A 57,671-nucleotide genomic window follows, 5' to 3' on the forward strand; every position below is an offset into this window, starting at 1 on the left:
GCTCTCTGCAGAACCAATTGGCATTTGAACAGCCAGAGCATTGGCATTTAAACGTTCATGTAAAGACTTAACAGAATTATCAAAATCTGCACCAATCTTGTCCATCTTGTTTACAAAAACAATTCGAGGAACACCGTAAGTTTCAGCTTGACGCCAAACATTTTCAGTCTGAGGTTCAACTCCGGCTTGAGCATCAAGAACAGTAACAGCACCATCAAGTACACGAAGTGAACGCTCTACCTCAATAGTGAAGTCAACGTGTCCTGGGGTATCGATAATGTTAATTCTGTAATCATGCCATTGTGCTGTAGTAGCAGCTGAAGTAATGGTAATACCACGTTCTTTTTCTTCATCCATCCAGTCCATTTGGGAATCACCCTCATGGGTTTCGCCGATTTTATGGATTTTTCCAGTGTAATAAAGAATACGCTCGGTAGTAGTAGTCTTACCCGCATCAATGTGGGCCATAATACCAATGTTACGTGTTTTTTCTAATGGAAATTCACGCTTATTAGCCATAGATTTTTTCCTTTCCCTAAAAAATTAGAAACGATAGTGTGCAAATGCACGGTTGGCTTCAGCCATACGGTGAACATCTTCACGCTTTTTAACAGCTGAGCCAGTATTGTTTGAAGCATCGATAATTTCATTAGCTAAGCGTTCATCCATAGTATGTTCATTACGTAAACGAGCATATGAAACTAACCATCTTAAACCAAGAGTAGTTCTTCTTTCAGGACGAACTTCTACTGGGATCTGGTAGTTTGAACCACCAATACGGCGTGCTCTAACTTCCAAAACTGGCATAATATTGTTCATAGCTTCTTCAAAAACATCGAGTGGCTCCTTGCCAGTCTTTTCTTTAACAATGTCAAAAGCATCATAAAGGATTGAAGATGCCTTAGCTCTCTTACCATCAATCATTAAGTGGTTGATCAACTTGGTTACGAGCTTTGAATTGTATACTGGATCCGCTAAAATATCTCTTTTAGCAACATGTCCTTTTCTAGGCATTATTTACTCCTCCTTAATCTTTCTTGGCACCGTACTTGGAACGGCCTTGCTTTCTACCATCAACACCCGCAGTATCTAACGCACCGCGGATAATGTGATAACGAACACCAGGAAGGTCCTTTACACGACCACCACGAATTAAAACAACTGAGTGCTCTTGCAAATTATGGCCTTCACCTGGAATGTATGCAGTTACTTCGATCAAGTTTGAAAGACGAACACGAGCATATTTCCGTAAAGCTGAGTTTGGCTTCTTTGGTGTCATGGTACCGACACGAGTAGCTACTCCACGCATTTGAGGTGCTGGGTTAGCTACTAGCTCTTTCTTCATACTGTTGTAGCCGTAGCTTAAAGCAGGTGACTTTGATTTAGTCGTCTTGTTGTGACGGCCTTTTCTTACCAATTGGTTAATGGTTGGCATTAAATTTTCCTCCTAAAAAAATTATTTTGTTCACACATCCAGGAGTTTCTTTTTTTTGGTCCCAGATAAATCTTCAAAATACACATTGACTATTGTACTCGCTTGAATTAAAAATGCAAATTATTTTTATTAGCTAAAAAATTTATATCAGTTTTTTCGTATTTAGTTCTAGTGGGGTAATGAAATGAACTTGATTTTTAAAATTAGCAATTTTTTGATTGGAACCTGTCTGGCTTCTCATGCCTGCGTTATTGTCGAAAGATTTGGAAAAGAAGACTTTATTTTTAGCCGGTCAAAATGCACTAACTGTAATCAGCAACTAAACATATTTGATGAGATACCATTGATTTCTTATTTATTACTCAAAGGTCGGTGTCGTTATTGCAAAGTTCAGATTCCTACTGAATATTTTGTAACAGAATTTTTAGGAGGGGCTGCTTTTCTTAAGATCGATTTTAGTAATCCTCATGATGCAATCACAGCAATTATCTTGTTTAACATACTTCTAGCTGCTATCAGTGACTATCAGTCAAAAGAGTTCGATATTGCTTTCGTTGTTCCTGCCTTTTTTATTTCAGCTTTGCGTATAATTAAAACTTTTGAGCAAATCAATATTACAGATTTAGTTGAGTTTTGTCCCATTTTTTTACTTTTTCTTTATGAAACAATAAAACATAAAATTGGCAAGGGAGATTTATTGATCTACCTTATCTTAACTTTTTGTTTTGACCCTAAATTTGCCAATTTAACTTTTTTAACTGCCTCAATTATTTTACTTAGCTTTTTTATTGGTGGTGAAGTAAGCAAAAATGAACCTGTAGCATTTATTCCCTTCATTTATATTGGATTAATCATTCAACTTTTATGTAAATAAAAGGCTGCATCTTAAATAAAATAAGATGGCAGCTCCTATAAACCATAAAATTATTTTTTCAAGCATATGTTAACTGTATCTTGCCATCAAGCTCTGAAAACTTGGCAGCAGTACTAGGGCTAATACTACCCCAACTGCTCCTTGAATGGTATTGGTAAAAAGACTGGCAAAGCCTGCGGCCCAAGTATAAAGGACTGTGTTAGTGACAAAATACCCGCCAACCATCAAAAATACTCCTATAACTCCGGCAACAGCTCCCTTAACTACTTGATTTTTTAAGTTCCAGTATCTAAAGACTAATCCAACAAAGAAACCTTCTAAACCATGGACAACAAGAGAAAAGAGCATAAACTGGCCGTATCCACCCAGAAGATCAAGTAAAAATCCGGAAAGACCACCAACTACACCTCCAGCTACAGGACCAAACAAAAGTGCCACTAAATAAATAATTGCATCACATAAATTAATATTACCGTGAGTCAACGGCATAGGAATAATGAAAATTCGACTAATAACGACGTTAATCGCAGTTAATAATGCTAATAATACAAGTCTCTTTAAAGAAAAATCATTTTCCCTCAACTTCAACATCCCCCTCATTATTTTTCTGATTATATCATTTTTTAATCATAACATCACTAATTATTCATAAAATTCCAAATTATAGCATATATCCGTTGTTCTTAACATTAAATATGATCCAGTTTTTTCACTTATTTTCTAATCAGGGCAAGTGTTCAACTTCATTTTACAATTTACCTTCTTTTATGTTTTAGACCATGATAAAATCTTATATATAAAATTAATTAAGGGGAAAAATCATGCACTATATTTTATCTGCAATAATACGTGGAGGTATACCCTTTATTATTATGAGTATACTTTCCGGGATTATGAAATTACAGCACATTGACAATTATAGCGTCCAGTCAACTTTTCTTACCGGATTAATAATAACAGCAGTTGCAGCAACCTCTGTTATTTATGATGTCAAAAGTTGGTCATTAACAAAACAATCTGTCATTCATTTTCTAATCATGCTGGTTACCGTATATCCTTGTTTAGTATTCAGCGGCTGGTTCCCAACTAAATCAATACTAGACTTAGTAAAAATATTTGGTTTCTTTCTGATTGTTGGCATTATTTTATGGACAATATCATATATTCTATTTGGTAGGATTTTTAAAGTAATAAATTTGAACAAACAAAAAACTGCTCCGTTAGGAATTTCTAACGGAACAGTTTTTTTGATTAATTGAGTTTATGATTCCCTAGCCTGATCGGCTTCCTTCATCTTCTTCTCAATGTCTGCGATTGAGTAAACAGATTTAGGTTTCTTTACATCTGACTCGGGTTCCATATCACGATAAATTGGAAGACCAGTACCAGCTGGAATGATCTTACCGATAATAACATTTTCCTTTAATCCAAGTAATGGATCATTCTTGCCACGAATAGAAGCATCTGTTAGGACACGAGTTGTTTCCTGGAATGACGCAGCTGATAAGAAACTGTTAGTTTCAAGGGCAGCTTTGGTAATACCCAGAATTACACTTTGTGCAGTTGCAGGTATACCACCAGAAATAATCACAGATGTGTTGCGATCTTTAAATTGACCAATATCCATAATCTCGCCCGGCAACAAGTCGGTCTCACCAGGATCAAGCACACGAACTTTTTGTAACATCTGTCTGGTTAACACTTCGACGTGCTTGTCAGAAATATCAACACCCTGCATTCTATATGCTTTTTGGACTTCAACCAGAATGTACTCTTCAGTAGTTAAAGTATCGGTAACTTGAATCAACTCTTTCGGATCAATTGAACCAAGAGTTAACTTATCGCCACGTTGAACTTCATCGCCCTCAGCAACTGCTACTGACGCAGTATAAGGAACACTGTAGCTTCTGGTATCGATCTTACCTTTAACAGTGATTTCACGAGTATGTTCAGCAGGATTTTCCTGAATTGAATCAACTACACCATCAACTTCAGAAATTATCGCGCGACCCTTAGGGTTACGAGCTTCAAACAACTCTTGCACACGAGGAAGACCTTGAGTAATATCTTCAGCCCCGGCAACACCACCATTGTGGAAAGTACGCAAAGTCAGCTGTGTACCAGGTTCACCAATTGACTGAGCGGCAACAGTACCAACTGCTTCACCAACTTCAACTTCCTCACCTGTAGCTAAGTTCATACCATAACACTTGCGGCAAACACCGTGCGGGGTGTCACAAGTCAGGATTGATCTAATCTTAACGTTAGTTACACCTGCATCGCAAATTTGGTGAGCCAAGTTTTCATCCATCATAACGTTACGACCGATAATTGTGGCACCGGTTCTAGGATCTTTAACCGTTTCGGCAGTAAAGCGTCCCAATAAGCGATCGTAGAGTGGCTCAATTAATTCGTCACCTTCCATGATCGCGTGAACATCAATACCGCGATCGGTACCACAATCATCTTCACGGATAATAACGTCTTGCGCAACATCGACTAACCGCCGAGTTAAGTAACCAGATTGTGCAGTCTTTAAAGCAGTATCCGTCATACCCTTACGTGCACCGTGAGTTGACATGAACAGTTCTAGAACTGACAAGCCTTCCTTAAAGTTGGAAGTAACTGGAATTTCGAACAAACCACCGTTTGGAGTAGCCATTAAGCCACGCATACCAGCAAGTTGGGTAAAGTTTGAAATATTACCACGCGCACCAGAGTCAGCCATGATGGTAATAGGATTACGCGGGTCATAAATCTGAGCAATTTCATCTTGGACTTGATCCTTACAATCATTCCAAATGCTAATTACACGATCATGACGTTCCTGTTCGGTAATTAAACCACGTCTAAACTGCTTAGACACCACATCAACTTGTTTGTGGGCTTTTGCAACTTTTTCATCTTTATCCTGAATTTCGGGAACGTCGGTCATACCAATCGTAATACCAGAAGTGGTCGAACTGGTATAGCCTAAAGTCTTCAAATCATCAAGATATTCTGAAGTTCTTTGAACCTTGTAATACTTGTAAATTGTAGCGATAGAATCAGACAAGAAGGACTTCTTAAATGGTGTAGAAATCAAGTCATTTGCCACACTGTCAATTTTCTCATGAATATCTTCGCCAGGCTCCAAGAAGTACTTGGCAGCAAGAGGATTATTCAAGTTTTCTTCAGTTGGTTCATTAACGTAGAAATAATCTTCTGGGAAAATTTGATTGAAAATGATTCTGCCGTATGTAGTAACAAAAATGCCATGTTCATAACCTTTAGGCCATGCTTTCTTCGGCATTGAGTCAGCAGACATTCCGATAATAGTGTGGTAATGAATGTCACCGTTAGTGTAAGCAACTGTCGCTTCATCAGGTGAATTGAAAATCATTCCTTCACCTTCGCGACCCTTTTCAGCCTGAGTCAACCAGTAGTTACCCAAAACGATATCCTGTGATGGAGTAACAATTGGTTTACCATCCTTAGGAGCAAGAATATGGTGAGCAGCCAGCATTAACATTCTTGATTCAGCAACAGCCTCATCTGACAGAGGCACGTGAATCGCCATCTGGTCACCATCAAAGTCAGCGTTGTAAGCTTCACAAGCAAGTGGGTGCAGACGAATTGACTTCCCAGGTACCAAAACCGGTTCGAAGGCCTGAATACTTAAACGGTGCAGAGTAGGAGCACGGTTTAGCAATACCGTTCTTTCCTTAATAACATCTTCAAGTACATCCCAGACATCATCGTCTTCGCGGTCAATTTTCCGCTTAGCACTCTTGATATTTGTAGCAATCTTACGCTTAACAAGCTCATGCATGACAAATGGTTTAAACAATTCCAAGGCCATCGGACGCGGAACACCACATTGATAGAATTTCAATTTTGGTGAAACATCAATAACGGAACGACCGGAATAGTCAACACGTTTACCAAGCAGGTTCTGACGGAAACGTCCCTGCTTACCTTTAAGCATATGCGATAAAGATTTCAGCGGGCGGTTACCTGGTCCTACTACAGAACGTCCACGGCGGCCATTATCAATTAACGCATCTACTGCTTCTTGCAGCATCCGTTTTTCGTTTTGCACAATAATATTAGGAGCATTTAGATCTAACAGTCTCTTTAAACGATTGTTACGGTTAATTACTCTTCTGTATAAATCATTTAGGTCAGAGGTCGCAAACCGTCCACCTTCAAGTTGAACCATCGGGCGCAAGTCTGGTGGTATAACTGGGACAGCATCAATAACCATCCATTCCGGTTTATTACCAGAATCTTTAAACGCGTCCAGAATATCAAGTCTTCTGATAGCACGGGTACGTTTTTGACCAGTAGCTGTTTCCAGTTCTTTCTTTAAATCGGTAACTTCCTTATTTAAATCAACTTTACGTAACAAATCACGAATTGCTTCAGCACCCATTTTGGCCGTAAAGCGATTACCGTATTTTTCTTTCTGTTCCCGGTATTCTGCCTCTGTTAAAAGTTGTTTAAATTCTAGATCGGTATCACCAGGATCAATTACAATATAAGCCGCAAAATAGATAACTTCTTCAAGAAGCCTCGGAGAAATATCCAAAATGAGTCCCATTCTTGATGGAATCCCTTTAAAATACCAAATATGAGTAACTGGTGCGGCCAATTCAATATGACCCATTCGTTCTCTTCTAACTTTAGAGGAGGTAACTTCAACACCACAACGATCACAGACGATCCCACGGTATCTCACACCTTTATATTTACCACATGCACATGACCAATCCTTAGTCGGTCCGAAAATTCGTTCATCAAACAAACCATCTTTTTCCGGCTTTAAAGTACGGTAATTAATAGTTTCCGGCTTTTTAACTTCACCGTATGACCAGCTGCGAATTTTATTCGGAGATGCAAGGCCAATTTGCATGCTTTCAAATTTATTTACGTCGATCAAAAGTTTAACCTCCTACTTATTGAGAAATCTTATTATCATCGTCAGACTGATCTACAGGGGTATCCAATTCCTCTGCTGCTTCTTCATTATCTTCAGAATCTGCAGTTTCTGCGGCCAACTTCTTCTTTTGTTGCTCTTCAGCCATCTTTGAAAGAGTATCAATGTTCAAATGCTCATTTGAATCATCATCCATATCACGCAATTCGATTTCTTTATGATTCATGTCAAGAACACGAATATCCAATCCTAAAGATTGCAATTCTTTAACTAGGACACGGAATGATTCAGGAACACCTGGTTTGGGAATTCTTTCACCCTTGACAATAGCTTCATAAGCTTTGACACGGCCAACAACATCATCTGATTTATAAGTCAAAATTTCCTGCAAAGTGTATGCTGCACCATAAGCTTCCAGAGCCCAAACTTCCATTTCACCAAAACGCTGTCCACCAAACTGTGCTTTACCACCAAGAGGTTGTTGCGTTACTAATGAGTAAGGCCCAATTGAACGTGCGTGAATCTTGTCGTCAACCATGTGGGTCAACTTCAGATAGTGCATGATACCAACAGAAACACGGTTATGGAATGGTTCACCGGTACGGCCATCATAAAGAACTGTTTTACCATCTTTATCAATACCGGCCTTATGAACAGTATCCCAAACATCGTCTTCACTTGCTCCATCAAATACTGGTGTAGCGACATGAATACCCAAGTTATCTGCAGCACGGCCAAGGTGTAATTCCAAAAGCTGACCAATATTCATACGTGAAGGAACACCCATTGGGTTTAAACAAATATCAACTGGAGTACCATCTGGTAAATATGGCATATCTTCTTCTGGTACAACTGCGGCAACAGTACCTTTGTTACCGTGACGACCAGACATTTTATCGCCGACTTGAATCTTTCTCTTTTGTGCAATGTAGACCCGGACTAAAGTATTAACACCAGGAGATAGTTCATCACCATTTTCTCTAGTATAAACTTTGACATCACGGACAATACCGCCACCACCGTGAGGAACACGTAATGAGGTATCACGCACTTCACGAGCTTTTTCACCAAAAATGGCATGCAGCAGTCTTTCTTCAGCTGATAGTTCAGTAACACCCTTAGGCGTAACTTTTCCTACCAAAATGTCTCCGTCATGAACTTCAGCACCTACACGGACAATACCTTGACCATCGAGATCCTTAAGTGCATCCTCACCAACGTTTGGCAATTCACGTGTAATCTCTTCAGGGCCAAGTTTAGTGTCACGGGCTTCTGATTCATAATCTTCAATACTGATTGAAGTATAAACATCATCTTTTACCAGACGTTCAGAAAGCATGATGGCATCTTCGTAGTTATACATGTTCCAAGTCATAAAAGCGATAACTGGGTTTTGACCCAAAGCCAATTCGCCATGATCCATTGTTGGTCCATTGGCAATTACTTCACCCTTTACAACTTTGTCGCCTAACTTAACGTTAGGAGTCTGATTGTATGATTTCGAGTTGTTTGAACGACGATATTTTTCCAGAGTGTACTTATCCAGTGTACTGTCAGCACGTCTTACTCTGATAGTGTTGGCATCGACATATTCAACTGTACCAGCGGCTTTAGCCAAAACAGCAGCTCCTGAGTCATGTGCTGCACGATATTCCATTCCAGTACCAACAAGACAGCTGTGAGGATTAATTAAAGGTGCAGCTTGTCTTTGCTGGTTAGCGCCCATTAAAGCACGGTTAGAGTCATCATTTTCCAAAAACGGAATACATGCTGAAGCAACAGAAACAACTTGTTTAGGAATAACATCCATGTAGTCAATTTTATCTGGACTAACTTCGACGTTATCTTCCTTATGACGTGCTAAAACAAGATCATCTTTAAATGAACCATCCGGATTAAGTGGAGTATTGGCACCAGCGATAATGTAGTTATCCTCAACATCAGCGGTGAGGTAATCAATTTTATTAGTTACCTTGTGTGTGGTCCAGGAAACCCGACGATATGGCGTTTCGATAAAGCCATATTTATTAATAACTGCGTATGTAGCAAGAGAGTTAATCAAACCAATGTTAGGACCTTCAGGAGTCTCAATTGGGCACAAACGACCATATTGAGTATAGTGAACATCCCGCACCTCGTATCCAGCACGATCACGTGTTAAACCACCAGGCCCCAAAGCAGACATACGGCGCTTATGGGTTAATTCACCCAGCGGGTTGTGCTGGTCCATAAACTGTGACAGTTGTGATGAACCAAAGAACTCTTTAATACTTGCCACAATTGGTCTGATATTAATTAATTGTTGCGGCGTCACAGTTGAAGGGTCTTGAATTGACATTCTTTCTCTAACAACACGTTCCATCCGGGCTAAACCAATTCTAAACTGGTTTTGCAACAATTCACCAACACGACGAATACGACGGTTACCTAAGTGATCAATATCATCAGTGTTACCAATTTCATCTTGCAACAAGAAGAAATAATTAATAGAAGCAACCACGTCAGCTGGAGTTAAATACTTAACTTTTTTATCAATATGACCGTTAGAAATTAATTTAACAACACGTTCAGGATTTACCTTGGAGTAAACTTTTATCTCCTGAACATTAATTGGATCAGGTAAAACGCCCTCTTTGGATGGTTGATAAGTAACCATCTTAAAGTCATCGCGATCAAGATACTTTTCTAGAGTATCCATCACTTCATGGGTCACAACTGTACCCTTTTTAACGATAATTTCACCTGTATCAGGGTCTGCCAAAGTTTCTGCCAGAGTTTGACCATACAAGCGACTCTTTAAAGATAACTTCTTATTAACTTTATAGCGACCAACAGGTGCTAAATCATAGCGACGTGGGTCAAAGAAGCGTGCATAAAGAAGTGAACGTGAAGAGTCAGTCGTTTTTGGTTCACCAGGGCGTAGACGTTCATAAATATCTTTTAACGCTTCAGCTACACGAGAATCAGCCGGATTCTTATGGACATCTTTATCCAAAGTGAATTGTAGCGTATCACTCTGACCAAAGAGGTCTAAAATCTCGTCATCCGAACTAATTCCCAGTGCCCTGATTAAAACAGTTAGTGGCAATTTACGAGTACGATCAACGCGAACGTAAGAAACATTCTTAGCATCAGTTTCATACTCAAGCCAGGCACCACGGTTTGGTATCACAGTAGTACCAAAGATTTGCCGACCATTCTTGTCATAATCACCAGAATAATAAACACTTGGTGATCTAACTAATTGAGAAACGATGACCCTTTCAGCACCATTAATAATAAATGAGCCAGATTCAGTCATTAATGGTAAATCACCAAAGAAAACATCTTGAGTCTTAATCTCACCGGTTTTTTGATTGGTCAGTTTTAAAGTAACGTGCATTGGTGCAGCATAAGTTGCATCATGATCACGTGCTTCATCAACGGTATATTTTGGTTTTTGCAGTTTATAGCCCAGATATTCCAGGGAAAGCTTACCTGAAAAGTCACTAATTGGCATAATATCATCAAAAACGTCTTTAATACCCTCATCCAAAAACCATTGGTATGATTCGGTTTGCACATCTGTCAAGTTAGGCAGATCCAGCACTTCTTTAATGCGGGAAAAACTGCGCCTTGTCCGATGTTTGCCAAAATTCACTACGTGTCCATTTAACAAGGAGAAAACACCCTTTCTGTCAGAGAAAGCTAATATTACATTTTGATTACAATTTCAAAAAGCCGGAAATTTATGCATAAAAAAGACAAAAACAACCTTTGTCGTTTTTGTCTATTATTATTTTGCTGGACAATAGATCAGCAAAATCCTGAAAATCAGCTTTTTAATCACACACTACTATAACAAAATAAAATTCGTGTGTCAATTAATTCACTTTGCGCCGACTAAATTATTATCTTTTTGTTTCAAAACATCAAATTTTAAGTGATTATGACTGCACCCAACTTTAAGAATATCACCATTCTTAAGGTCACCTTTAATCAGCATTGAAGCAATCTTATCTTCAATATCCTTCTGAATTGCACGGCGCAGCGGTCTTGCTCCCATTTCAGGATTATAACCATCTTTTGCAATCTTATCCAAAGCAGCTGTGGAAATTTTCAGTTGAACTCCTTGTTTATGCAAGCGGTCAATCAATTTACGAGTTAAAAGCGTAACTATTTGACGTAATTGCTTTTGATCAAGTTCGTCAAAAATAATAGTTTCATCAATCCTGTTTAAAAATTCAGGTCTGAAGAACTCTTTAAGTGCTTGACGAACGCGATCTTGCCGCAGCTTGGTTTGACTAGTATTATCAGCATTAAATCCTAGAGCCTGCGTCTCAAATAATGAACGGGAACCCAAATTGGAAGTCATGATAATAATAGTATTTTTAAAGTCTACTTTACGGCCCTTGGAATCGGTTAAAAAGCCATCTTCCAAAACCTGTAGCAACAAGTTGAATACATCAGGGTGAGCTTTTTCAACTTCATCCAATAATACTACTGAATATGGATGGCGGCGAACCTGTTCAGTCAACTGGCCGCCCTCATCATAGCCAACATAGCCCGGAGCAGAACCAATCAATTTACTATTAGCTATTTGATCCATATATTCAGACATGTCAATTCTAATCAAGTTGTTCTCAGAGCCAAAAATTGCTGCAGCGATTGCTTTTGCTAGTTCAGTTTTACCGACCCCTGTCGGACCTAAAAATAGGAATGAACCAATTGGTCGATTTTCATCTTTAATGCCGCTGCGACTTCGCCTGACCGCCCTGCTGACAGCAGAAACTGCTTTGTCCTGACCAATGATGCGCTTATGTAAGTCTTTTTCCAAATTGGCTAAGTGTTTAGTTTCATCCCGATTCATTTGGGTAACGGGAACACCAGTCCAATTAGAAACTACTTTAGCAACATCTTCAGGTTGAACTATAGCACCTTTACTAGTTGATTCATCAAGCTTTGTTGTTAATTCATCTTGTCTTCTTTGCAAACTATTTTGTCTTTCCTGGAGTTGTGCAGCTTTAGCAAAATTCTGGTTAACTGCAGCATGATTCTTTTCGCCAATGACTTTCTCGATTTGATCATTAAGTTGCAATAACTGATTGTTAGAACCTTTACCTGACTTAATCTTAACCGCAGCACTTGCCTCATCAATTAAATCAATTGCCTTATCTGGTAAATAACGCTCAGAAATATAGCGGCTAGAAAGATCAATTGCATTTTCTAAAGCAGAATTAGATATTTTTACATGATGAAATTTTTCGTATTTTGGTTTTAAGCCATTTAAAATTGCTAAGGTTTCAGCACGAGAAGGTTCATTTAACCTCACGATTTGGAACCGACGAGCTAAAGCTTGGTCCTTTTCGACATACTTTTGATACTCATCAAAAGTTGTTGCCCCAATCATTTGGATATCGCCTCGAGCTAAAGATGGCTTTAAAATATTTGCAGCATCAATCGAGCCTTCAGCGCCTCCAGCTCCAATGAGAGTGTGCATTTCATCAACAAAGAGAATAATATTGCCATTCTCAGTAATTTCCTTGATGATTTTTTTCATCCGGTCTTCAAATTCACCACGATATTTTGTACCAGCAACAAGTCCACCTAAATCCAGTGAGACCACTTGCTTCTTTAATAAATCGTGCGGTACTTTTTTAGCAACAATGGCGCTTGCAATGGCTTCTGCCACTGCCGTCTTGCCTACACCTGGTTCACCAATCAACACAGGATTATTTTTATTACGCCGAGATAAAATTTCAATCACTCGTGCTACTTCACGATCACGCCCAATGACTGGATCTATCTCACCATTTTCAGCCCTCTCGTTGAGGTTGACTGAAACCTGATCAAGAGTTGGTGTGCTGGAATTTCTACTGGTGCTTTCTTCAGAGCCATTAAAACCTGACCAACTGCTATCCTCTTGATCATTTTCATCCATATCTTGTTCATCTTCACCTAAACTGTGCAGGATGTCATTACGCAAACCATCAAGATCAATGTTTAAATTACGCAAAATCACAGAAGCCAATATCTGCTCATTGAGGACCATTCCTAATAAAATATGGCAGGTTTTAATTTTAGCAGAACCTTCTCGTTCAGCTAAAGTGCCAGCATATGCCAAAACCATGCTGAGGCGTGGTGACATCTGCATGTAACTGGTTTTGCCAGCTGAGCCATAACCTGTATAACGTTCAATTTCTTCACGAATCGCTTTCGGTGTTGCACCCCAAGCCCGCAAATTTTTGCCAGCTTCACCATCAGATTCAATTACCATCGCAAGTAGTACGTGTTCAGTACCAATTAAACGATGATGAAAATTCTGTGCTTGTTCACGTGCAATTTCTAATACTTGATTTGCACTGGTTGTATAAGATTTTTTCATCATTGCACCACCTTTAAAAAATGACGTGTATACACTATAAACCTTTTTGACAATTTGTAAAATATTCTGTTTGGGATCGAATTATTAATGTCAAAAAACTTTGCAATTATTATACCAAAGAGATGCAGTTCGTGCGACCCAATCCTCCTTATTATTTAAATTAGAAATAATTTTTTTAACATAATACCTGTGTAAGAATAAAAGTGGTCTGTTATAACTATAGAAAACTAAAAATTCTCATACTAGCAAAAATAAATTACCTGCATGAGAATGTAACTGCATATTATCGGGAAAACAGGATTCGAACCTGCGACCTCTACGTCCCGAACGTAGCGCTCTACCAAGCTGAGCTATTTCCCGTTTATTAAAAAAACTCACCGCTTTTGGTGAGTCTTTTTTTCTAGAGCGGAAGACGGGATTCGAACCCGCGACCCCCACCATGGCAAGGTGATGTTCTACCACTGAACTACTTCCGCAAGACAAATATTATTATAGCAAACCAATCTCATTTTGCAACCTTTTTTAGTAAAATAAATCCATAAAATAAGTATTTTAACGGGAAAGCTTGCCTTTTGAGAGTTTCTAAAACATAATTGCTAGTAAAAGGTAGTATTCTGTTATGCACAAATATGAAATCATATCACTGTCAGATAAAAAGGAGGCTACAGAATTGCAAAAAGAACTGGAAAAACTTGTTAATTTAGATTCTGGTAAAATCACTTTTGATGATAGTCAAATCGACTATATGTTACAAAATATCGGAAACCTTGACCCACATCTTCGTGATGATGTTGTTTATACGCTTTTTGCTCGCGGCTTTTTTGAAAATTCATTTACTTCAAAGCAGAAAGCAAAAATTTTTACCAATTTTATCAATTCAAAAAATCTGTTTAAGGGCATCGATCAGCCAGAAAACGATTTAATTTTTCTCAGAACATTCAGTGCATTACTGGGTTCCCTAATTTTAGATGACGATAAAAAGCATTCGATTTTAAATGCGACTGAGCGAAAAACTCTTTTTAACTGGAGTATTTCCTATTTTAAGGAAGAAAAAGATTTCCGCGGTTATGTTAAAGATAAAGGTTGGGCTCACAGCGTTGCTCATGGTAGCGACTTTTTAGGCTCTACTTTAAGTCATCCAGATTTTACAACAAATAATACTGCTGATATTTTTGCCATAATTGAAACGGTCTTTCAAAATATGCAAGGACCGTTTATTGATGATGAGGAGCAACGGTTAGCTTTTGCCTTTTTTGAAGGCGTTCATTTCGGTAAAATACCGACTACTGAGTTTAATTCGTTTATTAACTGCTATAACGAAAAAATTTATCAGCAGATCGCAGAAAATGATCGCATCAGCTGGTATCGATTAAGTTCCTGGCTCAAATTACTTCAAAACTGGTATTTTTATTTTTCAAACCAGTCTGTTAAAGATAATCTACTTAAAAAGATTTCCAAATATAACGAACAAATGGGATACCAACTGTAAACAAAATAAAAATGAGTCCTAAAAGTAATATTCTTTTAGGGCTCATTTTTAAAATGCTTTCTTAATTATTATTTGCTCTTTTTCTTCATGTCTTCTTCGACTTCGCGTTCAATATCTTCAATTCGTTCAGGGCGCATTGTTGGGAATAGTAAAACATCCCTAATTGCAGGTGCATCTGTCAAAAGCATCACCAATCTATCAATTCCGATGCCCAAACCACCTGTTGGCGGCATACCGTATTCCATAGCACGCAGATAATCTTCATCGATCATATCTGCTTCATCGTTTCCAGCTTCACGTTCTGCCATTTGTGCTTCAAAACGCTCACGTTGGTCATCTGGATCGTTTAGTTCTGAAAAGGCGTTACCGTACTCTTCACCCATGATGTAAATTTCAAAACGATCGGTAAACCGAGGATCATCAGCATTTTTCTTAGCCAATGGTGAAATTTCAACTGGATGACCATAAACAAAAGTAGGGTCAACAATTGTTTCTTCGCAATACTTTTCAAAGAAGGCGTTAATGATATGACCAACCTTCCAGAAGCTTTCAACCTTGATGTCATGGTCTTCAGCAATTTTTGTAGCTTCTGCTACACTCATCTTTTGCCAGAAATCAACGCCAGTCTTTTCTTTAATCATATCTACCATATGAACGCGACGGAAAGGCTTACCCAAATCAATATTTGTGCCCTGATAAGTAATCTTGCCATCATCTGATACGACTTTAGCAGCTGCGCGGATAATGCCTTCTGCTTCATCCATGACATCATGGAAGTCCCAGTATGCACAGTAAGTCTCAAGTTCAGTAAACTCAGGGTTATGGTGTGTGTCAAGGCCTTCATTTCTAAATACCCGACCAATTTCGTATACTCTTTCCATATCACCGACAATCAAACGCTTTAAAGGTAATTCCAAAGCTATTCTCATGTACAAATCAATATCTAAAGCATTATGATGAGTGATAAATGGCCGTGCTTCTGCACCACCTGGAATGTTATGCAAAACAGGAGTTTCAACTTCCAAGAAGTCCTTGCTGTTCAGATAGTCACGAATAGCTTGAATAATTTTTGTTCTATTTACAAAACGTTCATAACTTTCGCGATTGGTAATTAAGTCGAGATAGCGTTGACGATATATTTGTTCAACGTCCTTTAAACCATGATATTTTTCAGGCAATGGCCGTAGAGCCTTAGATAAAAAGGTAACATGAGTTGCGCGAATCGTTAACTCACCGGTATCAGTTTTCATAACTTCGCCATCAATGCCCAAGAAGTCGCCAATATCGGACTTTTTAAAAATCTTATAATTGTCTTCGCCAACAATGTCCTTACGAACATAAATCTGTATTTTGCCTGTCCGATCATAGAGATCCGCAAAACCGACTTTACCCTTTCCTCTTTTTGCCAGCATTCTGCCAGCAATTTTAGTCTTAGGCAATTCCTTGTTTAGCTCATCTTTATCATCTTGAGAATATTTTTCATTCAAAGACCGCGCTAAATCTTGCCGATCAAACTTTCTCATTCCAAAAGGTTCGATACCATTCTCTCTTAATTCGTCTAATTTTTGGCGTCGAACGATTAATTGGTCATTCATTTCATTTTTAGCCAATTACATTTCCTCCATTATTAATTAACATCACTTCTGACAGTCCTTTGTTTTTGCCTTTTTTCATAATCATCAACGAAATTGTCAAGCAAATCATAAACTTCTTGTGCCGTCCAAACTTCATTTATTTTAGCACGAGTACGTGCAGAACGGGGGACTCCCTTTAAATAGTAGGCTGCTTGCTGGCGAAATTCAGGCACTGCAATTTTTTCTCCTTTTAATTCAACTAAACCTTTTAATTGGTGTTTAGCTGTAGCAACCTTTTCACGCACCGTTTGCGGTTTAAGCTTCTCACCGGTTTCTAAATAGTGCACCATATTTTTAACTATCCAGGGATTACCCAAGGCTGCGCGACCTATCATGACTGCAGTTGATCCAATCTCATCCAAAGCTTTTTTAGCTAATTCCGGCGTCGTTATATCACCGTTAGCCACAAAAGGAATATCAAGTACTTGTGCTACATCGTGCAATGTTTCCCAGTCAGCTTCACCCATATACATTTGCTTACGAGTTCTACCATGCATAGCAATCATGCTGGCACCAGCTTCCTGCGCTGCCAAGGCGTTTTCTACTGCAAAAATATGTTTGCGATCCCAACCAATACGCATTTTGACGGAAACTGGCTTTTGCACATTTTGGACAACTTTGTGAACCATTTGATAAATTTTATTAGAATCTAGCAGCCATTTAGAACCCGCATCTGTTTTAGTAACCTTAGGAACAGGACAACCCATATTAATATCTATAATGTCTGCAGCAGTATGTTGGTCAATATATTGTGCTGCTTCAAGTAAAGTATCTTCAGTACCACCAAAAATTTGAATACTCATGGGGTGCTCACGCGGATCAACCTTCATCATAGACATAGTTTTTTTGTTACGATATATAATGCCATGATCCGAGATCATTTCACAGACAACTAAGCCTGCGCCGAATTCCTTACAAATCATTCTAAAGGCAGAATTTGACACTCCAGCCATTGGAGCCACTACAACACGATTGGGAATAGTAATATCACGAATTTTCCAACTATTATCCACTAAATCACCCTTTCAAAACACCATAATATCTTAACAAAAAGGATTCTATAAGCAAAATTCATGGTACTTTTCGTAATAAAAAGTTAACCCTTGATATCTATATCAATCTTTAATTACTTTTCGATAAAAAATTTTCCAGGTGCAACTCTATTATAATAACGCAAAAACGGTTTTTGGGAAGCTTCATCAACGGAAATATTGATTACGCCAGCATTTTGAATTTCGCCAACCAAAGCAATTTTAGGTATCTGCAAAACATTCTGGACCAAAGAGCGAGAAGCAGTGCCATGAAATACTAATAAAACCGACTCATTTTCATGATTATTAATTAGATCATGCCAGAAATCCATTAGTCTGTCTGCCAAATGCTGGTAGGTTTCACCGGTGCAATAATCACTGTAATTTTCTTTGAAATAACCCAGTTCATCAAATACTTGAGGATACTTTGCAATTATTTCGTGAACATCTTTACCATCCCAGTTGCCATAATTCATTTCGGTTAAACGGTCATCAATCAAAATCTCATGTTTACCCCCGTTTAAAATTTCTGCTGTTTCACGCGCTCTTTTTAAAGGACTGGAATATACATAATCAATCTTGTTAATGTCAAAACTGTCGCGTAGATTTTCGGCTTGTTGTCTGCCTGTTTCATTTAATGGTAAGTTAGTTCCTGAGCCATTTATACCAAAAGTTTTATTAGTGTCCGTTTGGCCGTGACGAACTATATATACGTTTAGCATTTATTTTCTCCTTTACTTTTCATTCAACTCTTTCATTATAGCAAAGTTGGTACTAACCGCATCTTTAATCTTAAAAAACCTATGAACTATAATGCTATTTGGTTGAAACTTGAGTCAGTCTTTTTTAAGATTAACAACTTCATCATAATATTTCAATTCTGCAAAACGGTGTACAACACTAATTATTGTAGCATTCGGTAAATATTTTTTTATCATTTGGTAAACAATAGTGATAGTATTTTCATTTAAATTACTGGTAAATTCATCTAGCAGTATTATTTGTGGTTTTGAGATAATTGCCCTTAAAAATTCTAACTCAAATAAATCAAAACATATTTATCACTAATACGACAATAACTTATTAATTAACTTTAGTCAAAATTGCTTTTAATTCATCTTCTGTATAGTGGTATTTATTGCCACAAAAACTACAAGTCAATTCCGCTCCGTGATCTTCATTTATCATGGCTTCGATTTGACTTTTCTTCATTGTTGCTAAAATCTTGCCATATTTTTCTTTAGAACAATCACACTTGAAGGCAACTTCATCTTTTTCTAAAATCTTACAGTCATCGCCTAGAATCATAGCTGCCAATTTTTCAGGAGTCAAACCAGCTAAAAAAGCACTAGAAAGTGTTGGCAAATTATTGATGCGTGCAATAGTCTTAGTTATTAAACTGTCTGAAGCACCCGGCAATGCCTGCAACATAAATCCACTTGCCTCACCTATAGTATTATTGGGATTAACAAAAACTGACAAGCCAACAGCCGAAGGAATCTGCTCAGATTTGGTTAAATAATATGCAATATCTTCTGCAATCTCACCAGAAACAATAGGTACTTGACCCGTATAGGGCTCTTTTAAGCCCAAATCTTTAGTAACTTCAAGCCATCCTGCACCGACGGCTTTTTTAACATCAATATGACCATTTTCTTTTGGTGGTAAAGCAATATGGGGATTTTTAACATAACCCTTAACAGTTAAGTCTGATTTGGCTGTGACTATCGTTGGACCTACTGGACCATTACCTAAAAGTCTGATCGTCAACTCCTCCTGGTCTGTGAGTTCAGCACCGGCGAGTAAAACACCTGCAAGCAAAGTACGGCCAAGAACAGCGGAAGAAGCTGACCAGGTATCATGCCGAGTTTGTGCTTCTTGAACCAAATCCTTGGCAGTAATCGTTAACAAACGTAAATTTTTAGTCTTATCAATTGCTTTAATTAAATAATCACTCATTTTATTCTCCTAAAAAAATAGAGCCTAAAGTAGGCCCTATTAATTATTATTCTTGAGGATGATCATCTTCACTATGTGAATTATCAGTATCCTTTGAATCTTGCTGATCCTCAGAATCCTTTTCTGACTCAGAAGAATTAAAATCAGATGTTTTTTCTTCTGAATCTAGCTCAGACTCTTTGGGGAATTCAGCTTTTTCTGGATTCTCAGGATTACTTTCTTCTGCTTCCTCATTCTTTTGGGCGGGTGACTCTAGAGAGACATCTCTTTCTTCCTGCGCCTTTTCAGAATTTACAATATTTTCCTTCTGCGATTGGTTTTCTTTCTTTTCCGCAGCAGCCTTAGCTTCTTCATAAGTTGATGCTTTGGATTCGCTTGGATATTCTTGCTCCGTCTTTTCAGGCATCTTGCCAGTTGTGTACAGAGACATAATCTGCTTTTCATCTAAAGTTTCATACTTAAGTAAAGCTTCAGCTATAATGCGGTGTTTTTCACGGTTATTTTTAACAATTTCAACTGCTTTAGCGTGGGCTTCATCAAGTAATTTCTTAACCGCCTCGTCAATTTTAGCTGAAGTTGCCTCACTATAAGGTTTAAAACCATAAGGATTAGTTTCGCCCTCTTTTTCAAGTTCAACCATTCCTAATGAGTCGGTCATTCCGTAATTAACCACCATGCTGTGGGCAATCTGTGTGGCTTGTTCGAAGTCGTTAGAAGCACCGGTTGACTGGTCTCCAACTACAACCTCTTCACCAGCACGACCACCCATCAGACCAACGATTTGTTCCATTAACTGTTTCTTAGTTAGCAGGAACTGATCATCTTTAGGCAACATCAAATTATAGCCACCTGTTCTGCCGTGAGGCACAATAGTGACTTTACGCACCGTTCTTGAATCACTAAGCACTAAACCACAAATGGAGTGACCAGCCTCGTGAAAGGCAACTCTGCGTCTTTCCTTTTGGGAAATCAAGCTGTTTCTCTTAGCAGGACCCGCAATGACACGGTCTTCAGCTTCATCCAAATCTGCAGCAGTAATATTATTACCGTTGCGTCTGGCTGCAAGCAGTGCAGCTTCATTAAGTAAGTTAGCTAGGTCTGCACCAACAAAACCTGGTGTTTGACGAGCAATTTCCTTTAAATCAACATCATCAGCCAAAGGCATATTCTTAGCGTGAACACGTAAAATTGCTTCACGGCCTCTAACATCAGGTGTACCAACTAAAACTTTTCTGTCGAAACGACCTGGGCGCAAAAGAGCTGGATCCAGTACGTCAGAACGGTTAGTAGCTGCAATAACAATAACGCCTTCGTTACCTTCAAAACCGTCCATTTCAACCAGTAATTGGTTCAAAGTCTGTTCACGTTCATCGTTGCCGCCGCCACTGGCGTTACCACCACGTCTGCGTCCAATAGCATCAATTTCATCTATGAAAATAATACTTGGTGCGTTTTTCTTGGCATTAGTAAACAAGTCACGTACACGACTGGCACCAACACCGACAAACATTTCAACAAAGTCCGAACCTGAAATTGAGAAGAAGGGAACATTTGCTTCTCCCGCTACGGCACGAGCCAACAATGTCTTACCAGTACCCGGAGGACCCTCAAGTAAAACACCTGAAGGTATCTTAGCGCCTAACTTGGTAAATTTAGCCGGATTCTTTAAGAATTCAACCACTTCTACCAGTTCCTGCTTTTCTTCCTCTTCGCCGGCAACATCAGAAAAGCGCACTTTATTCTTCTTGGGATCCTCAGGTTTAACATGAGAACGACCAAAATTCATAATTCCGCCGTTGCCGCCTCGGCCTCCGCCACTTTGACTGACCATCATCCAAAGCATAACTATGAAAAGAATGGTCGGCACAAGCATGACAATAGTCGAGATCCAGTTTCCAGATTGTGACTCACCCTGAGTCGTCATCTTAGTACCGCTCTTTTGAGCTAGTCTTTGCACGTTGGATACGCTGGAATCATTTTGTAGCATCGTAGTGGAAAACCGTGTTACTTTTGATCCTGAATTGCCATTAAAAAAATCAAAATTACTATCTGACTGGTTTTTACTTTCTTGTGTTTCTTTATAGCTACCTGAAACAGTATAAACACCATTTGCAGGTTGAACATTAAAGTTTTTAACTTTTCCCTTACGCAAATCACTTACAAATTCAGAGTAACTAATATTCTCACTGCTACCAGAATTATTTGATCCGCCAATTGCCCAGTTGATTCCTCCTATTAAAAGCAGGAAAACAACTATATAGAATAAACCGTTTGAAAACAGCCGATTCCGGTTATTTTTCATATAAAACCTCCGCAAAGTTTCTAGAGATATACGAATAAAAGTTTATCACAAATTTCATCTGTACTCTAATAATTTAAAAATTTTTATCAATTATCTTCATATAAATAAAAGCATTTTTCACCAGAACACACTTGTTGATTAGAATAAGTCTGTTCAATGAAAACAACTTTATCACCATCATAAATAGTCAAACAATATGGCCGCAATATATTGGGAATGCCACTTTGAGCAAACTTTTTCTTACTCTTTACGTGGCTGCCATCTTTTAATAAAAGCTTTGTTCCGGGTAAAATTGACCCTGTGGTTAATTGCTTTTTATTAGTTGCCCCAAAACTTCCAAGCAATTTATAAGGTTCGTCTGCATTTAAAGAAAGTAAAAATTTACGCTTATTAAATGAAAATTCTTGATCGAGAATAATTTCTTCTTTTGCTGGCTTAGCTGGCAATCGTTTAAAAAGATAAAAAAAGCCTTGATAAACAAGTAACGTATAATTCGCCAAATTCTGGTTGACCCGCTCATGCCAGGTCTGCCATATAAAATGTTGCCAAAAAGCCTGCTTCTGCTCACTATTTAACTCTTTGAGAGCACTAGTTTTTAGACGGTATGCTACATTTAAAAATTTTTCAGGCTGGTCAACTTGAGCAAATCTTTCATCAGCGATTGCTGTCAGCAAGCTAACCTCTTTACTAAATCTAAGAGCATTTTGACCGATTTGCTTATTTTCTTTTTTAAGTAAAGGAATCACATGATGACGCAACTTGTTGCGCAAAGTATCGTCCTCATTATTAGTTTGATCGATTACGTACGGTATGTGGTTCCTTTTATCATATTTTAATAAATCAGCTTTTTGGACATTCAAAAGAGGCCTTAGCAAAGTCATTCCCTGCATTTTGCTAATTGCCTTCAAGCTGTTCATTTCACTAGGATTACCAGAGCGAATAAATTTAAGTAGAATATTTTCAAGCAAGTCATCCATATGATGTGCCGTTAGTAAATAATCTCCCTGATAGTTGCGCATTATTTTAACTAAAAAATCATAACGATATTTTCTGGCTGCAGCTTCAACGCCAACTATAGGTTGTAAAGATTTAGGCCATTTTTCACTAATTAACTCGATACTTTTATTTTGACAATATGCAGAAATTACTTTTTCTTCTTTAAAAGAATCAGGCCGAAGTTGATGATCCAAATGAGCTGCCAGCAGTCTAAAACGGTATTGCTCCTTTATTTGGTATAACAAATCTAATAAAGCTAATGAATCTGGTCCACCACTAACTGCAACTACAAGAGTTTTAGCAGCCAGCGGCAAATGATTTACCTTAAAAAAGTCATCAATCCGCATAACTGACCAAATCTTGTTCTAATTTTTTTATTTCTTTTTGGGCGTCATTCACAGTTTGCGTTAAAGTCTTGGTAAAATCTGCCATTTTGGTATCAGAAAAAGGGTTAGTATGATCAATTAAATCCGGATCATTAACCCTCATTCTTGAAAGGGCAATTTTGCCTTTATAATTATGAAGGACAACTACGCGAATCTGTTCTCCAACATGATAATTATTCCTTTCTCGCAACCAACTATTGTTAAAATCACTATGATGAATTAGTCCTGTTTGATGGTGCGAAAGAGTGACAAAGATGCCTAAGTCACTAATATTATTAATAATACCTGTAACCCTCTGTCCAACTTGATATTTCATTAATTATTGTTTTTTCCTTCAGGTAAATTGTAAATTGTTTCATTTGGCTTAGAGTACAAAAATTTAGAACGAACCAGTTTAGCCACGTAATCACTATCCTTCAAGTCATTGCGCTTAGCTAATAAAACTTGTTTTTGATTATTTATTTTCTTCAATTCCTTCTTAGAAGTCTGCACTTGACTGTTAATATGTTCTGTCTGAGAGTGCGTAACGCCAATCTGTACTCCTAAAAACGCAAAAATAGCAACGAAAAATGCAACAATGCGATTACGTCTTACACGGTGTACTTCTTTTGCTCTTTTTTCTTGTTTACGCTTCAGACGAGCCAGTTGCTCCTCCGGACTAACTGAATTGTATATACGTGGACCGTTCATAATTTTGACCTCTACTACCAAAAACAAATACTATTTTAATTATAACAAGACCACCTATAAATGTCATTAAAGACCAAACTAATTTATTAATTCATATAATTCACTGGCTTCTGCTTTTTTAGTAGTTTCTTTAATTGCACAAACCTTAGCTTTTACCTGTTTAGAACCATAACCTACTTCGATAATATCGCCAATCTTAACGTCATAACTGGATTTAACCACGTGATCATTTACCTTAATTCGACCCTGATCAGCCATTTCTTTAGCTATCGGACGCCTTTTAACTAGTCTGGAAACTTTTAAAAATTTATCAATTCTCATTTTTTCTCCTATCTTTGAATAATATCACTGACAGCTGTCATAAAAGTAATTAAATTAGTAAACAATTGCCTCTGGTGCAGATTATCAGGAAGTTCCAACAACACAATTAGCCTGTTAGCCGGAGAAAGATTGATTTTTGCTTTAAATGAAACATGTTCAAGAGCCTTAAAAATATTAGGTCCCTGTAATTCTTTTGAAGCTTCTAATCCAAATTCAACTTTTACCTGCTGGTTATTAATTTTGGTAATATTTCTGACCTGTGCTAAATCTGCTTCAGCCTTTAACTGTGAAATTGCCAGTAAATTTTCGACCGGTTCAGGATAATTACCAAAGCGATCAATTAACTCATCTTTAATTTGCTCGATATCAGCAGGACTGGCAGATTTAATTTTCTTATAAAATTCGATTTTTTCTTCTTGATCACTAATATATTTTTCTGGAATATATGCTTCAAGTCCCATATCAATTTCAGCGTTGCTCTTTCTGACTTTCTTTTTGTTTTTCCGATTTTTAATTGCATCAGAAAGCATTTGTGAATACAGATCATACCCGACACTGTCAATAAAGCCATGTTGCTCTGCTCCAAGCATATTGCCAGCTCCACGAATTGACAAATCACGCATAGCAATTTTGAACCCTGATCCAAGTTCGGTAAAATCACGTATGGCATCCAACCTTTTTTCTCCAATTTCTGTCAGAACCTTATTGGGCTGATATAAAAAATAAGCGTACGCCAAGCGGGCGCTACGACCAATTCTGCCACGCAACTGGTAAAGCTGACTTAAGCCATAATGATCTGCATTTTCAATTAACATGGTATTGACATTCGGCATGTCTATTCCTGTTTCAATTATGGTAGTTGTAACTAAAATATCAAATTCTCTATTTAAAAACCGATACAGAATATCTTCCATTTGGTTTTTACTCATACGGCCATGAACACTGACAATCCTGGCTGTAGGCATGAGAGCTTCGAGTTCCAGCACAACATCATCAATGTCACCAATACGGTTGTGTAAATAGAAGACTTGACCTCCGCGCTGAATTTCCCTCAGGCAGGCTTCCTTAACAACACTTGGTATTTGTTCCATTACATAGGTTTGAATCGGATAACGATTGGATGGCGGGGTTTCCATAACTGATAAATCCCTCACGCCAATCATTGACATGTGCAGCGTACGAGGAATCGGTGTTGCAGTCAGCGTTAAAACATCGATGTTGGCTTTCAGTTCTTTAAGCCTCTCTTTGTGCTTTACGCCAAATCTTTGCTCTTCATCAACAATCAGCAGACCCAGATCTTTGAACTTAACATCTTTTGACAATAATCTGTGCGTTCCAACCACTAGATCAATCTTGCCATTCTTTAAACCTTCAGTAATTTTTTTGGCTTCAGCTGGAGTTTGAAAACGTGATAAAACAGCATAATTGACGGGAAAATTTTTAAACCGATCTTGAATAGTTTCATAATGTTGCTGTGCCAGAATAGTCGTAGGTACCAAAAAGGCAACCTGCTTGTTATCTTCAATCGCTTTAAATGCTGCTCTTAAGGCTACTTCAGTTTTACCAAAGCCAACATCACCCACAAGTAGCCTGTCCATCGGCTTTTCTTGTTCCATGTCATGTTTGATTTCCTTAATTGAACGCAGTTGGTCCGGAGTTTCGACATAAGGAAAAGCATCTTCAAACTGCCGTTGCAAATCATCGTCTTTTGAAAACGCAAAGCCCTTTTCCGCTTCTCTTTTGGCATACAAATCTATTAATTCATCGGCAATATCTTCGACCTTAGATTGAACTCTACTCTTGGTCTTTGCCCATTCACTACCACCTAGCTTGTTAACATGTGGTCTTTTGCCTTCAGAAGCAACATATTTTTGCACTAATTTCAGCTGGTCAGCGGGAACAAATAATTGATCACCATGTTGGTAGGTAATAGTAATATAGTCTCTTTTGACACCATTATTTTCTAAAGTCTTTATACCTTCAAAGCGGCCAATTCCATGATTAACGTGAACAACATAGTCGCCTGGTTTCAATTCAGTATAACTGCGCAGTCTTTGGGCATTTTCCATGGTTTTAATACGGCGACTGTGGTGCGTTACTTTGTTAAAAAGTTCTCGTTCAGTTAAATAAACCAGATTATTATTGGGTAAAGTAAAGCCGCTGGCAAACTCGCCAACCACAATTTGCGTTTGATTCTCGACTAGGTCATCTGGCCTAACAATTGCCACATCCATGCCAAACTCAGCCATCGTCTGACTAATTTGTTTTGCCCTCTTATTATTATCTGCCTGCAAAATTACCGTTTGTTGTTTTTTCTGATATGATGCTATTTCAGACTTGATAAGAGGCATCTGACTGAAAAACTGTTCAGGTTCTCTTGTCTGCCAGTCAAATAATTGTCCTAGTTTAACGCGACCAATACTGCGTTGAAATAATGAAAAATAAAGGTGACTATGTTTATCTTGCACCCAATTTCTATGAAAGTCACTATAGAGCTCTTGTCCTGGTATCATAGCTCCAGTTTTTAGTTCATCAGCAATAAAACCGGCATTCTGTTCATCTACTGTTTTAACAGCCTGCTCAATTAACGGCCAGTCATCAAGCAGAACCAAGCCAGAACTTGCTAAATAATCAAGGAGATTATCAGGACTTTCAATTAGAAAGTCTGTTAAAAAAGTGTAGTTTTGAGGTAATGAACCGCTATTTAATTCGTCTAAGGACTCCGCAAAATGTTCCTTAACTTCCTTTTCACCAGCAGGAGAATCTGCCATAGCTTTTGCTATCTTCTGTGCAGCACGTTTAAAATTATCAGCGGCAAAAACGCGATCTTGAGCAGCAGTAACGACTATTTTATCAATCTGCCTTTGGCTGCGTTGACTGGCTAAATCAAATTCTTTTATAGTATCAATTTCGTCACCAAAAAATTCAATTCTGACAGGATTTTCGCGGTCAAGTGGGTAAACGTCTAGAATATCTCCCCGTAATGCAAATTCGCCAGGTTTAGCTACCAGATTTTCGCGGCGAAAGCCTACCTGCACAAACCAATTAGTCAGTTCAGCTAAATCAAATTCTTTTTCGGGTTCAAACTCCCGTCTTGCTGCTTGGTATTCTTGCGGTTTAGACAATTTATACTGTAAGCTCTGCGGAGTAGTAATCACGATGCCCTGGTTCTGACTCAGCAAAAAATTAAGCGCCTGAATACGACTACTTAATTCATCAGGTGAAGTAACTGCTGTTTGAGTAGCTATCGATGCATCTACTGGAAAAATTTGCACGCTGTCTTCAGGCATAATTGCATTGAGTTCACTATATAGTTTTTGGGCCTTGTTTTCATTTTCTTCCAAAACCACTAGCGGCTTTTTTAAAGTTTCAACTATTTGGCACAAAAGCAAATCAAAAGCACCGGCATTGGCTCCGGTGATCAAAGAATTTTTGGTGTTGCTAGTATTAGCAATAAAATTTATCAGATCATGATCTTTTTCTATAATGTTTGTTAAACGCATTTTAATTATATTTATTCATTAAATATTGTGTGCTTTTGCCAGCAATAAAGTCAGTTATGACTTCACTGGCTGTATCAAAAGCTTCATCCATCAATCTTTTTTGTTCGGTATTAAACGGTGATAAAACCCAGGAGACCACACTGGCTTCTGTTACATTTGCTGGATGGCGAATGCCAATTTTCAGTCTGTTAAAATTATTGGTGCCTAGATCACGAATAATACTCTTAATACCATTATGACCTCCGGATTTGCCATTTGCACGAATACGGATTTTACCTAGTGGCATGTCCATATCATCATGAACGATCAAAATGTCCTGGGGCTCTACTTTAAAGAAACGGGCAAATTGAGCTACAGATCTACCTGAATCATTCATAAAAGTTTGTGGTTCAAGTAAAATCACGTCAATTCCCGCTATTTTTTGTTTAGTATACTTACCTTCAAACTTTGCTCTTTCCAAATTTAAAGAGTTTTTTTGTAAAAAGTGATCTAAAGCCATAAAGCCTGTATTATGTTTTGTTCCATCATATTTTTTGCCTGGATTACCTAGACCTGCTATAATTTTCATTTAACTTCCCCTTATTTATAGTCTTATTAATGATAGCACAATCAATCGGTCTGATTTCCATAAAGACTATTACACTTTGATTTCATTGATTAATTAGGCTTTTTAATTTGCACGGCAAGTGCTAAAATCAATCTGAATAATGTTTTTCTTTTAATTTTCATTTAATCTAATTTTTTCATTTATATGATATAATCGTTTAGATTATTTTTACAACGGAGGCAGTTTAATGCTAATCAAATCTTTGGTTATTAAAAAAGATTATTTAACCACAGTCAACGAACACGCTACACTTGAAGAAGCTTTAAAAACTTTGGAAGATTCTGGATTCCGATGTGTCCCAATCTTGGATGACACTGGCACAATTTTCCGTGGTAATATTTATAAAATGCATATCTACCGCCATAAATCTCAAGGTAAGGATATGAATTTGCCAGTTACCTACTTATTAAAAAACGCCACTAAAACTATCAAGGTTAATTCGCCTTTCTTTAAAGTTTTCTTCACAATTAAGGACTTGCCTTACATTTCAGTGTTAGACGAAGAGAACAAATTCTATGGTATTTTGACGCACTCAAGATTGCTCGATATGTTATCAGATGCCTGGAATATTAAAAATGGGTCGTATGTCCTCACAGTTTTAACTGATAATTCAAGGGGTAATTTAGCAAAAATGAGCAAAATTATCAGTAAGTACTGTGCAATAGCGGGTGTAATGAGCCTGGACGCACCTACTGCTGGTAAAACAGATAATGCTGTAAGGCGTATTTTATTTACATTACCTGCTGGACTCACCGAAGACGTTTTAAAAGAAATCGTTAAACGTCTTGAAAAGAAAGGTTATGTTGTCGCTGAAATTGAAGACTTACAGGCCGGTATGACCCTTATGAGTGATGAAAATCCTGGTGTTTACATTAACCAAGACGAAAGCAATTAATTTTTGCTACTATAAAAGCACATCGAGACGATGTGCTTTTTTTATTGTCAATTATAATATTTTCTTGGCAAACGATCATCTAGTAAACAAGCAACTTCATAATGAATGCTGTCAACATAGTCGGCGGCCTTTTTGAGAGAATTTGGCGCTACCGGATCATTGGATATCAAAACTACTTTAGTTCCTACTGCCATTTCATATGGCAATTGCACCATTAACTGATCCATGCAAATGCGGCCAACAATAGGACAGTATTCAGAACCAACTTTAATTTTAAAACCCTGAAATTTGCGAATAAAACCATCAGCATAACCTACAGGAACTGTACCGATAATTTGATCCTCGTCAGCAATATATGTTGAACCATAACCTACACCCTGACCCTTGTGAATAGTATGGACTTGTACCAGTTCACTAACAAAAGACATAGCCGGCTTTAACTTAATTGCGGTTTCTAAGTCAGCACTTGCAGGATTTGAGGACGGATTCAGGCCGTATATGCCAATACCAAAACGAACCAGATCACTATGAACTTTTTTATCAAAAACACTGGCAGCAGTGTTGTCGACATGAATCCATTTGGGTTTTATTTTCAACAATTTTTTAAAGTGGTTAAATCGCGTGACTTGCACTTGAAAATATGAATCATCGCTACTGTCTGCGGAGGCAAAGTGGGTAAACAGCCCTTCAACAGCAAAATTGGGATTATTTAATAAAAATTCATTTGCGGCAATAAATTCATCATCTTCACTAAAACCAATGCGTCCCATTCCGGAATCTACTGCCAAATGAATTTTTAGTTGCAGCTGATCCTGAATCAAGTTAGATTCGACTTCCTTGAGCCACTCTAAGTTAGGCACAGCTAATGAGACACCATTCACAGCTGCAAGTGAGGCATACTTTACGGGCGTGACGCCCAGTACCAAAATTGGCTGGACTATTCCGGCTTGTCTTAATTCCAGAGCTTCATCTAAAATAGCAACACAAAAGCCGCTGGCACCTGCCTTAACGGCTTCTTGTGCTACTCTTACTGCACCATGGCCATATGCATTTGCTTTAACAACGGCAAACAGTTTTTGTCTTGGCGCCAAATGTTTAATTTCTTCTTGAATATTTTGTCTTATTGCAGCTAAATCGACACACACAGCTGCAGGTCTATGAATTCCAGGTACCATTTCTTACTTCTCCAAAACGATTAATGTAACTATCTCATGCCGATCATGAGTAATACTAGGAAAAATCTTGCCGGCAAATTTAGGTGAGGTTGTGACCGGATGTCCTACTTTATCCCATAAAGTTTCTATATCTTGCAGACCAACTTCTTTGCTAAAACCGGTTCCCAGTGCTTTAACAAAAGATTCCTTAATTGAAAAGCGGCCGCCTAAATATTCTACTTTGCGTCTGCCTGCTAGTTTTTGGTATTGGGCAAATTCTTTTGGGGTCAAAACTTTGCGGGCAAAATTATCCCCTTTGGCAACTATTTTTTTAACTCGCTCAATTTCAACAGCATCAATACCAACTCCAACAATCATTTTCTTATCCTCACAATAATAAAAGTATATTAGCAAAAAAGAGTTGTAAACTGTCACAACTCTTTTTTAGTAAAAAAATTACCCTTTTTTATTTTTAATAATAAAATTTCTGCCATTACCGGAGCGGCGAGAATGGCCTCCACGATAATTACCGCGGCTACGGTTACGATCACCGCGATAGCCACCACGACTATTTCGGCCATGACTATAGCGACCACGGCTACCCCGACCATTGCCCTTATATGGTAGTGGCTTTTCAGAACTAATTTTGACCTCTACATTTGAAGAATCTTTTGACAAATTCTTCAGAAAAGCTGATACCAAGTCAACGGCTGAATAATTTTCTAATAATTCGTTGGCATCATCAGTATATTTAGATAGGTCATCTTTCATGATGTCTTCAATCTTAGATTTAGCCACTTTAAGTTGGCCCCTTAAAGCCTGATCATCAGATGGCGGACGCAAAGGAGTCATCTTTTTCTTGGTTAATTGCTCTATTGTACGCATATAACCAATTTCATTTGGCGTAACAAAAGTGATTGAACTACCATTTTGTCCAGCACGACCGGTACGACCGATGCGGTGAACATAAGAGTCAGGATCTTGGGGAATATCGTAATTATACACATGAGTAACGCCTGAAATATCAAGGCCACGTGCAGCCACGTCTGTGGCGACTAAAATATCCAGTTTACCAGCACGAAACCTTTTTAAGACAGTAATTCTGCGAGCTTGGGTCAAATCACCGTGAATTCCCGCTGCATTGTAACCGCGAGCCTGAAGACCCCTGGTAACTTCGTCAACTCGCCGTTTAGTTCTAACAAAGACAACCGCCAGGTCTGGGCTTTCAACATCAATCAAACGACACATGATGTCAAATTTTTCTGAGTCTTTAGCCCGGACAAAGTACTGATCAATTAAATCGGCAGTTAACTCTTTAGTTTTAATCCGGACAATTTCCGGATTATGCATGAACTTTTCACTAATGTTCAAAATCGGTTTAGGCATCGTCGCACTAAACAGTAGTGTCTGTTTCCGGTTTTTAACATAGCCTAAAATACTTTCAATGTCTTGAATAAAACCCATGTCCAGCATTTCATCAGCTTCATCTAAAACAATGGTATTAACATTTTCTAAGTCAATTGTCTTGCGCTTTAAGTGGTCAAGTAATCTTCCAGGGGTACCTACTAAAATCGCAGGCACATGATTTTTAAGTGAACGAATTTGCCGTCCAATATCAGCGCCGCCGTAAACAACCTGCACGCGAGCATTCTCATCGCGACCCAATCTGAAAAGTTCTTCCTGAGTTTGAATGGCCAATTCACGAGTAGGTTCAATAATTAAAGCCTGAATTACCTTATTATGTTTATCTAAATTCTGCAAGATAGGTAGCGCAAAAGCCGCTGTCTTACCAGTACCAGTCTGAGCTTGCCCAATTACATCCCTGCCTGCTAAAGCCAGAGGAATTGTTTGTTCCTGTATTGGTGTCGCTTCTTCAAAGCCTGAGCGCTTAATTGCTTTTAAAAGCTCATCTTTTAATCCTAATTCTGAAAATTTCACTAAATTCTCCTTATCTAAGCCGTTTTACCACTTTTTCCAGGTGCATTCCATGCGAACCCTTTAAAACAACAATATCATTCGGCTTAATATCATTTCTTAAATCTGAAACCATGTGTTGCATTTGCTCTTGAGTATAATAATGCAAATTCGCTGGTTCATACTTCTCTTTAAGTGCATCGGCCAGATTTTTCATTTCTGTTCCATACAAATAAACTTCATTAATTACCTGTGGGTCAAGACAATCTGCCAGCCCAGCGTGAAGCTTGGCAGATCTTTGGCCTAATTCTAACATATCACCCAAAACAGCGATCCTGCGACTTCCAGCTGGAACCTGGATCTGACCAAAACTAGTTATCACGGCACGCACAGCAGTAGGATTGGAATTATAAACATCGCTCATAATATCTTCTCCCACATCGCCCTTTTCCCATTCCATTCTATCCGCTGTCGGAGTGAACTTTTCTAAGGCTGTGGCAATTTCTTCATCACTTTCACCAAAATGCCTGCCAACACAAAGAGCCGAAAGGGCGTTAGAAACATTATGTTTGCCAATCATAGGAATAGTAAATTTATGAGCAGAATTATTAATCGTAAAAGTAGCATGATGCTTGTAACTGCGATAACCTGTTGCATAAACTGTATCATTTTTTGCAAAACCAAAGGTAACTTTTGCTTGTGGTATTTTTGCCGCCCGTTCACGTAAAAGCGGTTCATCCCCGTTATATATGAACTCACCATCTTCTCGTAAGAAATCGGTAATTTCCATCTTGGCATCAGCAATTCCAGCACGAGAACCTAAAAATTCGATGTGAGCCTCACCAATCATTGTAATGACAGTGACATCAGGGCGGGTTAGTTTACTTAGTTGATGCAGTTGCCCTGCATGATCCATCCCCATTTCCAAAACCAAAATTTCAGTATTTGGTTTCATATCTAAAATTGTCATGGGTACACCAATTTCATTGTTAAAGTTGGCAGCAGTTTTATGCACATTAAACCTTTTTGCTAAAACTGCTGCCGTCATATCTTTGGTAGTTGTTTTACCATTAGAACCCGTAATGCCAACAACTGTAGGATTGACTTTATTTAAATAATATTGGGCCAGTTGCTGCATACTGCTTAATGGATCATCCACTTCTAAAACCGCAATATTGTCGGGCTTATTGGGATGACCTTTCTGCCATAATGTGGCACTTGCACCGTTGCTAATTGCGCTGCTGATAAAGTCATGACCGTCTCTTTCGCCCTTGAGTGGGACAAATAATCCACCAGCGGTGATGTTTCTAGAATCAAAGGCAACAGAAGTAATAACGGTCTGATCGTTGCCTTCACACTTTGAATTTATTGCTTTGGCTATTTCTGCCAGTTGCATTTTCATCTTTTTATCTCCTAGCCGAAAAGAGTTTTTGCTGAAGTAGTTAATTATACTCCTTATTTATGTAGTATAACAATTAGGCTTTACATAAAAAAGCAGCCCCAATGGGACTGCCTTCCACCAGATTGAAGATATTACTTGTTGTTCATGCCATACTTCTTGTTGAACTTTTCGATTCGACCATCGGCCTGAGCAAACTTTTGCTTGCCAGTGTAGAATGGGTGAGAATCCGAAGTAATTTCAACACGAATCAATGGGTAAGTTTTACCTTCATAATCCACTGTTTCTTTGGACTTTAATGTTGAGCCAGCAACAAATTTAGCACCAGTTGCTGAATCCATAAAGACTACTTGTTGGTAATCTGGATGAATACCTTGTTTCATATTTATTACTCCTTTGCCATGACTCCTATTGCAAGTCATAGATTAATCGATTAACGTTTAATACCTTAACATTTTTAATAGTAAAATTCAAGACTTATTTATTATAGCAGCAGAGTTAATTTAAAACAATATCGCTTGGTTTAACTTCCTTGCCAAAATATGGTTTTAGTTCTTTATTATAGTCGTCCGTGAAAAACTTTCTGTTTGCTAATCTAGTAATTTCTTTATTAGTCCAGTTTAAAAGAGACTTATTTCCTTGTTTAACTGCGGGGGCAATAAACTGATTAGGACCAATATTTTTAATTCCGACCGTATAATTAGGATTCTTTTTGACCCAAGCATAGAGGTATGAATTGTCATCTGCTAAAGCGGCAGCACGTTTGTTTTTAAAAGCATTAAACTGTTGCGTTTTAGAATCAAATTTAAGTAAATCAACTCCGCCTTTTTTTGTGAAGTAATTTTCTGCTGTTGTGCCCTTATTAACAATTAAATTTTTGCCCTTTAACTGTTTGGCACTTGTAATCGGAGCACTCTTAGGTGAAATAACCCCAACGGATACTTTCATGTATGGTTTTGCAAAATCAACGACTTGTTTACGTTCTGGTGTTTCAGTGAAGTTAGCTAAAACTATATCGGCTTTATTCGAATTTAGAGTATCAACACGATTATTGGCATTTACTTGGGTAAATTTAACTTTAACACCCATATCCTTAGCCATTTGGCGAGCAAGACGAACGTCGTAGCCTACGCGATTACCATTGTCATCAACCCAACCATATGGCGGTAAATCGCCAAATACGGCAACTCGTAAAGTGCCCCGCTTTTTAATTGCACTCACACTGCTGTCATTAGCTTTGTTACTTTTATTATTGGTTGACTTAATACCAAAAAAAGCTGCCACTACAATTATCAAGACAATTAAAACGGTGATGATAATATTTCTATTTTTATTTTTCTGCATTATTTTCTCCTTAAAAATCCATACTTGTTAAGAAAGCGCGTGCCCTATCCGTTTTGGGATGTTTAAAAAATTCTTTCCCTGACGTGTTTTCCAAAATTTTGCCATTTTCAAGAAATAAAACCTGATCTGCTATTTGACGCGCAAAATTCATTTCGTGGGTCACAATAATCATTGTCATATGATCAACTTGGGATAAGTCAGTCATAATTTGTAAAACTCCTCGAACCATTTCGGGATCAAGAGAAGCTGTAACTTCATCAAACAGCATTATTTCGGGATGCATGGCTAACGCCCTAACAATAGCAATTCTTTGCTTTTGTCCACCAGACAGTTCACGGGGATAAGAATTAACGTACTTTTCTAGTCCAACTCGTTTTAACAGCTGCAAAGCTTCAGTTTTAACTTCATCTTCAGCTCTTTTTTGCACCTTCACCGGTGCCAGCAAAATATTTTCAAGAACTGTAAAATTGGGAAATAAATCATAACTTTGAAAAACCATGCCAATTTTTTGGCGTAACTCTTGCCAGTTTTTGGAAGTGGCTGCAATTTTCTCACCCTTAAAATAAATTGCACCACTCTTGAAATCTTCTAAACCATTTAAGCATCTGATTAGCGTACTTTTACCAGAGCCGGAAGGTCCTAATAATGTCAAAACTTCGCCTTGATGAAGGGTGAAACTAATATCATGCAAAGCCTGCCAATCGCCATAAAACTTATTTAAATGTTCAACTCGTAAAACTTCTTTTGTCATTTGCCTCACCTATTCTGTTTTGCCGCTAACCGTTTAGACCATTTTGATAACGGGTAATCTATTATGAAATACAGGAAGAAAATCAGACCATAAATCCAAAAAACAGCTGTCGGGTATTTTTGATTGTTAGCTTCTATAATCTGTTGGCCAATAGCAATCACGTCCATGATGCTGATCATCATTAATAAAGAGGTCGTTTTGATTACTCTTGTTGCCAGATTAATAGTTGCCGGTAGTTCCAATTGCACAGCTTGAGGTAATAAGACATAGCGCAAGAGTTGCATTCTGCCTAAGCCCAAAGCCAGGCCCGATTCTTTTTGCACAAGTGGAACTGATTCAAGTGCCCCACGAACAATATCGCTAAATTCAGCTGCAACCCATAAAGAAAATGCCAAAACCGCCATCCAACTAGCTGGCCAGTTAATATGGAAGGTACGTGGCAAAATATAATAAAACAAGAAGAGTAATACGATTGTGGGAACTATTCTAAAAAATTCCAGATACAGTCGTAAAATGAAGCGCATTATTTCATTAGGTAAAGTCCGTAGTATTCCTAAAAGCGTACCCAAGATTAAGCCAATTATTAAGCTAACTCCAGCTATCCAAACGGATGTCCATAAGCCTTGCAAAATTCTACTGAAGTTATTACCGGTAAACAAAACATTAATCGCCGAATGTGCCATAGCGAACCTTCCTTTCTAAATAATTTAAAAGTAAAATAACCGGAATCAGAATAATGGCATAGGCTATGACCAACACCAGTAGATATTCATTGGAACGGTAATACAACCCGATCAAGTCCAAAGCAGTGTTAGTCAGCTCGGGAATTGCAATGACCGAAAAAATTGATGTCTCTTTGATTAAGAAAATAACGTTAGCCGTTAAGGCTGGCATACTCAAAGCAAAGCCTTGTGGAAAGACCACATAACGTGCTAGTTGCAAGTTATTCATCCCTAAGGCTTTGCCATCATCAATTTGACTTGGACTGACCCCGGCAAAACCGCCTGTAAAGCCTTCAGCCATATACGCTCCACCCAAAAATACCAGACCGATAATCCCGCAAGTTTGCGCTGACATTTTTAAGCCAATGACTGGAAAAGCATAATACAGAAAAAATAATTGGATCAATAAAGGTGTGTTCCGTGCTAATTCCACATAGGCTGTGACTATTTGATGCAAAACCGGCACTTTAAAATATTGCACCAAACTGCATAAAATACCCACAATAATTGAGCAAATGTTGCCTAAGGCAGATAGCCAAAGGGTCAATTCAAAGGCTTTTAAAAAAATAGGCAAACTTCGTGTAATTATCTGCCAACTCATTTTTACCTCCCACTATAATTAAAAGAACTAGTCTGTCCATCAGACTTTGTTTCAGTTATTGCAACAAAAAAGACCAGCGAAATTCTTATTCGCAGGTCTTAAGTATTTAGTCATTCCAAATTGAAGTGCGAATAAAAGAAACAATTATTTACAAATGAATTGCTGAATAACATTCAGTCTTACTTTCTGAGGATTGTTTCATTGATAGCACTTCTTTCTAGAAAACAACTATGAATGTTTTCTATGCTATGCTCTTACTTACTTTTTGTCAATTACTTTGCTTAATATTACTTTCATTTTTCATTTTTTTGTTAACAAAAAACGCGCTTAGTCAAGCGCGTTTTAATAATAATGTACCTTTTTTAAGCTTGTGATTTTTCTTTAATTGCCTCAGCAGACTTTTGTAATAATTCTTCTTCTGCAGCAGTTAATTGTAAATCAATTTTGTGAACAATTCCCTCGCGGCCAACAATTGCTGGATAAGACATATATGTACCGTATTTTTCTTGATAACTCGAAACAGGCAATTCAGTCCGAGAATCTGTCAAAACAGCACGAACAATTCTAACGCCAGCAGCGGAAACTCCATAGTTAGTGTAATGCTTACCCATAAAAACAGTTTGGCCACCGAATCTAATCTCATCCTCAAGGTCACTTGGTTGCCATGATTCATTCTTAGCCAGTTCAGTTATAGGCTTTTCGAATACTTTTACAGTTGACCAGGCAGTAAATTGCGAATTACCATGTTCACCTAGTGCAAAGCCACTTACAGAACGAGGGTCAACGTTAAACTTTTTAGCAACCACTTTCTTCATTCTCGCTGTATCAAGCAAAGTTCCAGTTCCTATTACATGTTCTTTTGGTAAACCTGTTAGTTGCTGATAAAGACTGGTAATTGCATCTACCGGATTGGAAATAACAATCAAAATTCCGTTGAAGCCGCTATTTTTAATAGACTCTGTAATCGGACTCAGCTGTTTTTTATTATATTCCAATTCTTGAAAACGATCGCCTTGTGTTTCTAAAGATATTTTACCTAAAGTGCTAATGACAATGTCGGCATTTTTCAATGCGTCATAGTCATTAACAATAATGTTGGCATGATTTGGCAAATTAGCCATAGCATCCTCAAAATCAATTGCGTCGGCTTTGACTTTGCCTTCATTAACGTCGATCATTACCAAGTCATCGACTAATCCTGAAATTATTAATTCGTGAGCAACAGTGCAACCAACGTGACCGTCACCAATAATACCTATTTTTGTTGTCATAATTAAGTACCTCTCCCTTAAAATATCTGACATATTGTCAGCCAAACTCAATTACTCCTCTATTATACAAAGATAGGGCTTTCAAAGTTACAATTTAAAGAAAAAATTTTTGAATCTTAATCTTTAAAAGACAAATACTTTTGGAATTTATTTAATATCTTTTCTATAAGGAATTGAAGGTTGGGCACCATACTTTTGAACGGTAAGTGACGAGGCTTTATTGGCAAAAATAATGGCTTCTTTTAAATTGGACAGATCTGGGTGCAATACACTAGCCATTGCTCCAATAAATGTGTCGCCAGCTGCTGTAGTATCAACAGCTTTAACTTTAAAAGCAGGAATGAGTTCATTTTTACCTTGATAAGAATAAAATGCACCCTTGTCACCGATAGTAATGATAACTGTACCCACGCCTTGCTCGTGCAATTTGGCAGCAGCCTTTTGTGCGGCTTTTTCATCAATTACTTTAACACCGGTAATAGTTTGTGCCTCTGTTTCATTTGGTGTAATGATGTCGGTCAGTTTCAGTAATTCTGCAGGAATTTGAGCCATTCCTGGAGCCGGATTTAAAATTGTTCTAACACCTGCCTCATGAGCAATTTCAAAGCCCTTTAGCGTTGCGGCAAGGGGTGTTTCAAATTGTGCAATAAGAAAATCTGCATTTTTAATTAAATTCTGGTTTTGCAATACCTCATCCGCTCCAAAAGCATAATTAGCTCCAGCATAAATAGTAATCGAATTTTGACCACTGTCATCCACCGTAATGAATGCTTGACCAGTAGATTCTTTAGTGGCTGTAATTATGCCACTGGTATTAATATTTTCGCTTTTCAGTAAATTCAGCATTTCTTTTCCTGGTGCGTCATTGCCAACTCCGCCAATAAAACTTACTTCAGATCCTGCTCTAGCTGCAGCCACTGCTTGATTAGCACCCTTTCCGCCTGCAGCTGAATAGTGATCTGTGGCATGAACTGTTTCGCCAGGTCTGGGCATTTGCTTGACACGAAAGTTAGTATCTAAATTAATACTGCCAATAACTGTAACTTTATTCATTTCTGCTCCTCAAAAAATAAGATTTACCTGATTCAACTCAAATCATATCATATCAAAATCTGCTTGCAACAAAACCTGAATTTTGTAATTTTTTCATTTAATTTTTAGTTATTTTTGCTTAAGTGGCGTTAACAGTTCTTTTTATTTTCTTAGAGAAAGAATATAATACAGTTTAACTTAAAATAAGTAAGGTAAAAATATGAAAAGAGAACTTAACTTTTTCGCCGCATTAGCAACTGTCATGGGCACCATGATTGGTGGCGGTGCTTTTTTTAAAATTGCTAATGTCTCCGCATTGACTCATAATGCATGGCTTAGTATCATCGTTTGGCCTTTTGCCGGTTTTATCACACTAATGGCAGGACTAAGCATAGCTGAATTAGCGTCAATTTATCCTAAAGATGGTGGACCTGTCAGATATCTGGAAGAAATTTACGGACCTAAAATAGCCTTTCTTTTTGGCTGGTCTCTGATAATTGTCTATTATCCAGCAAATATTGCCGCACTTTCAATTGTATTTGCCACTCAGTTAAAAGAAATACCACACTTTAAAGGCTTGTCTACTACTGTAATTGCCCTAATTGTCATGTTGACAATCCTATTAATAAATTGGATCGGTTCTAAATTGAGCGGTCAAGTGCAAAAAATAACTTTAGTTATTAAACTGCTCCCAATTGCAGCAATTATTATTTTTGCTTTATTTTATAGAGGACCTAATCAATTAGCTGGCGCTCCAGCACCACACATTACTTCTGCTTCAGGTGCAATGGCTTTTGGGCAAGCTCTTTTAGCCGTACTTTTTGCTTATGACGGTTGGCTAAGTATCGGTAATTTAGCCAGTGAAATTAAAAACCCAGCTAAAACTTTAGCCAAAGCGATCATCTGGGGACTTTTCGGAGTAACGATCATTTATACTCTTCTTAATTGGAGCTATGTCAGAGTTATCCCTTGGTCTAAGGTTGTAGGTAACCAAACAACAGCTCTGCTTACTGCTAAAAAATTATTTGGCAGTGTAGGTGGCACTTTAGTCGCTACAGGGATATTAGTATCTGTATTCGGTGCTATTAATGGACACCTTCTTCTAGGGTCAAGAATGCCTTACGTTTTAGGTAAAGAAAAGAAGCTGCCAGCCGCAAGCTTCTTCAGCAAACTAAATTCAAAAACTATCGTGCCTACAAACAGTATGATTTTTGAATGCGTAATTGCCACCATTATGATTTTTTCCGGTACATTTGACTCATTAACCAACATGTTAGTCTATGTTTCCTGGATTTTTTCAATTTTATTATTTTTAGGAGTTCTTATCTTACGTAAAAAACAACCAGATCTTTTACGACCATACAAAACTCCCTGGTATCCCATCCCGCCAATTCTAGGGATCTGTGGTGCTTTATTCATTGTTATTACCACAACATTAACCCAGCCACTTTTATCACTTACAGGTATTTTACTGACGCTTAGTGGTTGGCCGGTTTATGTTTATGTGCAAAAGAAAAATCGTAGGTAAACTCTATTTAGCAACTATTCAAATATAATTTTAAGCACTTGAAATAAAATTATACGTCTTTATTTATTTAATAGAAAGTTACTCATTAATAATTCAAAATAGATTAATGTGGTACCAAAAAATAGCTGTGGATAATGACTGTCAAATGATGAAGGGTTAAAAGTTTCTGTACTTATTGTAAGAGTAGCATGCTTTGCAATAGTAGAACTTTTGTCGCCAACAAAGGCTAATACATCACATCCATTATCGTGAGCTTGTCCACATAATTCAGCTAGTCTTTTTGTCTCTCCGGAATTACTAATAGCAATAATTAGCACGTTTCCGTTTTCTCTCAGCAATTCCAAATGGGAGTTTGCCGTGCACCTCAAGCCATTCATATTTAAGTACTCATTCATATAGTTTGCTAAATTTTGTGAAAATCCACTCCCTAAAATCATGATCATTGAATTTTTGTGTTTATTCATGAGCTTTAGAAAAGGTTTTGTGTATTTTTTTATTTGAAAATCCATTTCTAAATTACTAGGAAAAACAGGTGTATCTGTTATCAGAAAAACGAGTTCAGAATATCCTGATAAGTTCATTTTTTTGCAAGTTTTTATAATAAAACTTGGTGAAGAATATGTCTTCTTAGCTAATTTTCGGATACTCATATTTTTTAAACTTGCACGGTTCTTATTCATGTATATTAATATTCTTTTTTCATCTGCATTCAATTGATACTTTTCACAAACTGTTTCTATGCTCACTGTTTTTCTCCTTTTACAAATATAAATACAGTTTCAATAAGTTAAAAAATGACCAATATCCTCAAATTGAAACAAATTATTACTCATAATGTATTATATAATCCGATCAATTATTCTTTCAACAACAATTTTTGTTTGGCTTAATAGGAACTTTTTAATTAAATATCCTTTTTTTAGCACACTTTTGTATAAAAAAATTTAAAATTATTCTTCTAACTATATAGCTTATGCTTGAATTATTTTCAATACCATAAGCTTTTTGTTTTGATTTATTTTTATTAAATAAACGGCTAAAAATAAACATATTTTTAATAAATAAAAACATGTTCACAAAAAGGTGCAAAATCTTTATTTTTTGACCTAATTTATTATTATAAATTTGTTTAGAAAATATAACTTTTGCACAAAAGAGTGAGTCGAAATAATGGGATAGATAATTAATAGTTTTATTTAACAACTAATTAAATAGCTTATTTAGATTCTTCAAATTAGTTTATTTTCTAAATTTATATACTTTAAATTTTATATAAAACTTTTCATAAAATAAGAAAGGAATATTATGGCTGAAGAAAAAAACAATCTCAATCCAACTAACAATTCTGAGTTTCTAGCTGATCCTTGGGCTAGAACAAAAACTCGTAATGGCTTGGCTGCAGATGAAGTAATTTCTGCTTTGCAAAAATCAATCCGCAAGGGAAAAGAGAGAGCTGCCTGTGAATTTGCTTACGAAATGTATATTTCATCTCCAGATATGGAAGAAAAACTTTGGCGCCGGCTTCAAGCAATTTCAGTTGAAGATATCGGTATGGGAAACCCTCAAGCAGCAATATTGATTAACAGTCTTAACCAAATGAGAAAAAGCTTTAGTTATAATGAACCTGATAGGGCAATGATGTTTGTTCACGCAATTCGCTATCTTTGTGAATCAACTAAAGACCGTTCGTCCGATCTTCTTAAAAATATTATTATTAAAAAATTTGCTTTAGGCTATGTTCCAGAGATACCAGATTATGCATTGGATAAACATACAACTAGAGGTAAAAAAATGCATCGTGGCAGTATGCATTTTTTGGAAGTTGATTCTAAAGTTACCCCACAACTTAAAGTCAGCAACAATTATTGGGAGGAATATCACAAAATCAAAGAAAATTGGGATGAAAGTAAGGTTATTAAGAACGCTTTTAAATTTAACACTTATCAAGTTTAATGCTGCTTTTATTCAATAGGAGAAAACTATGACTAAACAAAAAATGGGAAAATACTCTATCATTAACAAACTTGATAAAACTTTAACCCCAATTGGCCAAAAAATAGGAAATGAAAAACATCTTCAAGCCATTTCTAATGGCATGCTTTTTGGATTGCCCTTTTTAGTTATTGGTTCATTTTTCCTAATATTAGCAAATCCACCAATAATAATAGAGAAATATAATCCGGCAACAGCCAATTTCTTTGTTAAATTAATCGCTGGTTGGAAATATTGGGCTATGGCCCATTCTGCTCAAATTACTTTACCGTACAATATGACTATGGGTATATTCGGGATGATTAGTGCCTTTGGTATTGCCTATGAACTCAGCAAAGGAAATCACCGCTTTCATCCTGAAACAGACGGAATGATTTCAATGGTGGTTTACCTAATGGTCACAACTACCGTTAACAAAAATAATAGTATTAGTTTAAACAATTTAGGTACAAATGGATTATTTGTAGCGATTATAATTGGACTTCTATCCGTAGATATTAATAAGTTAATTGATAAAAAGAATTGGAAAATTAAGCTTCCTGAAACAATTCCACCAATGGTAGCAAATTTTATCAATTCCTTGATTCCGCTCTTAGTAAATATTGTCATTTTTTATGGGGCAAATTTAATCCTTGTCAGCATTACACATTCTGATTTTACGACCTTTATAATTAAATGCCTTACGCCAGCTACATTTCTTGCTAACAGCTTGTGGGGCTATATTCTAATCGTTACTATTGGAAATCTACTTTGGTTAATCGGAGTTAATGGCAGTAACGTTATTTTCCCCATTATATTTGCTACTGGAATAGCTGCTACTGGCGCAAATGCTGCACTTGTTGCCAAGGGAAATATGCCAACAAATATTATGAATTTACAAATGTTTCGGATTGCAGTTTTAGGCGGATCAGGAAATTCTTTGGCATTAGTTCTTTTGATGATGACAAGTAAAGTGGAAAAATTCCGAGTTTTGGGTAGATTATCAATTATTCCAGGAATTTGTAGTATAAACGAACCAGTCATTTTCGGAGCACCTATTTGCTTTAATCCTATTCTAGGAATTCCGTTTTTAATCGCACCAATAATTAACTTAGTTTTGACTTATGTGGCAGAAAGTTTGCACTGGATTGGTTTAGGCTATATAGTTGATCCATCATTCACACCGTACTTTTTCCAAGCCTATATTAGTTCAATGGATTGGCGAAATGTTATTTTTGAAACTCTTTTGATTGTGATTGGCATTTTTATCTATTTGCCTTTCTTTAGAGTGGCTGAAAAGAACGAAATAGAATTAGCAAAGTGAGTTTTTTGTGATTTGACTTTAAATTTTTTTACTAATCTAAAAGAGCACTGAGCTTTATTGCTCAATGCTTTTTTTAGATACTATCTAAATTTTTAGCTATTTTCTTGAGATCACCATAATATTCCTATTGTTTATTCCTACATAAGTAATTTAAACTTGTTATTCTAAATTGCAATAATTTTAGAGCATAAGGATAAAATATAACTGATGATTTATGATTTTAAAACATATTTTATATTTAAAAAGTAAAGCAAATTTAATCAATTCTATTTTTTAGAATTTCTTTTTTTTATTCTAGAATTGATTTTATTCACCGTGTGTACTTGCGACAAAATAACAATTAGCCAAATAACGATATAAACTAATATAAATACGCCTATCAACCAAAAATTAATCGGCCACTTATTTATCCAAGACATTAATAACACCAGTAAAAATGTGCCTATGATATGAACACTGAAGGCAATAGCAGGTGGTACATCCATTGCAAAAATCATTGATAAAATGCCTATTAACCCTGAAATAATAAAAACAGAAATAACACCTAAACGGGTAGGAATACTAGGAGAAGCAAAAGTCAGTATTATCAAATAAGTAGCTGCACCAAAGCCCACACCGGTAAAGAAATAGTTAATGAAATTACTCAATTTTCTCATTTTTATAGCCCCAATTCTTTTTTTAATGCCGGCAAATATAATCTGGAAACGTCAGCTTTTAAATTATTTTTTAAAAGTGCGATCATATTTCCTGCAAAGCCTACTTCTATCGATTCCAGAAAATTAATATTGATAATGCCATGTTTAGAAACCTGAATAAACCCATCACCCAATTTTTCAAGTACCTGATATAAGCGACCAGTGGTTTTTATTATGTCTTTAGTAGTATAAAATGTGATATCTGTTGTTTGGATTTCTACTTTAATAATCTCAGTAGGTTTAATTGTTACTATGCGGTCTTCTACCTTAATTGGTAAAAGATGATATTTCTTTTCGCCGAATTTATGCAAATAATCTATTAAATTATCAACTACTTCACTTTTTTGAGCTGCTTTAATTTCAACTTCAATTTCTTCGTTTAGAGTAGGATCCGACTTAAATTTAATTTTCACTTTATCTATTGCGCCTTCTATCAGTGATAAGCGAAAGCATAATAATCACTAAAATTAGTATTGCAATCATTAATAGCAAAACAAGCATATTATTTAGCCTGTTACTATTAATTTTGAACTGTATCCCTAAATAATTAATTAAATGCCGTTTTACATTAGTGGGGAGAGTAGCTAATGTTGGCTTAAGTAAAAAGCCTCTTAGAGCAGCTGCCTCATAACTACTTGGTACTAATTTTACCAAATTTTGTGCTCCAGAAACCAATATACCATATGGTAAATAAGTCGCAACCGCGAAACCGGCAGCGGCACCTAAGACAGCGGAAAATCGGCTAAAAGTAGTGCTGGAATGCATGAACAGCACAATTATCTCATCAAGTAAAGTTGCTGCAATTGCACCCACGAAAATAAATACAAGCCCAGGTAGGTATGCTTCTTGAGGAATTTTCACTTTATCTACTAGTGCAAAATAAGCTGCCATCACAATAAACGTGATTATTTGCATAAGGAAGCTAACTACTACCCCGCTCAAAACATAAGCAAGATTTTGTTTGAATTGTGATAAACCTGTCAGTTGAAAATCGGCAACAGCATGAGTTTCTTGATCAGTAACTTGCTGGCCGAGAGCTTGAAAAGCCGTAGTTATACCAGAAACTGCAACAATACCTGCTATCATCCACAAATCTAATATTTTAGTTACATGTGGTAAATTTTGCCAACTTTTTTCTAGATTGTTTTGCAAAAAGCCAATATAAATAAAGAAAGATATCAATGCACCGAGGCATGACATAATCACACCAGTAATGTTAGAAAAATAGATTTTTAAATTTCTGCGAAACAAAGCAACCATTTATTGTATCTCCTTTCCTGTAATCTGCAAAAACGCATCATTGATCGTTCCTTTAGAATAAGTAAAGTCAGCGATATTTTCCTGATTGTTTTTTAATAATTCAATGGTTTCTTGCGCTGATAAGGAATCAATTTCAACTTGCTCACGATTAAGCCGAATAACTTTTTGATTAGTGTTCAAAGACTGAATATCGCCAACGGTGAGTATTAATTTATTAGGAGCATATTGGCTCTTAATTTCTGCAGCAGAACCACTAGCTAGGATTCGACCATTTTCCAAAATATACATTTGATCAGCATTTTCAGCTTCTTCTAAATAATGCGTTGTCAAAAAAATTGTTAGATCTTGTTGCTCTTGCAGTTTGGTCAATAATTTCCAAATAGCATTTCTGGTTTGAATATCAAGCCCTGTAGTTGGTTCGTCTAGAAACAGTAAATTTGGTTTGCAGATAAGAGCCCTGGCTATGTCTACTCTTCTCTTTTGGCCGCCTGATAAAGTGCCAAATTTTTGCTTTAAAAAGTTTTTAATACCGATTAAGTCAATTAATTGTTCAAGCCACTCCTGGGAAAATTTGGGGTACATCTTTGCTCTTAAATAAAGATTATCTTTAACCGTTAACTCATTATCTAAAATGCTATTCTGAAAAACTAAGCCTATTTTCAAATCTGCCGCATATGAAATGACACCTGAAGTAGGCTTTAATAATCCGGTTAGCATATTAATCGTGGTAGATTTACCCGCACCATTTGTTCCTAAATAAGCAACAAGCTGGCCCGCTTTAATTTGAATATTGGCTTTGCTGACAGCAACCTTATTACCAAATTTTTTCGTCAGTTCTTTTGTTTCAATCAGCATAATTGGCATCTCCTTTTTCTAATTAGAGCCATCATACTAATAAAATAAAAATTTGTAGCAAACTTACAGATAAGCAACCAAATATTTAACACAAATAGACGAAATTAAATCATGAAATATAAAAAAGGCTACATTTAGTAGCCTTCCACATATGATTTGTTAGAAACTTAATGCTGCTCAAAAGCAAAAACGATTTGATGTTCCTTGGTAGTATTAGCAGGTAAAACAATATCTCCAAAATCTCGGTGATTAATTGCATCGGGTAACATTTGCGCTTCTAAAGCGACAGCTTCACTTGGCTGCGCAATTGAACCGTTATCCCGCTTAAATTTTACCCCGGGTTGCTCCTGCGTCATGGTATACATCACTAAACAATTGCTTTCACTTGAAATAGTAATTTGACGGCCACTTTCTTTTTCTCTCAAAGTAGCCACAGATTTCATTTGATTTTCCGTGCCATTAATAACAAACGCGTCATCGAAACCTTTATTGGCTTCTAATGCAGCAGCTAAATTGTTAAAATCATGAAAATCATACGGAGTATTGGCATTTGCCAGCATTTTTCCAGTCGGAATTAACTCAGGGTCAAGTTGTAAATGTTCCTTACTATTTATCTTAATTTCGTGCGTACTTAAATTAGGCTGGTCACTTAAATTAAAGTAAGCATGACAAGTAGGATTAAACAGTGTTGTTTGCGTACCATTTTCAGCTTTATAAGAGATTGTTACTTTATCTTCATTATCTAAAGTATAGGTAATGGTAACCAGCATATCGCCAGGAAATCCATCATGATCTTCTTTAATCTGGTGTGTAAATATTGCACTTACACTGTTAGCAGTTTTAGCGGTTTGCACTTGCCAGTTTAAAAAGCGAAAGCCGTTATTACCACCATGCAGTGTATTGCCATTTTCGTTGGTGGGAACTTGCACATTAACCCTATCTAAAGTGAACTGGCCTTTTTTAATTCTGCCAGCTACACGTCCAATTGATTGGCAGCAACATAAACCGTTAGAATAATAATCTGCACAATGATCAAAGTTCATCAACAAATTCTTTTGTTGTTTATTTTTATCTGGTACCAAAAATTCGTACCAGACAGCTCCCAGCGATAAGCATGAAATTGTTATACCATGATCATTTTTTAACGTAACTTTTTTGATATCGTTACCTTGATAATTTTCAAATGTTTCCTCAATGTCTTCCATTTTTTTCTCCAGTTAACTTGATCGCATTACTAAAATACACTACTTCAATTATACTATTGAAATAGTGTATTTATTCTAAGAAATCTTAAGCGTATGTGTTTGGGATTTATTAGTTAGCGATTTGATTTTATTTGATACTGCATAAGTCAATGCCATACATTGTTGCAAGATCAGTAACTTGATCTTCTGTTGCTGCAAATGAGAAGACAGTATGGTGACCACCACCAGCTTTGATCCACTCTGTAGCGCCTTTTTCTAAACCAACTTTTGGGGTCCATAATTGTTTAGCTACAGGCAAGTGTGGTGTTTCTTTTTCAGCCTTATGAGCATCAACTGCATAAGTAACAAGCTTAAAGTTATTTCTAAAGTCGGCTAAGGTAACATCAATAGCGTCTCCTTCAGAACCTGAAAAGACTAATCTGGCCGGATCAGCTTTACCGCCAATATCCAATGGATGAACTTCAACACGTGGTTTTTCTGAAGCAATTGATGGATCAACTTCAAGCATGTGGGAGCCCAAAATTGCTTCATGACCCGGACGCAAATCAAGAGTGTAATCTTCCATGAAGGCAGTCTTTTGATTATGAGTCATGATCTTGAAAGTTCTCAGTAAGGCTGCAGTCTTCCAGTCACCTTCACCTGCAAAGCCATAGCCGTCACGCATTAACAGTTGAGCTGATAAACCTTGTAATTGCTCTAGTCCATGTAAATCTTCGAAGTTGCTGGTAACAGCGGTATAGCCACCGCGCTCCAAGAAATGTTTCATTGCAATATATTGTTTTAACTGGTAGCGCACCGTTTTATTGTAAGCATCTGGATCCATAGCGCCTTGGACTAAAATATATTTTGCTTTCAAATCAGCAAATTCGTCATCGATTTCAGATTCTTTGACTTTTGCCATTTCAGCAACTAAGTCGCCAACGCCGTAATAGTCAACAGTCCAGCCTAATTGAATTTGAGCTTGAACCTTATCACCTTCAGTAACGGCCACATTCCGCATCGTGTCACCAAAGCGGCAAACTTTTAAGTTGAAGGATTCATCATAAGCAACTGCAACGTTTTCCCAGTCAGCAATTTGCTTCATGATCTTTGGATCCTGCCAATAGCCATAGATAATCTTATTATGCTTTTGCAGGCGAGCATTAATATAGCCATATTCACGATCACCATGAGCACTTTGATTCAAGTTCATATAGTCAAAGTCAATTGTGTCATAAGGAATATAATTTAAAAATTGGGTTGCAAAGTGTAACAACGGCTTTTGTAATAGTTTTGTACCGCGAATCCAGTTTTTAGCTGGTGAAAATGTATGCATCCATGTGATTACACCGGCAACTTCATCCCTGTAATTGACTTCTTTCATAAACTGGGTAATTTCATCAGCTGTAGTTAAAACCTTTTTAAACACAACTTTGTAAGGTAAATTGCCTTTTTCATTTAAACCGTCAGCAATTTTTTGCGCATCTTCAGCTACACTGCGCAAGGTTTCTTCACCATAAAGGTGTTGACTACCAACTGCAAACCAAAATTCATATTTTGGTACATTTAACATTATTTGTCCTCCTTTTATCTTTAAAAAATGTCTAAACTAAGCTTTAACAATAATTAATTAAAGACTTAAACGAATCATATTCCATGAATATGCGTCGAGTTTTCCTTTCACAGTATTATTGTCGATAGCAACATCTTTTAAATCTGAAATATGCATTAATTGATTTTCATTTGTTGCGTCAAGATCATACCCTGCAAATTTAGTTGCTTTTTTTAAGCTGACATTTGGAAAATTGCAGAGTTGATATTCAAACTGCGCTGGTTCATCAGCCTTATTTTCAATAAATAAGACTATTTCATTTGTTGCTTTGTTGACTGCTGCAGCTGAACTGAGATATGGTACGTCTCTGTTTACTACAGTATAGTTTTCTACTTTACTATCAACCTGAAGCGATTCGCCTTGTGCAAAGTTTGAAATTTGCATAAATGGGTAAAAGATTGATTGATACCAAACTGAAGGATTTCCTTCATTATTAGTCATAATTGGGGCAATAACATTTACCAGTTGTGCCAAACAGCCAATCTTAATCCTGTCGGCGTGCTTTAATAAAGTTAGAGCGAGTGAACCTACAACAAGCGCGTCAGCAAACGTATAGTGATCTTCTAACAAATGTGGTGCTACTTGCCATGGCTTTTGTTTATCATCATTTTCCTTTGAATGATACCAAACGTTCCACTCATCCATAGCCAAATACATGGTCTTATCTATGTGCTTGCGCGCTTTAACAGCATCACAAATTGAAACCACTTCACTAATAAAACTATCCAAATCAACCGAGGATGAAAGGAATTTTTTAATATCGTGATCATTATCATCATAATACTGATGAAGTGATAAGTAGTCTACGTCTTCATAGACGTTATCTAAAATAGTTTCTTCCCATGAGCCAAAAGTATCTATAGTATGTAGCGAACTTCCACAAGCTATTAATTCAATAGAAGGATCAACTATTTTCATTGCCTTAGCGGTTTCATGAGCCAATCTGCCATATTCATGGGCATTTTTATGACCTATTTGCCAGTCTCCATCCATTTCATTACCGAGACTCCATAATTTAACATTGAATGGTTCTTTTTGTCCGTTCTTAATGCGTAAATCACTCCAATAAGTACCACCTGGGAAGTTGCAGTATTCGATCAAATTGCGAGCGGCATCTATTCCACGGGTACCTAGATTAATAGCCATATCAGCTTCAGCACCAATACATTTGCACCAATTTAAAAATTCGTGTAAACCAAATTGGTTGGTCTCAATACTTTTCCATGCTAAATCTAGTCTGACAGGTCTTGTATCTTTAGGACCTATGCCATCTTCCCAGTTATAGCCTGAAACAAAGTTTCCTCCTGGATATCTAATTAGGGGAACCTTTAATTTCTTGATAGCTTCAATTACATCGGTGCGAAAACCATCTTTATTAGCTAAAGGATGATCCGGTTGATAAATACCGTTATAAACACAACGACCTAATTGTTCGGTTAAAGAACCCCACATACGTGGGTCAATTTTACCGATTATATTGTCTGAATTAATTTTAAAAGAGGCTTTTACCATTATTTATTCTCCACAGAACTTGATTGGGTACTACTTGAAGCGTTACTTTCTGCAACTTCACCAGCTTGTACTGGGTCTTCTTTCTTTAAAGCAAATGCTGAAAAGAGAGTAATAACAAAGACGAAGATACCCATCATGACATATGTATGTTGATAACCAAAGCCATCATACATATGACCTGCTACTGATGAAAAGATAAAGACAGATATTTGCTTGGCAAAGTTTGAAGCTAATGCATAAACAGTAGCATATAATCTAATATCAAACGCTCCGGCGATGTATTTCATGATTGATGTTAAAAGCAACGGCATTTCCAGGCCAGCAAGCAGTCTAAACACAACTATCCAACCCCAAGTTGGAGATAAAGCAGAACCTAAAATACGAATACAAGTTAAAAAGCCATAAGCAATTAAGCCCTTTTTAGCTCCAATCTTATTGATAATCCAAGGCATTGGAAACATTAAGATAAATTCGATTAAAGTTTGAGCAGATGACATATAGCTGTATACTAAAGTACCTTGAGCTGCAGTAGCAAAGAATGTTTTGAAAAAGATAATGAATTGCTGATCAAAAACATCAAAAATAGCTGATGCACCAACATAAAAGATACATAAATACCAGAAGTTTTTATTCTTAAATACAGAACCAACAATCTGCATATTCAATGAATTAGATGTATCACCGGCAGCTGATGCGTTATCCATATTAATTTTATCGCTAAACAACAACAAGCAAACAAAAATTATAGCAGCAATAGAACACATCCAGAAAATTGAATCTGGTTTCCATAGAAACAGACGACCTGCTACTAATGAAGCTACAATTCCAGCTAAAGAACCACCTAAACGTGAGTGGGAATATTCAAAGCCGTTGGCTAAACTAGCACGCTGAACGTATTGTTCAACTACACTAACACCGCCATTTAAAACAAAGCTGAGGAAAACACCAGTAACAAAGGCAACCAAAAATGAATTAATTTTCATTAATGGTATGAAAGCCCATTGGAAGTAAGGCCCAATGAAAATTCCTACTACACCAATAATTAGTATCAAATCTTTCCTGAAAAGTAATTTGTCAGAGATTACTCCAAAGAAAGGCTGGAAGATTAGTGAAATTCCTGCCATCATTGAGAATACTAGCCCTGATTGTGCGCCATTTAGATGACCTACTTGCTCCATCCATAGAGTCAAGTAACCATTCACAGTTGCCCAAATAAAGAAGTAACTAAAATGGGTAAACGGGAAACCCCAAAAATGTTTATTTTCTTTTTTTACTTCACTATTCATTTTTTCTCCTCTATTTATTACTGATAGTTATATGGAACTGGTTTACCAAAAACAGGCATGCCATTTTCGTCCCAAGTGAAAGCCTGAATCTTAGTATGACGGTTTGGATCGTACAAAGGATCTCCTTTAATATCGGTATAATCTCTGCAGTGATAAACTAAAATATCAGTCTTATCATCTTCTGCCTTGGTAAATGAATTGTGACCAGGTCCATATTGGTGATGTGCTAAATCGCTTTGAAATACCGGCTTTGAACTCTTTTTCCAGCTGTTAGGGTCTAACAAATCTGCTGTGTCTGAAGCCACAAGCATGCCCATACAATAGTTCTCGTCAGTTGCGCTTGCTGAATAAGTAAGGAAGAACTTATTACCATGATGAATTACAGCAGGTCCTTCATTTACCCAGAAAATCTTTGTCTCCCAGTCATACTCAGGTTTGGTTAACATGACAGGCTTAGTCTTTAATGTCCACGGATTTTCCATTTCAGCAATATAAATATTTGAATTTCCTTTAATATTTGGATCCTTTTGAGCCCAAACATAATACAAGACATTCTTGTATTCAAAACTAGTTGCGTCTAATGAAAAGCTGTCCATACCAGTCTTTATTTGACCATGCTCTATCCAATTTTCTTCCTTGGTAATTGGGTTAGCCTCATCACATTCGATGCAAAACATTCTGTGTTGAAACATACCATTTTTATCTAATTCCTTTGTTTCTGCTGCAGCGAAGTAAATGAACCACTTACCATCAATATAGTGAATTTCCGGTGCCCATATTAATTGGCTCATTTCTCCACTATCATGTTTACGCCAAATAGTTCTGGGAGCTGCATGTGCCAGTCCCTCAAGGGTTCTTGCTCTTCTTAATTCAATGCGATTATAAGATGGTACAGAGGCTGTAAAATAATAGTAGCCGTCTGTATGCTTATAAATATACGGATCCGCTCTTTGAATTATTAAGGGATTAGTATAAGTATTATTTTCCATAATTATTTCCTCCTAAATTTTTATCTTCTTTTTGCATGCGTCTGTGATTGCGCGTTATTTTGACCATAATATGCATCCTTGCCATGCTTACGGTAATAATGCTTGTCTAACAAGTATTGGGGCAGCCGGCTGTTTGCTCTAGTCAATTGCAGCGTATGATAGTCTTCTGCAGCTACAACTTCTAATACCTTGGCATTATAAACAGCCTGGGCTGGCGTCTGTCCCCAGCAAAACGGACCATGTTGACTAACTAAGGCTCCTGGTGTAGCTTCATAATCTAAGTGACGCTCATCAAACGTACGGACGATAGTTTTGCCAGTATTGCCTTCGTAATCTTCTGCAATTTCTTCTTTTGTCAACGCGTCAGCTGCCGGAACATCAGTATAAAAAGTATCGGCATGTGTGGTGTTAAGTGCTGGAATATCCATCTTGGCAGCCGCAAAAGCTACTGCCCAAGGTGAATGAGTATGAACAATTCCACCAATCTTTGGAAAATGATTGTATAAATATGTGTGCGTGGGAGTATCACTTGATGGATTCAATTTTCCTTCGATTACTTTGCCTGATAAATCAACTACTACCATGTCCTCAGGTTTTAGCTTGTCATATTCAACTCCTGAAGGCTTAATGACAAATAATCCTTGATCACGATCAATTCCGGAAACGTTACCCCAAGTAAAAGTAACTAATCCTAATTGAGGCAACTGCATATTAGCCTTGTAAACTTCTTCTTTTAATTGCTCCAGCATTTAACGCTCCTCATCTTTCAAAATAGACGCTGAATTTTCCAAGGATAGAGCCGAACGGTAACGCTCAATGTATTGGGCAGCACCTGCAACTCCTTTTTGTTCAGGACTCAGTGTCATTATTTCCGAATTAACAAAGACTTTCTCATCTAAGTAATCCTCCAGCTTTTCTTGAGCACCAAATAATACATATTGGGCTAAAACTGCCATGCCCCAAGGACCACCAGCACTGGCATTAGTCATAACGGAAATTGGCATATTCAAAACATTAGATAAAACTTGTTGAGCTACAACAGGCGTCTTAAATAGTCCGCCTTGGGCAATCATAACGTCCATTGTCACTTTCTCCTCATTAGTTAAAATATCCATTCCAATCTTGAGTGGTGCAAAAGCTGAATAAAGCTGTGCCAACATAAAATTAGCTAAAGTAAATTTGCTGTTAGGTGTTCTAATTAGCAAAGGTCTTCCTTCTTGGGTTTTGGTTACTGGTTCACCTGAAAAGTAGCTATAGTTAACTATGCCACCGGCATCTGGATCTGACTTTGTAGTATCTAAAAACAAAGTGCTAAATAGTTCGACTGCATTAATATTTTTACCTAATCTGCCTGCAAATTCGCTAAAAACTTGCGACCAAGCATTAATATCTGAAGAACAGTTATTTATGTGAACCATTGCCACCGGCAGTCCCGTGGGAGTCGTCACAATATCAATATCCCTGTGTACTTTTTGCAAAGGCTTATCTAAAACAACCATTGAAAATTCTGATGTACCAACAGAGATGTTTCCTGTGCGCAGTCTAACGCTGTTGGTACTAATCATTCCTGTTCCAGCATCACCTTCAGGTGGTGCCATAACACTACCGGCTTTTAAAGTGCCACTTGGATCAAGTAAAGCAGCACCTTTTTCAGTCAAATAACCTGCAACTTCACCAGCTTTTAAAACTTGAGGCAAAATATCTTCGATTTGCCACGGATACTGTTTCACCTTTTCTAAACTGGAAAATTTGCGAAGACATGTTTGGTCAAACTGACCATCACTATCAATTGGAAACATTCCTGAAGCGTCGCCAACGCCAATATTTTTTTCACCAGATAATTGCCAGTGAACATAACCAGCTAAAGTTGTGATGTAAGCAATATCTTTAACATGATGCTCGTTTTGCAGTATCGCATGATATAAATGTGCAATGCTCCAACGTAAAGGAATATTAAAGTTAAATAGCTTGGTTAGTTCTTCTGCTGCATCTTCAGTAATGGTGTTACGCCATGTTCTGAATGGCACCAGCAGTTTGTCATTAGCGTCAAAAGCTAAATAGCCGTGCATCATTGCGCTGACACCTATGGCTCCTATTCTTTCAATTTTGACATGATATTTACTGCTGACCATAGCAGCTAACTGGGCATAACTTTGCCTTAAACCAGTCAAAATATCTGCTTGAGAATAGGTCCAAATACCATCTTGCAATCTGTTTTCCCATGAAAAGCTGCCAGAAGCCAGTGGCTGAAAATCAGGGCTGATTAGAACTGCTTTAATTTGTGTAGAACCAAATTCAATCCCTAATGTTGTTTGCCCCCTTTGAATGAGTTGAACAATTTTAGTAATGTTCATTTAAACGCCTCTTTCCTCACGATAGAATTCTCTCCTTAGCTTTCTTCGGAAAGCACTTTCATGATATATTTTTTATTTGAATAATTCAATAGGCTTAAAAATTCATTCGAATGTTTTTGAAAATTTTTAAGGTTTCTAAACTCTTAATTTCACGGCATTTTAGCTATTTTAGAAATTTTATTTGTTTTTATTGAACTTTTTTAGTTAAAATTTATTGTTTACATTTATACCTTTATTTTTTATGAAAATGCTAATATTTCAGTAAAAAACAAATATAAGTTACCTTTTAAAATTGAACTATGTTATGATTTTAATCAAAAGAACATTAATTTTAACAATATTAGCTAAAATTTATTCAAATGAATTTTAGGAGGTTACACAATGAAAAGCGATTACATAAACGTTGTGGAAACACTTAAAAATGAAATAACTTTTGGTAATTACGAAGTTAACCAAAAATTACCCACAGAAGACGAGTTAATGCGCCGCTTCAAAGTCACTCGTTATGCTGTTAGAAAAGCCTTAACTGAATTGCAAAATGAGCATTTAATCTACAAAGTCCAAGGAAGCGGAATGTATATCCAGGATTGGAATAAAAAATGGCAAGCCAATCCACAAAGCAAAACCATCGGATTAATTTGTACTCACATTGCAGATTACATTTTTCCCAAGATTATTGCTCAAATTGATTCAGTAATTGAACCGAAGGGCTATTCTTTGCTTTTAGCTAATACTCATAACTATCCTCAAACTGAACGGTCAAGTTTGATTAAAATGCTTGATTCGCAAGTGGCCGGTTTAATCGTTGAACCCAGTGAAAGTGCCAAGCCTTGTCAAAATAGGGATATTTACCTCCGGATTGAAAAAAGTAAAATACCCTTGTTGTTCATTAATGCGGAGTACCCTGAATTTAATTTTCCTGCTATTGTGAATTCGGATAGAGAGTCAGAAAATGAATTGACAACTTATTTATTGCAACAAAATCATCGCCGAATTTTAGGTATCTTTCAAACAGACGATCTTCAAGGGGTCGAACGGATGAAGGGTTTTATCGCTGCTTATCAGGAAAATAATGTTAATTTAGCAAGTAGCAATTTGATTATGTATAGCTCGCATGATTCTTTTTCAGTCATTAGTAAAAAAATTGATATCTATTTAAATAGTCCCGAACCGCCTACAGCAATAGCATGTTATCATGATGAATTAGCTGTTTTAGTCATTGACAAATTGAAAAAGCTAAAAATCAAAATTCCCCAAGATATTTCTGTGGTTGGTTTTGATAACTACGATTCCTCTGCTTACTTGAATCCTAGTTTGACCACAATGAATTATCAGAGAACTTCCGTTGGTCAAGAGGCAGGCAAAGGAATTTTAGCTTTAATAAATGGTAAGAAATTTGCTTCAGTGGTACATCACCCTGAGATGAAATTGCGTGATTCAGTTGCTACACTGAAGCAATAAAAAAGGTGTTAATCAAAAATTTGATTAAAGTTAACCCCTTGAATTGGA

The 57,671-nt window shown here is 37.0% G+C and carries 49 protein-coding genes and 2 tRNA genes (1 of these 51 only partly in view); 8 read left to right on the forward strand and 43 right to left on the reverse strand.

Translation table 11 applies throughout. From position 1 onward, the window contains the following. The 3 genes in view from fusA to rpsL are tightly spaced (at most 24 nt apart) and all read right to left on the reverse strand, a layout consistent with a single transcriptional unit that may run on beyond the window. Nucleotides 1-519, reverse strand: partial view of an elongation factor G gene (gene fusA, locus GYV61_RS05045; protein WP_046325358.1) — the 5' end (the start) only. The gene continues 1,575 nt to the left of window position 1, outside the view; only the first 519 of its 2,094 coding nucleotides appear in the window; the start codon lies at nucleotides 517-519; its stop codon lies beyond the left edge, outside the window. A gap of 24 nt (nucleotides 520-543) precedes the next feature. Next, nucleotides 544-1,014 carry a 30S ribosomal protein S7 gene (gene rpsG, locus GYV61_RS05050; RefSeq protein ID WP_034980476.1) on the reverse strand — a complete coding sequence of 157 codons (471 nt, stop codon included), beginning with the start codon at nucleotides 1,012-1,014 and terminating at the stop codon, nucleotides 544-546. A 13-nt stretch (nucleotides 1,015-1,027) separates the two neighbouring features. Then, nucleotides 1,028-1,435, reverse strand: coding sequence for a 30S ribosomal protein S12 (gene rpsL / locus GYV61_RS05055; RefSeq protein WP_110446429.1), 408 nt, complete (start codon nucleotides 1,433-1,435; stop codon nucleotides 1,028-1,030). A gap of 184 nt (nucleotides 1,436-1,619) precedes the next feature. Here rpsL and GYV61_RS05060 point away from each other — a divergent pair, with 184 nt between their 5' ends. Further along, nucleotides 1,620-2,309, forward strand: coding sequence for a prepilin peptidase (locus tag GYV61_RS05060; RefSeq protein WP_174795014.1), 690 nt, complete (start codon nucleotides 1,620-1,622; stop codon nucleotides 2,307-2,309). Between the two features lie 69 nt (nucleotides 2,310-2,378). Here the strand turns inward: GYV61_RS05060 and GYV61_RS05065 are convergent, their stop codons facing one another. Beyond that, the gene (locus GYV61_RS05065) at nucleotides 2,379-2,891 is read right to left on the reverse strand and encodes an ECF transporter S component (RefSeq protein ID WP_238786753.1); all 513 of its coding nucleotides are present in this window, start codon (nucleotides 2,889-2,891) and stop codon (nucleotides 2,379-2,381) included. 239 nt (nucleotides 2,892-3,130) lie between these two features. Between GYV61_RS05065 and GYV61_RS05070 the strand changes: the two genes are divergently transcribed. Continuing rightward, nucleotides 3,131-3,568, forward strand: coding sequence for a DUF3021 family protein (locus GYV61_RS05070; RefSeq protein WP_174795016.1), 438 nt, complete (start codon nucleotides 3,131-3,133; stop codon nucleotides 3,566-3,568). A 2-nt stretch (nucleotides 3,569-3,570) separates the two neighbouring features. Here the strand turns inward: GYV61_RS05070 and rpoC are convergent, their stop codons facing one another. From rpoC to GYV61_RS05095, 5 genes are all read right to left on the reverse strand, one after another. Continuing rightward, entirely contained in the window at nucleotides 3,571-7,230 is a 3,660-nt protein-coding gene (rpoC, locus tag GYV61_RS05075; protein WP_122037887.1) for a DNA-directed RNA polymerase subunit beta', read from the reverse strand. A gap of 16 nt (nucleotides 7,231-7,246) precedes the next feature. After that, nucleotides 7,247-10,885, reverse strand: a complete 3,639-nt coding sequence (gene rpoB, locus GYV61_RS05080; protein ID WP_122026354.1) for a DNA-directed RNA polymerase subunit beta — start codon at nucleotides 10,883-10,885, stop codon at nucleotides 7,247-7,249. Nucleotides 10,886-11,095: 210 nt separating this feature from the next. Beyond that, complete coding sequence (locus GYV61_RS05085; protein ID WP_110446435.1) at nucleotides 11,096-13,591, reverse strand: ATP-dependent Clp protease ATP-binding subunit; 2,496 nt, start codon at nucleotides 13,589-13,591, stop codon at nucleotides 11,096-11,098. Nucleotides 13,592-13,877: 286 nt separating this feature from the next. Then, nucleotides 13,878-13,951: transfer RNA gene (locus GYV61_RS05090), tRNA-Pro, on the reverse strand. A 44-nt stretch (nucleotides 13,952-13,995) separates the two neighbouring features. Further along, nucleotides 13,996-14,067: transfer RNA gene (locus GYV61_RS05095), tRNA-Gly, on the reverse strand. Between the two features lie 143 nt (nucleotides 14,068-14,210). On the opposite strand from GYV61_RS05095, the gene GYV61_RS05100 reads away from it, so the two are divergent. Next, on the forward strand, nucleotides 14,211-15,080 hold the full coding sequence (locus tag GYV61_RS05100) for a DUF2785 domain-containing protein (RefSeq protein WP_110446436.1): 870 nt from the start codon (nucleotides 14,211-14,213) through the stop codon (nucleotides 15,078-15,080). Nucleotides 15,081-15,148: 68 nt separating this feature from the next. On the opposite strand, the gene lysS is transcribed toward GYV61_RS05100, so the two are convergent. The 11 genes from lysS to pth all read right to left on the reverse strand — a co-directional run bounded on the left by lysS (nucleotide 15,149) and on the right by pth (nucleotide 28,470). Further along, on the reverse strand, nucleotides 15,149-16,690 hold the full coding sequence (lysS, locus tag GYV61_RS05105; protein WP_110446437.1) for a lysine--tRNA ligase: 1,542 nt from the start codon (nucleotides 16,688-16,690) through the stop codon (nucleotides 15,149-15,151). Between the two features lie 17 nt (nucleotides 16,691-16,707). Next, nucleotides 16,708-17,727: a tRNA dihydrouridine synthase DusB gene (gene dusB / locus GYV61_RS05110; protein WP_110446438.1), complete on the reverse strand. Its 1,020-nt coding sequence runs from the start codon at nucleotides 17,725-17,727 to the stop codon at nucleotides 16,708-16,710. Between the two features lie 113 nt (nucleotides 17,728-17,840). Continuing rightward, a complete protein-coding gene (locus GYV61_RS05115) occupies nucleotides 17,841-18,467 on the reverse strand; it encodes a histidine phosphatase family protein (RefSeq protein WP_110446439.1) in 627 nt (208 codons plus the stop codon). Between the two features lie 361 nt (nucleotides 18,468-18,828). Next, on the reverse strand, nucleotides 18,829-19,704 hold the full coding sequence (gene hslO / locus GYV61_RS05120; protein WP_110446440.1) for an Hsp33 family molecular chaperone HslO: 876 nt from the start codon (nucleotides 19,702-19,704) through the stop codon (nucleotides 18,829-18,831). Nucleotides 19,705-19,750: 46 nt separating this feature from the next. Then, nucleotides 19,751-22,006 carry an ATP-dependent zinc metalloprotease FtsH gene (ftsH, locus tag GYV61_RS05125; RefSeq protein WP_110446441.1) on the reverse strand — a complete coding sequence of 752 codons (2,256 nt, stop codon included), beginning with the start codon at nucleotides 22,004-22,006 and terminating at the stop codon, nucleotides 19,751-19,753. A gap of 86 nt (nucleotides 22,007-22,092) precedes the next feature. After that, nucleotides 22,093-23,349 carry a tRNA lysidine(34) synthetase TilS gene (gene tilS / locus GYV61_RS05130; protein ID WP_174795017.1) on the reverse strand — a complete coding sequence of 419 codons (1,257 nt, stop codon included), beginning with the start codon at nucleotides 23,347-23,349 and terminating at the stop codon, nucleotides 22,093-22,095. Next, complete coding sequence (locus tag GYV61_RS05135) at nucleotides 23,339-23,704, reverse strand: S1 RNA-binding domain-containing protein (protein WP_174795018.1); 366 nt, start codon at nucleotides 23,702-23,704, stop codon at nucleotides 23,339-23,341. The genes tilS and GYV61_RS05135 overlap by 11 nt, the downstream gene beginning before the upstream one ends. Then, the gene (locus GYV61_RS05140; protein ID WP_174795114.1) at nucleotides 23,704-24,081 is read right to left on the reverse strand and encodes an FtsB family cell division protein; all 378 of its coding nucleotides are present in this window, start codon (nucleotides 24,079-24,081) and stop codon (nucleotides 23,704-23,706) included. Before GYV61_RS05140 ends, GYV61_RS05135 begins: the two co-directional genes overlap by 1 nt. A 75-nt stretch (nucleotides 24,082-24,156) precedes the next feature. Beyond that, a complete protein-coding gene (locus GYV61_RS05145; protein WP_046325375.1) occupies nucleotides 24,157-24,399 on the reverse strand; it encodes an RNA-binding S4 domain-containing protein in 243 nt (80 codons plus the stop codon). A gap of 8 nt (nucleotides 24,400-24,407) precedes the next feature. Continuing rightward, the gene (mfd, locus tag GYV61_RS05150; RefSeq protein WP_174795019.1) at nucleotides 24,408-27,902 is read right to left on the reverse strand and encodes a transcription-repair coupling factor; all 3,495 of its coding nucleotides are present in this window, start codon (nucleotides 27,900-27,902) and stop codon (nucleotides 24,408-24,410) included. A gap of 1 nt (nucleotide 27,903) precedes the next feature. Beyond that, nucleotides 27,904-28,470, reverse strand: a complete 567-nt coding sequence (gene pth / locus GYV61_RS05155) for an aminoacyl-tRNA hydrolase (protein WP_174795020.1) — start codon at nucleotides 28,468-28,470, stop codon at nucleotides 27,904-27,906. 226 nt (nucleotides 28,471-28,696) lie between these two features. Between pth and cbpA the strand changes: the two genes are divergently transcribed. Then, the gene (cbpA, locus tag GYV61_RS05160) at nucleotides 28,697-29,404 is read left to right on the forward strand and encodes a cyclic di-AMP binding protein CbpA (protein ID WP_174795021.1); all 708 of its coding nucleotides are present in this window, start codon (nucleotides 28,697-28,699) and stop codon (nucleotides 29,402-29,404) included. A 47-nt stretch (nucleotides 29,405-29,451) separates the two neighbouring features. On the opposite strand, the gene alr is transcribed toward cbpA, so the two are convergent. The 11 genes from alr to rbsK form a co-directional block, all read right to left on the reverse strand. Continuing rightward, complete coding sequence (gene alr / locus GYV61_RS05165) at nucleotides 29,452-30,579, reverse strand: alanine racemase (RefSeq protein ID WP_174795022.1); 1,128 nt, start codon at nucleotides 30,577-30,579, stop codon at nucleotides 29,452-29,454. 3 nt (nucleotides 30,580-30,582) lie between these two features. Then, nucleotides 30,583-30,936, reverse strand: coding sequence for a holo-ACP synthase (gene acpS, locus GYV61_RS05170; RefSeq protein WP_174795023.1), 354 nt, complete (start codon nucleotides 30,934-30,936; stop codon nucleotides 30,583-30,585). Nucleotides 30,937-31,014: 78 nt separating this feature from the next. Further along, nucleotides 31,015-32,496 (reverse strand): degradosome RNA helicase CshA, encoded by a 1,482-nt coding sequence (cshA, locus tag GYV61_RS05175; RefSeq protein WP_174795024.1) that lies wholly within the window; start codon nucleotides 32,494-32,496, stop codon nucleotides 31,015-31,017. A gap of 10 nt (nucleotides 32,497-32,506) precedes the next feature. Next, complete coding sequence (locus tag GYV61_RS05180) at nucleotides 32,507-33,874, reverse strand: UDP-N-acetylmuramoyl-tripeptide--D-alanyl-D-alanine ligase (protein ID WP_174795025.1); 1,368 nt, start codon at nucleotides 33,872-33,874, stop codon at nucleotides 32,507-32,509. Between the two features lie 131 nt (nucleotides 33,875-34,005). Continuing rightward, the gene (locus GYV61_RS05185; protein WP_046325385.1) at nucleotides 34,006-34,254 is read right to left on the reverse strand and encodes a type B 50S ribosomal protein L31; all 249 of its coding nucleotides are present in this window, start codon (nucleotides 34,252-34,254) and stop codon (nucleotides 34,006-34,008) included. A 115-nt stretch (nucleotides 34,255-34,369) separates the two neighbouring features. Next, nucleotides 34,370-35,215 carry a transporter substrate-binding domain-containing protein gene (locus GYV61_RS05190; protein ID WP_174795026.1) on the reverse strand — a complete coding sequence of 282 codons (846 nt, stop codon included), beginning with the start codon at nucleotides 35,213-35,215 and terminating at the stop codon, nucleotides 34,370-34,372. A gap of 10 nt (nucleotides 35,216-35,225) precedes the next feature. Then, nucleotides 35,226-35,966, reverse strand: a complete 741-nt coding sequence (locus GYV61_RS05195; RefSeq protein WP_174795027.1) for an amino acid ABC transporter ATP-binding protein — start codon at nucleotides 35,964-35,966, stop codon at nucleotides 35,226-35,228. Nucleotides 35,967-35,971: 5 nt separating this feature from the next. Then, nucleotides 35,972-36,649: an amino acid ABC transporter permease gene (locus GYV61_RS05200; RefSeq protein WP_174795028.1), complete on the reverse strand. Its 678-nt coding sequence runs from the start codon at nucleotides 36,647-36,649 to the stop codon at nucleotides 35,972-35,974. Beyond that, nucleotides 36,630-37,289, reverse strand: a complete 660-nt coding sequence (locus GYV61_RS05205) for an amino acid ABC transporter permease (protein ID WP_174795029.1) — start codon at nucleotides 37,287-37,289, stop codon at nucleotides 36,630-36,632. Before GYV61_RS05205 ends, GYV61_RS05200 begins: the two co-directional genes overlap by 20 nt. A 362-nt stretch (nucleotides 37,290-37,651) precedes the next feature. Next, nucleotides 37,652-38,560: an L-lactate dehydrogenase gene (locus GYV61_RS05210; RefSeq protein WP_174795030.1), complete on the reverse strand. Its 909-nt coding sequence runs from the start codon at nucleotides 38,558-38,560 to the stop codon at nucleotides 37,652-37,654. A 147-nt stretch (nucleotides 38,561-38,707) separates the two neighbouring features. Then, complete coding sequence (gene rbsK / locus GYV61_RS05215; protein ID WP_174795031.1) at nucleotides 38,708-39,613, reverse strand: ribokinase; 906 nt, start codon at nucleotides 39,611-39,613, stop codon at nucleotides 38,708-38,710. A gap of 199 nt (nucleotides 39,614-39,812) precedes the next feature. On the opposite strand from rbsK, the gene GYV61_RS05220 reads away from it, so the two are divergent. Then, on the forward strand, nucleotides 39,813-41,120 hold the full coding sequence (locus tag GYV61_RS05220) for an APC family permease (RefSeq protein ID WP_174795032.1): 1,308 nt from the start codon (nucleotides 39,813-39,815) through the stop codon (nucleotides 41,118-41,120). A 59-nt stretch (nucleotides 41,121-41,179) separates the two neighbouring features. Here the strand turns inward: GYV61_RS05220 and GYV61_RS05225 are convergent, their stop codons facing one another. Beyond that, complete coding sequence (locus tag GYV61_RS05225; RefSeq protein ID WP_174795033.1) at nucleotides 41,180-41,866, reverse strand: MurR/RpiR family transcriptional regulator; 687 nt, start codon at nucleotides 41,864-41,866, stop codon at nucleotides 41,180-41,182. A gap of 559 nt (nucleotides 41,867-42,425) precedes the next feature. Between GYV61_RS05225 and GYV61_RS05230 the strand changes: the two genes are divergently transcribed. Together GYV61_RS05230 and GYV61_RS05235 are read left to right on the forward strand one after the other, a co-directional pair. Continuing rightward, nucleotides 42,426-43,073: an AAA family ATPase gene (locus GYV61_RS05230; RefSeq protein WP_122026377.1), complete on the forward strand. Its 648-nt coding sequence runs from the start codon at nucleotides 42,426-42,428 to the stop codon at nucleotides 43,071-43,073. A 43-nt stretch (nucleotides 43,074-43,116) separates the two neighbouring features. Then, nucleotides 43,117-44,415, forward strand: coding sequence for a PTS sugar transporter subunit IIC (locus tag GYV61_RS05235; protein WP_174795115.1), 1,299 nt, complete (start codon nucleotides 43,117-43,119; stop codon nucleotides 44,413-44,415). Nucleotides 44,416-44,681: 266 nt separating this feature from the next. On the opposite strand, the gene GYV61_RS05240 is transcribed toward GYV61_RS05235, so the two are convergent. The 11 genes from GYV61_RS05240 to GYV61_RS05290 form a co-directional block, all read right to left on the reverse strand. After that, a complete protein-coding gene (locus GYV61_RS05240; protein ID WP_122026378.1) occupies nucleotides 44,682-45,071 on the reverse strand; it encodes a DUF3021 family protein in 390 nt (129 codons plus the stop codon). Nucleotides 45,072-45,073: 2 nt separating this feature from the next. Then, the gene (locus GYV61_RS05245) at nucleotides 45,074-45,523 is read right to left on the reverse strand and encodes a LytTR family transcriptional regulator DNA-binding domain-containing protein (protein ID WP_174795034.1); all 450 of its coding nucleotides are present in this window, start codon (nucleotides 45,521-45,523) and stop codon (nucleotides 45,074-45,076) included. A 1-nt stretch (nucleotide 45,524) separates the two neighbouring features. After that, nucleotides 45,525-46,370, reverse strand: a complete 846-nt coding sequence (locus GYV61_RS05250; protein ID WP_174795035.1) for an ABC transporter permease — start codon at nucleotides 46,368-46,370, stop codon at nucleotides 45,525-45,527. Next, on the reverse strand, nucleotides 46,371-47,225 hold the full coding sequence (locus tag GYV61_RS05255; RefSeq protein ID WP_174795036.1) for an ABC transporter ATP-binding protein: 855 nt from the start codon (nucleotides 47,223-47,225) through the stop codon (nucleotides 46,371-46,373). 167 nt (nucleotides 47,226-47,392) lie between these two features. Further along, entirely contained in the window at nucleotides 47,393-48,430 is a 1,038-nt protein-coding gene (locus GYV61_RS05260; protein WP_174795037.1) for an aldose epimerase family protein, read from the reverse strand. Between the two features lie 127 nt (nucleotides 48,431-48,557). Further along, nucleotides 48,558-49,982 carry an L-arabinose isomerase gene (gene araA, locus GYV61_RS05265; protein ID WP_174795038.1) on the reverse strand — a complete coding sequence of 475 codons (1,425 nt, stop codon included), beginning with the start codon at nucleotides 49,980-49,982 and terminating at the stop codon, nucleotides 48,558-48,560. A 57-nt stretch (nucleotides 49,983-50,039) separates the two neighbouring features. Next, nucleotides 50,040-51,533 carry an arabinosylfuranosidase ArfA gene (gene arfA / locus GYV61_RS05270; RefSeq protein WP_238786754.1) on the reverse strand — a complete coding sequence of 498 codons (1,494 nt, stop codon included), beginning with the start codon at nucleotides 51,531-51,533 and terminating at the stop codon, nucleotides 50,040-50,042. After that, nucleotides 51,533-52,819, reverse strand: coding sequence for an oligosaccharide MFS transporter (locus GYV61_RS05275; protein ID WP_122026383.1), 1,287 nt, complete (start codon nucleotides 52,817-52,819; stop codon nucleotides 51,533-51,535). Before GYV61_RS05275 ends, arfA begins: the two co-directional genes overlap by 1 nt. Before the next feature lie 17 nt (nucleotides 52,820-52,836). Further along, nucleotides 52,837-53,808 carry a glycoside hydrolase family 43 protein gene (locus tag GYV61_RS05280; RefSeq protein ID WP_174795039.1) on the reverse strand — a complete coding sequence of 324 codons (972 nt, stop codon included), beginning with the start codon at nucleotides 53,806-53,808 and terminating at the stop codon, nucleotides 52,837-52,839. A 20-nt stretch (nucleotides 53,809-53,828) separates the two neighbouring features. Then, complete coding sequence (locus GYV61_RS05285) at nucleotides 53,829-54,557, reverse strand: L-ribulose-5-phosphate 4-epimerase (RefSeq protein WP_174795040.1); 729 nt, start codon at nucleotides 54,555-54,557, stop codon at nucleotides 53,829-53,831. After that, entirely contained in the window at nucleotides 54,558-56,162 is a 1,605-nt protein-coding gene (locus GYV61_RS05290; protein WP_174795041.1) for a xylulokinase, read from the reverse strand. Nucleotides 56,163-56,543: 381 nt separating this feature from the next. On the opposite strand from GYV61_RS05290, the gene GYV61_RS05295 reads away from it, so the two are divergent. Continuing rightward, the gene (locus GYV61_RS05295) at nucleotides 56,544-57,623 is read left to right on the forward strand and encodes a GntR family transcriptional regulator (RefSeq protein ID WP_174795042.1); all 1,080 of its coding nucleotides are present in this window, start codon (nucleotides 56,544-56,546) and stop codon (nucleotides 57,621-57,623) included. The last annotated feature ends 48 nt before the right edge of the window (nucleotides 57,624-57,671 follow it).

It is taken from the genome of Lactobacillus melliventris (assembly GCF_013346935.1).
Classification (GTDB): Bacteria; Bacillota; Bacilli; order Lactobacillales; family Lactobacillaceae; genus Lactobacillus.

Coding starts and splice junctions, on each gene's coding strand:
- rpsG (WP_034980476.1), bottom strand. CDS start 1,014: ATGCCTAGAAAAGGACATGTTGCTAAAAGAGATATTTTAGCGGATCCA.
- rpsL (WP_110446429.1), bottom strand. CDS start 1,435: ATGCCAACCATTAACCAATTGGTAAGAAAAGGCCGTCACAACAAGACG.
- GYV61_RS05060 (WP_174795014.1), top strand. CDS start 1,620: ATGAACTTGATTTTTAAAATTAGCAATTTTTTGATTGGAACCTGTCTG.
- GYV61_RS05070 (WP_174795016.1), top strand. CDS start 3,131: ATGCACTATATTTTATCTGCAATAATACGTGGAGGTATACCCTTTATT.
- GYV61_RS05085 (WP_110446435.1), bottom strand. CDS start 13,591: ATGAAAAAATCTTATACAACCAGTGCAAATCAAGTATTAGAAATTGCA.
- GYV61_RS05100 (WP_110446436.1), top strand. CDS start 14,211: ATGCACAAATATGAAATCATATCACTGTCAGATAAAAAGGAGGCTACA.
- GYV61_RS05115 (WP_110446439.1), bottom strand. CDS start 18,467: ATGCTAAACGTATATATAGTTCGTCACGGCCAAACGGACACTAATAAA.
- hslO (WP_110446440.1), bottom strand. CDS start 19,704: ATGAGTGATTATTTAATTAAAGCAATTGATAAGACTAAAAATTTACGT.
- ftsH (WP_110446441.1), bottom strand. CDS start 22,006: ATGAAAAATAACCGGAATCGGCTGTTTTCAAACGGTTTATTCTATATA.
- tilS (WP_174795017.1), bottom strand. CDS start 23,349: ATGCGGATTGATGACTTTTTTAAGGTAAATCATTTGCCGCTGGCTGCT.
- GYV61_RS05135 (WP_174795018.1), bottom strand. CDS start 23,704: ATGAAATATCAAGTTGGACAGAGGGTTACAGGTATTATTAATAATATT.
- GYV61_RS05145 (WP_046325375.1), bottom strand. CDS start 24,399: ATGAGAATTGATAAATTTTTAAAAGTTTCCAGACTAGTTAAAAGGCGT.
- mfd (WP_174795019.1), bottom strand. CDS start 27,902: ATGCGTTTAACAAACATTATAGAAAAAGATCATGATCTGATAAATTTT.
- pth (WP_174795020.1), bottom strand. CDS start 28,470: ATGAAAATTATAGCAGGTCTAGGTAATCCAGGCAAAAAATATGATGGA.
- cbpA (WP_174795021.1), top strand. CDS start 28,697: ATGCTAATCAAATCTTTGGTTATTAAAAAAGATTATTTAACCACAGTC.
- alr (WP_174795022.1), bottom strand. CDS start 30,579: ATGGTACCTGGAATTCATAGACCTGCAGCTGTGTGTGTCGATTTAGCT.
- acpS (WP_174795023.1), bottom strand. CDS start 30,936: ATGATTGTTGGAGTTGGTATTGATGCTGTTGAAATTGAGCGAGTTAAA.
- GYV61_RS05180 (WP_174795025.1), bottom strand. CDS start 33,874: ATGAAAATGCAACTGGCAGAAATAGCCAAAGCAATAAATTCAAAGTGT.
- GYV61_RS05185 (WP_046325385.1), bottom strand. CDS start 34,254: ATGAAACAAGGTATTCATCCAGATTACCAACAAGTAGTCTTTATGGAT.
- GYV61_RS05190 (WP_174795026.1), bottom strand. CDS start 35,215: ATGCAGAAAAATAAAAATAGAAATATTATCATCACCGTTTTAATTGTC.
- GYV61_RS05195 (WP_174795027.1), bottom strand. CDS start 35,966: ATGACAAAAGAAGTTTTACGAGTTGAACATTTAAATAAGTTTTATGGC.
- GYV61_RS05200 (WP_174795028.1), bottom strand. CDS start 36,649: ATGGCACATTCGGCGATTAATGTTTTGTTTACCGGTAATAACTTCAGT.
- GYV61_RS05205 (WP_174795029.1), bottom strand. CDS start 37,289: ATGAGTTGGCAGATAATTACACGAAGTTTGCCTATTTTTTTAAAAGCC.
- GYV61_RS05210 (WP_174795030.1), bottom strand. CDS start 38,560: ATGACAACAAAAATAGGTATTATTGGTGACGGTCACGTTGGTTGCACT.
- rbsK (WP_174795031.1), bottom strand. CDS start 39,613: ATGAATAAAGTTACAGTTATTGGCAGTATTAATTTAGATACTAACTTT.
- GYV61_RS05220 (WP_174795032.1), top strand. CDS start 39,813: ATGAAAAGAGAACTTAACTTTTTCGCCGCATTAGCAACTGTCATGGGC.
- GYV61_RS05230 (WP_122026377.1), top strand. CDS start 42,426: ATGGCTGAAGAAAAAAACAATCTCAATCCAACTAACAATTCTGAGTTT.
- GYV61_RS05235 (WP_174795115.1), top strand. CDS start 43,117: ATGGGAAAATACTCTATCATTAACAAACTTGATAAAACTTTAACCCCA.
- GYV61_RS05240 (WP_122026378.1), bottom strand. CDS start 45,071: ATGAGAAAATTGAGTAATTTCATTAACTATTTCTTTACCGGTGTGGGC.
- GYV61_RS05250 (WP_174795035.1), bottom strand. CDS start 46,370: ATGGTTGCTTTGTTTCGCAGAAATTTAAAAATCTATTTTTCTAACATT.
- GYV61_RS05255 (WP_174795036.1), bottom strand. CDS start 47,225: ATGCTGATTGAAACAAAAGAACTGACGAAAAAATTTGGTAATAAGGTT.
- GYV61_RS05260 (WP_174795037.1), bottom strand. CDS start 48,430: ATGGAAGACATTGAGGAAACATTTGAAAATTATCAAGGTAACGATATC.
- araA (WP_174795038.1), bottom strand. CDS start 49,982: ATGTTAAATGTACCAAAATATGAATTTTGGTTTGCAGTTGGTAGTCAA.
- arfA (WP_238786754.1), bottom strand. CDS start 51,533: ATGGTAAAAGCCTCTTTTAAAATTAATTCAGACAATATAATCGGTAAA.
- GYV61_RS05275 (WP_122026383.1), bottom strand. CDS start 52,819: ATGAATAGTGAAGTAAAAAAAGAAAATAAACATTTTTGGGGTTTCCCG.
- GYV61_RS05280 (WP_174795039.1), bottom strand. CDS start 53,808: ATGGAAAATAATACTTATACTAATCCCTTAATAATTCAAAGAGCGGAT.
- GYV61_RS05285 (WP_174795040.1), bottom strand. CDS start 54,557: ATGCTGGAGCAATTAAAAGAAGAAGTTTACAAGGCTAATATGCAGTTG.
- GYV61_RS05290 (WP_174795041.1), bottom strand. CDS start 56,162: ATGAACATTACTAAAATTGTTCAACTCATTCAAAGGGGGCAAACAACA.
- GYV61_RS05295 (WP_174795042.1), top strand. CDS start 56,544: ATGAAAAGCGATTACATAAACGTTGTGGAAACACTTAAAAATGAAATA.